The organism is Vibrio sp. CyArs1, assembly GCF_022432925.1.
In the GTDB taxonomy this organism is placed as follows: domain Bacteria; phylum Pseudomonadota; class Gammaproteobacteria; order Enterobacterales; family Vibrionaceae; genus Vibrio; species Vibrio mediterranei.
On record NZ_JAKRBO010000009.1, the window covers coordinates 115,343 to 173,013 of the forward strand.

The 57,671-nt window shown below is 42.6% G+C and carries 54 protein-coding genes (1 of these 54 cut by a window edge); 28 read left to right on the top strand and 26 right to left on the bottom strand.

The annotated features are described in order from the left end of the window. The 16 genes from MMA19_RS21900 to MMA19_RS21975 all read right to left on the bottom strand — a co-directional run. Positions 1-52, bottom strand: the 5' portion of a protein-coding gene (locus tag MMA19_RS21900; RefSeq protein WP_240207228.1) for a glycosyltransferase family 4 protein. The gene continues 1,052 nt to the left of window position 1, outside the view; the window shows 52 of its 1,104 coding nt (coding positions 1-52); its start codon is at positions 50-52; its stop codon lies off the left edge, out of view. Next, positions 52-717, bottom strand: a complete 666-nt coding sequence (locus MMA19_RS26595) for an acyltransferase (protein ID WP_276574107.1) — start codon at positions 715-717, stop codon at positions 52-54. The genes MMA19_RS21900 and MMA19_RS26595 overlap by 1 nt, the downstream gene beginning before the upstream one ends. After that, positions 710-1,543, bottom strand: a complete 834-nt coding sequence (locus MMA19_RS21910) for a glycosyltransferase family 2 protein (RefSeq protein WP_240207229.1) — start codon at positions 1,541-1,543, stop codon at positions 710-712. Before MMA19_RS21910 ends, MMA19_RS26595 begins: the two co-directional genes overlap by 8 nt. Then, positions 1,540-2,376 (bottom strand): sulfotransferase domain-containing protein, encoded by an 837-nt coding sequence (locus MMA19_RS21915; RefSeq protein ID WP_240207230.1) that lies wholly within the window; start codon positions 2,374-2,376, stop codon positions 1,540-1,542. Before MMA19_RS21915 ends, MMA19_RS21910 begins: the two co-directional genes overlap by 4 nt. A 7-nt stretch (positions 2,377-2,383) precedes the next feature. Further along, positions 2,384-3,037, bottom strand: a complete 654-nt coding sequence (locus MMA19_RS21920; RefSeq protein WP_240207231.1) for a sulfotransferase family 2 domain-containing protein — start codon at positions 3,035-3,037, stop codon at positions 2,384-2,386. 2 nt (positions 3,038-3,039) lie between these two features. Further along, positions 3,040-4,470 (bottom strand): sulfate adenylyltransferase subunit CysN, encoded by a 1,431-nt coding sequence (cysN, locus tag MMA19_RS21925; RefSeq protein WP_240207232.1) that lies wholly within the window; start codon positions 4,468-4,470, stop codon positions 3,040-3,042. Between the two features lie 47 nt (positions 4,471-4,517). After that, a complete protein-coding gene (locus tag MMA19_RS21930; RefSeq protein ID WP_240207233.1) occupies positions 4,518-4,865 on the bottom strand; it encodes a four helix bundle protein in 348 nt (115 codons plus the stop codon). 148 nt (positions 4,866-5,013) lie between these two features. Next, entirely contained in the window at positions 5,014-5,928 is a 915-nt protein-coding gene (gene cysD / locus MMA19_RS21935) for a sulfate adenylyltransferase subunit CysD (protein WP_346657544.1), read from the bottom strand. A 152-nt stretch (positions 5,929-6,080) separates the two neighbouring features. Continuing rightward, complete coding sequence (locus MMA19_RS21940; protein WP_240207234.1) at positions 6,081-8,228, bottom strand: polysaccharide biosynthesis tyrosine autokinase; 2,148 nt, start codon at positions 8,226-8,228, stop codon at positions 6,081-6,083. Between the two features lie 109 nt (positions 8,229-8,337). Beyond that, the gene (locus tag MMA19_RS21945) at positions 8,338-8,715 is read right to left on the bottom strand and encodes a four helix bundle protein (protein WP_240207235.1); all 378 of its coding nucleotides are present in this window, start codon (positions 8,713-8,715) and stop codon (positions 8,338-8,340) included. A 129-nt stretch (positions 8,716-8,844) separates the two neighbouring features. Beyond that, positions 8,845-9,285, bottom strand: coding sequence for a low molecular weight phosphotyrosine protein phosphatase (locus MMA19_RS21950; protein ID WP_171389849.1), 441 nt, complete (start codon positions 9,283-9,285; stop codon positions 8,845-8,847). A 114-nt stretch (positions 9,286-9,399) separates the two neighbouring features. Beyond that, the gene (locus MMA19_RS21955) at positions 9,400-10,533 is read right to left on the bottom strand and encodes a polysaccharide export protein (protein ID WP_240207236.1); all 1,134 of its coding nucleotides are present in this window, start codon (positions 10,531-10,533) and stop codon (positions 9,400-9,402) included. 835 nt (positions 10,534-11,368) lie between these two features. Beyond that, a complete protein-coding gene (locus MMA19_RS21960; RefSeq protein WP_240207237.1) occupies positions 11,369-13,573 on the bottom strand; it encodes a YjbH domain-containing protein in 2,205 nt (734 codons plus the stop codon). After that, complete coding sequence (locus MMA19_RS21965; protein ID WP_240207238.1) at positions 13,566-14,324, bottom strand: capsule biosynthesis GfcC family protein; 759 nt, start codon at positions 14,322-14,324, stop codon at positions 13,566-13,568. Before MMA19_RS21965 ends, MMA19_RS21960 begins: the two co-directional genes overlap by 8 nt. Positions 14,325-14,699: 375 nt before the next feature. After that, on the bottom strand, positions 14,700-15,257 hold the full coding sequence (locus tag MMA19_RS21970; RefSeq protein ID WP_240207239.1) for a YjbF family lipoprotein: 558 nt from the start codon (positions 15,255-15,257) through the stop codon (positions 14,700-14,702). A 260-nt stretch (positions 15,258-15,517) separates the two neighbouring features. Continuing rightward, the gene (locus MMA19_RS21975) at positions 15,518-15,742 is read right to left on the bottom strand and encodes a hypothetical protein (protein WP_171389845.1); all 225 of its coding nucleotides are present in this window, start codon (positions 15,740-15,742) and stop codon (positions 15,518-15,520) included. A 243-nt stretch (positions 15,743-15,985) separates the two neighbouring features. Here MMA19_RS21975 and rfaD point away from each other — a divergent pair, with 243 nt between their 5' ends. The 10 genes from rfaD (at position 15,986) to MMA19_RS22025 (ending at position 27,372) form a co-directional block, all read left to right on the top strand. Beyond that, positions 15,986-16,927: an ADP-glyceromanno-heptose 6-epimerase gene (rfaD, locus tag MMA19_RS21980; protein WP_240207240.1), complete on the top strand. Its 942-nt coding sequence runs from the start codon at positions 15,986-15,988 to the stop codon at positions 16,925-16,927. A gap of 132 nt (positions 16,928-17,059) precedes the next feature. Next, positions 17,060-18,841 (top strand): polysaccharide deacetylase family protein, encoded by a 1,782-nt coding sequence (locus MMA19_RS21985; protein WP_240207241.1) that lies wholly within the window; start codon positions 17,060-17,062, stop codon positions 18,839-18,841. Then, entirely contained in the window at positions 18,834-19,922 is a 1,089-nt protein-coding gene (locus tag MMA19_RS21990) for a glycosyltransferase family 9 protein (RefSeq protein WP_240207242.1), read from the top strand. Before MMA19_RS21985 ends, MMA19_RS21990 begins: the two co-directional genes overlap by 8 nt. A gap of 1 nt (position 19,923) precedes the next feature. Further along, complete coding sequence (gene waaF / locus MMA19_RS21995; RefSeq protein ID WP_240207243.1) at positions 19,924-20,967, top strand: lipopolysaccharide heptosyltransferase II; 1,044 nt, start codon at positions 19,924-19,926, stop codon at positions 20,965-20,967. Further along, a complete protein-coding gene (locus MMA19_RS22000) occupies positions 20,964-21,980 on the top strand; it encodes a glycosyltransferase family 9 protein (protein WP_240207244.1) in 1,017 nt (338 codons plus the stop codon). The genes waaF and MMA19_RS22000 overlap by 4 nt, the downstream gene beginning before the upstream one ends. Before the next feature lie 7 nt (positions 21,981-21,987). Further along, the gene (locus MMA19_RS22005) at positions 21,988-22,983 is read left to right on the top strand and encodes a glycosyltransferase family 2 protein (RefSeq protein ID WP_240207245.1); all 996 of its coding nucleotides are present in this window, start codon (positions 21,988-21,990) and stop codon (positions 22,981-22,983) included. Beyond that, on the top strand, positions 22,980-23,384 hold the full coding sequence (locus tag MMA19_RS22010) for a GtrA family protein (RefSeq protein WP_240207246.1): 405 nt from the start codon (positions 22,980-22,982) through the stop codon (positions 23,382-23,384). The genes MMA19_RS22005 and MMA19_RS22010 overlap by 4 nt, the downstream gene beginning before the upstream one ends. Positions 23,385-23,400: 16 nt before the next feature. Continuing rightward, a complete protein-coding gene (locus tag MMA19_RS22015) occupies positions 23,401-24,813 on the top strand; it encodes a 3-deoxy-D-manno-octulosonic acid transferase (RefSeq protein WP_240207247.1) in 1,413 nt (470 codons plus the stop codon). Positions 24,814-24,817: 4 nt separating this feature from the next. Beyond that, complete coding sequence (gene waaA / locus MMA19_RS22020) at positions 24,818-26,080, top strand: lipid IV(A) 3-deoxy-D-manno-octulosonic acid transferase (protein WP_240207248.1); 1,263 nt, start codon at positions 24,818-24,820, stop codon at positions 26,078-26,080. 35 nt (positions 26,081-26,115) lie between these two features. Then, on the top strand, positions 26,116-27,372 hold the full coding sequence (locus tag MMA19_RS22025; RefSeq protein ID WP_240207249.1) for an O-antigen ligase family protein: 1,257 nt from the start codon (positions 26,116-26,118) through the stop codon (positions 27,370-27,372). On the opposite strand, the gene MMA19_RS22030 is transcribed toward MMA19_RS22025, so the two are convergent. After that, complete coding sequence (locus MMA19_RS22030; RefSeq protein ID WP_240207268.1) at positions 27,369-28,073, bottom strand: 3-deoxy-D-manno-octulosonic acid kinase; 705 nt, start codon at positions 28,071-28,073, stop codon at positions 27,369-27,371. The genes MMA19_RS22025 and MMA19_RS22030 overlap by 4 nt on opposite strands. 120 nt (positions 28,074-28,193) lie before the next feature. Here MMA19_RS22030 and MMA19_RS22035 point away from each other — a divergent pair, with 120 nt between their 5' ends. Next, complete coding sequence (locus tag MMA19_RS22035) at positions 28,194-29,246, top strand: glycosyltransferase family 9 protein (protein WP_240207250.1); 1,053 nt, start codon at positions 28,194-28,196, stop codon at positions 29,244-29,246. Positions 29,247-29,464: 218 nt separating this feature from the next. After that, positions 29,465-30,250 carry a glycosyltransferase family 2 protein gene (locus MMA19_RS22040; RefSeq protein WP_240207269.1) on the top strand — a complete coding sequence of 262 codons (786 nt, stop codon included), beginning with the start codon at positions 29,465-29,467 and terminating at the stop codon, positions 30,248-30,250. On the opposite strand, the gene MMA19_RS22045 is transcribed toward MMA19_RS22040, so the two are convergent. Next, positions 30,219-31,253 carry a glycosyltransferase family 9 protein gene (locus MMA19_RS22045; protein ID WP_240207251.1) on the bottom strand — a complete coding sequence of 345 codons (1,035 nt, stop codon included), beginning with the start codon at positions 31,251-31,253 and terminating at the stop codon, positions 30,219-30,221. The two genes, MMA19_RS22040 and MMA19_RS22045, sit on opposite strands and share 32 nt — an antisense overlap. Before the next feature lie 140 nt (positions 31,254-31,393). Between MMA19_RS22045 and coaD the strand changes: the two genes are divergently transcribed. Further along, positions 31,394-31,888, top strand: coding sequence for a pantetheine-phosphate adenylyltransferase (coaD, locus tag MMA19_RS22050; protein ID WP_124940402.1), 495 nt, complete (start codon positions 31,394-31,396; stop codon positions 31,886-31,888). A 190-nt stretch (positions 31,889-32,078) separates the two neighbouring features. Next, a complete protein-coding gene (locus MMA19_RS22055; protein ID WP_240207270.1) occupies positions 32,079-33,476 on the top strand; it encodes a glycosyltransferase family 39 protein in 1,398 nt (465 codons plus the stop codon). 49 nt (positions 33,477-33,525) lie between these two features. Here MMA19_RS22055 and MMA19_RS22060 read toward each other — a convergent pair whose 3' ends face one another. The 3 genes from MMA19_RS22060 to rph form a co-directional block, all read right to left on the bottom strand. Continuing rightward, a complete protein-coding gene (locus MMA19_RS22060; protein ID WP_240207252.1) occupies positions 33,526-34,506 on the bottom strand; it encodes a hypothetical protein in 981 nt (326 codons plus the stop codon). Positions 34,507-34,655: 149 nt separating this feature from the next. Then, positions 34,656-35,297: an orotate phosphoribosyltransferase gene (pyrE, locus tag MMA19_RS22065; protein ID WP_088876389.1), complete on the bottom strand. Its 642-nt coding sequence runs from the start codon at positions 35,295-35,297 to the stop codon at positions 34,656-34,658. Positions 35,298-35,589: 292 nt separating this feature from the next. Beyond that, the gene (rph, locus tag MMA19_RS22070; protein WP_038231040.1) at positions 35,590-36,306 is read right to left on the bottom strand and encodes a ribonuclease PH; all 717 of its coding nucleotides are present in this window, start codon (positions 36,304-36,306) and stop codon (positions 35,590-35,592) included. 199 nt (positions 36,307-36,505) lie between these two features. Between rph and MMA19_RS22075 the strand changes: the two genes are divergently transcribed. Then, a complete protein-coding gene (locus tag MMA19_RS22075) occupies positions 36,506-37,372 on the top strand; it encodes a YicC/YloC family endoribonuclease (RefSeq protein WP_240207253.1) in 867 nt (288 codons plus the stop codon). Positions 37,373-37,572: 200 nt separating this feature from the next. Here the strand turns inward: MMA19_RS22075 and MMA19_RS22080 are convergent, their stop codons facing one another. Next, a complete protein-coding gene (locus MMA19_RS22080; protein WP_240207254.1) occupies positions 37,573-38,943 on the bottom strand; it encodes an NCS2 family permease in 1,371 nt (456 codons plus the stop codon). A 389-nt stretch (positions 38,944-39,332) separates the two neighbouring features. On the opposite strand from MMA19_RS22080, the gene gmk reads away from it, so the two are divergent. From gmk to recG, 5 genes are all read left to right on the top strand, one after another. Then, on the top strand, positions 39,333-39,956 hold the full coding sequence (gene gmk, locus MMA19_RS22085; protein ID WP_031494034.1) for a guanylate kinase: 624 nt from the start codon (positions 39,333-39,335) through the stop codon (positions 39,954-39,956). 178 nt (positions 39,957-40,134) lie between these two features. Next, positions 40,135-40,407, top strand: coding sequence for a DNA-directed RNA polymerase subunit omega (gene rpoZ, locus MMA19_RS22090; RefSeq protein WP_006071268.1), 273 nt, complete (start codon positions 40,135-40,137; stop codon positions 40,405-40,407). A 45-nt stretch (positions 40,408-40,452) separates the two neighbouring features. After that, the gene (spoT, locus tag MMA19_RS22095) at positions 40,453-42,570 is read left to right on the top strand and encodes a bifunctional GTP diphosphokinase/guanosine-3',5'-bis pyrophosphate 3'-pyrophosphohydrolase (protein ID WP_006071270.1); all 2,118 of its coding nucleotides are present in this window, start codon (positions 40,453-40,455) and stop codon (positions 42,568-42,570) included. A gap of 63 nt (positions 42,571-42,633) precedes the next feature. Continuing rightward, positions 42,634-43,320 carry a tRNA (guanosine(18)-2'-O)-methyltransferase TrmH gene (gene trmH, locus MMA19_RS22100; protein ID WP_006071272.1) on the top strand — a complete coding sequence of 229 codons (687 nt, stop codon included), beginning with the start codon at positions 42,634-42,636 and terminating at the stop codon, positions 43,318-43,320. 139 nt (positions 43,321-43,459) lie between these two features. Continuing rightward, positions 43,460-45,538, top strand: a complete 2,079-nt coding sequence (recG, locus tag MMA19_RS22105) for an ATP-dependent DNA helicase RecG (RefSeq protein ID WP_240207255.1) — start codon at positions 43,460-43,462, stop codon at positions 45,536-45,538. Between the two features lie 140 nt (positions 45,539-45,678). Here recG and envZ read toward each other — a convergent pair whose 3' ends face one another. Both envZ and ompR read right to left on the bottom strand, forming a co-directional pair. Further along, entirely contained in the window at positions 45,679-46,998 is a 1,320-nt protein-coding gene (gene envZ, locus MMA19_RS22110; RefSeq protein ID WP_006071275.1) for a two-component system sensor histidine kinase EnvZ, read from the bottom strand. A 93-nt stretch (positions 46,999-47,091) separates the two neighbouring features. Next, positions 47,092-47,811, bottom strand: a complete 720-nt coding sequence (gene ompR, locus MMA19_RS22115) for a two-component system response regulator OmpR (protein WP_006071277.1) — start codon at positions 47,809-47,811, stop codon at positions 47,092-47,094. Between the two features lie 355 nt (positions 47,812-48,166). Here ompR and MMA19_RS22120 point away from each other — a divergent pair, with 355 nt between their 5' ends. Further along, entirely contained in the window at positions 48,167-49,030 is an 864-nt protein-coding gene (locus MMA19_RS22120) for a helix-turn-helix transcriptional regulator (protein WP_006071279.1), read from the top strand. A 61-nt stretch (positions 49,031-49,091) separates the two neighbouring features. Here the strand turns inward: MMA19_RS22120 and greB are convergent, their stop codons facing one another. After that, a complete protein-coding gene (gene greB / locus MMA19_RS22125; protein ID WP_006071280.1) occupies positions 49,092-49,577 on the bottom strand; it encodes a transcription elongation factor GreB in 486 nt (161 codons plus the stop codon). Between the two features lie 282 nt (positions 49,578-49,859). Here greB and MMA19_RS22130 point away from each other — a divergent pair, with 282 nt between their 5' ends. From MMA19_RS22130 to MMA19_RS22155, 6 genes are all read left to right on the top strand, one after another. Continuing rightward, positions 49,860-50,393, top strand: a complete 534-nt coding sequence (locus MMA19_RS22130) for a hypothetical protein (RefSeq protein WP_240207256.1) — start codon at positions 49,860-49,862, stop codon at positions 50,391-50,393. Between the two features lie 491 nt (positions 50,394-50,884). After that, positions 50,885-51,649, top strand: a complete 765-nt coding sequence (locus tag MMA19_RS22135; protein WP_240207257.1) for a hypothetical protein — start codon at positions 50,885-50,887, stop codon at positions 51,647-51,649. Positions 51,650-51,710: 61 nt separating this feature from the next. Continuing rightward, positions 51,711-52,370, top strand: a complete 660-nt coding sequence (locus tag MMA19_RS22140; RefSeq protein WP_107307270.1) for a fimbria/pilus periplasmic chaperone — start codon at positions 51,711-51,713, stop codon at positions 52,368-52,370. An 11-nt stretch (positions 52,371-52,381) separates the two neighbouring features. Continuing rightward, entirely contained in the window at positions 52,382-54,712 is a 2,331-nt protein-coding gene (locus MMA19_RS22145; RefSeq protein WP_240207258.1) for a fimbria/pilus outer membrane usher protein, read from the top strand. A 3-nt stretch (positions 54,713-54,715) separates the two neighbouring features. Next, on the top strand, positions 54,716-55,417 hold the full coding sequence (locus tag MMA19_RS22150; protein ID WP_240207259.1) for a helix-turn-helix domain-containing protein: 702 nt from the start codon (positions 54,716-54,718) through the stop codon (positions 55,415-55,417). A gap of 36 nt (positions 55,418-55,453) precedes the next feature. Next, positions 55,454-55,933, top strand: a complete 480-nt coding sequence (locus MMA19_RS22155) for a hypothetical protein (RefSeq protein WP_240207260.1) — start codon at positions 55,454-55,456, stop codon at positions 55,931-55,933. Between the two features lie 91 nt (positions 55,934-56,024). On the opposite strand, the gene MMA19_RS22160 is transcribed toward MMA19_RS22155, so the two are convergent. Further along, entirely contained in the window at positions 56,025-56,612 is a 588-nt protein-coding gene (locus tag MMA19_RS22160; RefSeq protein WP_006071293.1) for a DUF416 family protein, read from the bottom strand. 65 nt (positions 56,613-56,677) lie between these two features. Between MMA19_RS22160 and MMA19_RS22165 the strand changes: the two genes are divergently transcribed. Then, positions 56,678-57,604, top strand: coding sequence for a D-2-hydroxyacid dehydrogenase (locus MMA19_RS22165; protein WP_240207261.1), 927 nt, complete (start codon positions 56,678-56,680; stop codon positions 57,602-57,604). The last annotated feature ends 67 nt before the right edge of the window (positions 57,605-57,671 follow it).

Consider the following 57,671-nt stretch of genomic DNA (forward strand, 5'->3'; position numbering starts at 1 on the left):
TCTTGTCAGAACCATAAAGATCAGCAGATTGATGTATAATTAATATTGACATTAACAGCTCCCAATTATTTTAGCTGGCACTCCAGCAATAATTACGTTTGGAGGAAATTTCTTATTTACTACGGATCCAGCAGCAACAATAGTTCTGTTATTTAACTCAGTTCCATCAAGAAAAGTCACTTTAGAACCTACCCAAATATCATTCCCCAATATTATCCCTTTTCTTGTAACAGGCTGCTCCCTAATAACTTTACTCATATCGTCAAAGCTATGATTTTCACTGTGAAAGCTTACATATTGCCCTATAATTACATTATTACCAATCGATATACCTCCTGCAGCTCCAAAAAATGAATATGCTCCAACCCCGAAATTATCGCCAATAGTTATACCAATACCTATATCTCTAATCGAACCTGTACACTCAATCCTTGTATACGGACCAATAGAACCATTCAATCCTATATTAATTCCATTTTTTGATAAGCCATCTAAATAGCAATACTCCTTTACTTTACAAAACCTTCCTAAAGATATATTATTTTTACACTTTAACTTTACTCCTTTCGATATGAAAACTCTAGAATTTATTCTTACAAACCCTCTAATTAAATCTAAGGCATATGAAATAACTAATGATAATAGATAACTCATAGGAATCTTATTATCAATAATAAAATTGTCACCCTTAATCTTTTTTGCAAAAAATTTAATCATTAATTTTTCTTATTGCATTTACATAGCTTTTTAATGAAACACGATCTTTTTTAACAATCGAATATACCATTTTTATGACTAACGAAAAATAAATCATACCTTTCAACCAAAATTTCTTAACGCCTTTACATTCATAGTTTATAAATGTATTCAACCCTAAATAAATATTACCTTTTTTTGATGAGTTAAAGCCACCTTTATGAAAGTATTCTGTATTACCAAATACGATCACATCACCACCAATATTATGAACTTTCTTGCAAAGGAGAATATCTTCGCCATACATAAAAATCTCTTCGCAGAAACCATTCAATTCTTTCCAAAACTTGGCTGAAACAAGAATAAAAGAGCCCTCGATCCAATCAACTGCCAATTTACTAAAGCTTTTTTTATTAATATACATCTTAGAAGGAGTAATAATATGTTTTGCTTGAAGTGGGAATTTTCCAAAAGAAGGCCTCACCATACCACTTTCACCATGCATCAAACAAGATATCAAACATCTATCATTTTCTTCTTCAGTATATTTAATTAGACTCTCTATATTACATACCAATGCCGCATCATTATTTAAAAACAACAATAAAGAACCATTAGCTTGTTTTGCAGCTAAATTATTTGCTCTTGCAAATCCTATATTTGATTCGCTTTTTATTAAATTTACATTGTACTTTTTTATTTTATCACAGCTGTTGTCAGATGAATTATTATCTACAACTATGACCTCATATGTAACATTCAATTTACTTAAAGATTGAATTGCTTTTATTACATATTCTCCCCCATTATAATTAACTATTATTACTGAAACTTTTGGAGAATTCATTGATGTTTTCTCCAATATTTATCAAGTGATAATTCCGGAAATTTATCATCTAACTTAGAGATATCATCATGGAAAATACCCGCTAATTCTAATTCATTAAAATCTGGCTTGCCACCAGCACTAAAAAACATTTCTCTTATCTTTCTAAATATTTTTACTGGCACTACTTTTTTTGAAACTTTAATTATATTTAATTTTCTAAGAGTATATACCAACCCCACACTTCGTGGATTTTCAAATTGATTTTCTTTATTCTTATTTATATCAAAATGCGAAGTTATATTAACCTCAGTAAAGTTAATGACCTTTAATATGTTTTCATTTGATGAAAATAGCTCTTCATATGTTACAATGTAAACATCATTGAAGTTTTTTTTATATGCATTTATTGCATCAAAGTACAGACCAGACTCAACATACTCTCGATAAAACTTTTCCTCCTGTAAAGACTTACTTATTGATTTATTTTGATAACCTAATTTTATATCCATCAGGTAATGAGAGATAGCTCTTTTTACTGGTTCTCTCATAATGATGACAATTTTTGCATTCCTATTTTTTTCTTTAATTCTTGGAATAGCATATTTATATAACCTTAAATACGATGGACTAAAATCAACTTTTACTTTTCCTTTTTTTAAAAAACATCTATTATAAGATTCATAATTTTCTTTAAATTCCACATCATAATAGGTGTTTTTCACTTCAGGAAAAGAATAAAAGTGTGTTTCTTTTGGAGTTTGAACACTTGCATCAGTATGTTCATTGAATATTTTATACAGTGTTGAAGTACCACACTTTGGAGCACCTACGAAAAATACATTTGATTCCATATTCATCTCAGTTCATTTTATAATCAAATAGTAAAAAATCTTTTTTATAGCACTCAGCAATTATAAGCTTAGCCTCATTACTCATTTTTTTATTTTGCTCCTGAGATATATTGTTCTTTTCGAGACTTTGCTTTATTTTTATTTTCTTTTCTAAAAAAGAGAAGTCATTATCAATATTTTCTAGTTTCCCGACAAAGTCAACCATGATTTTATCATTTTCATTGCACAAAAACTCACATTGAGGTATAAAATGCTCAGCTCTTTTCTTTATTGCTTTTTTGAGACCTCCGTTTATAACAAAATCGTCAAAACTCTCAAAGCCATCAATGAATTTTTTCTTCCAATATAAATCCATTGGCCCTTTACCTCCCTTTTTCAGATAATTAAACGCTGAAATACATCTGGTATAAGGGTTTCTAACAAAAGAAAACTTATAGTATTTATTAAAGAAATTTGAATCTTCTTTATAATAGTCTCTCCATGTTGAATGTTGTGACGTTTTTGTTCCGTAAACAGAATTAACTAGTGAAGTACCTGCAGCCTTTGGTATATGAATGAAAATAGATTCATTCTCATGAAACTTAGTTTGAAAGTGCTTGTACAAGCCAAGCGCTTTTTTGTATTTCACTTTATAGTAAGGGTTAATTAGATGTTTTTTCACATTCACTTCTCAATATTCTTAGCATCCCACTCTGGATAATACTTTCTAATATAAATATTAAGTGCAATTTCAGCTTCAGTATAAACACGTTTTTGGATTTCTAAACTATCAGATTTCAATTTAGCACTTGTGATCATACCAGCGCCAACAGTTACATTTGTCAGGCGATCAATTACAATCAATGAACCCGTACCGTGAATATCTTGATATTTATCAATGACGACTGGACTTGCTGTTTCGATAACACAGCTTGCAATTTCATTGAGTTGCAGTTCTGTTGAATCATGCTGCTCTAGGGTATTAACATCAATACGGTGCTGAATTGATTCAATTTGGCCAAAAGTGTTTTTAGACCCGATTTTAATTTCATATTCTTTGCCCGGCTGAAGTTCTGCTTCATTCATCCAGACAATTGTCGCTTCAAAACTGTTTGTAGTTGTTGGAAGCTTAGTGGTATCCTCTGTCGCTTTAACAATCACATCACCACGAGAGATATCAATTTCATCTTCCAAGGTTAGGGTAATCGCTTGACCAGCAAATGCACTGTCTAAGTCACCGTCAGCAGTTACTATGCGGGCAACTGATGATGTTTTACCTGAAGGGTAAGCAACTACATTGTCACCAACATTAATTACGCCACCGGCAATCGTGCCGCAGAATCCACGGAAATCAAGGTTAGGACGGTTTACGTACTGTACTGGCAGGCGGAAGACATCAAGGTTTTTGTCTTCATTGATTTTCACCGTTTCCAAAAGCTGCATTAAAGTGGCACCTGGGTACCAATCCATTTGTGTAGAGCGCTCCACCACATTATCGCCACACAATGCGGAAATTGGAACAAAACGAACATCTGGAATATCAAGTTGCTCAGCAAATGCTTTGTAATCCGCTTTAATTTGACGATAGGTCTCTTGGCTATAATCAACCAAGTCCATTTTATTGACCGCTACAATAATGTGCTTAATACCCAAAAGTGATGCAATGTAAGAGTGACGTTTAGTCTGGGTTTGCACCCCTTTGCGGGCATCAATCATTACAATGGCCAAATCACAGTTTGACGCACCAGTTGCCATGTTACGGGTATACTGCTCATGTCCTGGGCAGTCTGCGATAATGAACTTGCGCTTGTCGGTAGAGAAATAACGGTAAGCCACGTCAATGGTGATTCCCTGCTCTCGTTCAGACTGAAGACCATCTACCAGCAGTGCAAGGTCAAACTCTTGGTCTGTAGTATTAAACTTTTTCGAGTCGTTTTTGATCGCCGCCATATGATCTTCAAAAATCATTTTTGAGTCATGCAGCAGGCGGCCGATAAGCGTTGATTTACCGTCGTCTACGTTACCGCAAGTCAAAAAACGCAGGAGATCTTTGTTTTCGTGTTGTTTTAGGTAGGCTTCTATGTCGGAAGCGATTAGGGAGGATTGATTACTCATTGTTCGTCCTTTTATTTAGCTATCAGCATATAGCTTTCAGCTGACAGCTAAGAATCAGTCTTAATTTTTTGCATTAAGCCCGAAATCATGGCAGAGATTTGCTTAGTTTCATCTAACCATTCTCGTGCTTCGTTGCGAGGCAGATAGTTGATTTCAATGCCTATATATATTTGAGTCCTTGCTTCAGCTATGGAAGAGCGTGCTATTTCAAGAAATCGATATTTCTCTTTTGAGCTGCTTCGAGTCATGCCCTCTGCAATGTTACTGGGTACGGATAAGCCAGCTCTTGTTAGTTGGTCCCTAAAACCAAAATCTCTCAATTGACTCGTTGCTTTATACAACTCAGCAGCCAACCGAGCAGAACGTTGCCACACTTCCAATTTTTCAAAGTTCATCATCATCTCTTAAAAATTAAAAATGATGACCACACTTACGGATACCTACTAGATCGCACATCCATACATGCGACCCATCACTCCATCTCGTGCAAAAATCTGAAAGCTGAGAGCTAAAAACTCATAGCTATTCCTAATCCCTCACAGATTAGAAATACCCCTCCATCTTCTTCTTCTCCATCGAGCCTGATGAGTCGTGGTCGATTACGCGGCCTTGGCGTTCGGAGGTTTTGGTGAGTAGCATTTCTTGGATGACTTCTGGCAACGTTGTTGCGTCTGACTCAACGGCACCGGTGAGTGGGTAGCAGCCTAGAGTGCGGAAGCGTACCTTTTTCATTTGTGGTACTTCGCCTTCGTGGAGTGGTAGGCGTTCGTCGTCGACCATGATTAGAGTGCCGTCGCGCTCAACGCATGGACGCTCGTCTGCTAGGTATAGTGGCACGATTTCGATGTTTTCTAGATAGATGTACTGCCAAATATCCAGCTCAGTCCAGTTCGACAGTGGGAAGACACGAATGCTCTCACCTTTGTTCACTTTACCGTTGAAAATATTCCAAAGTTCAGGTCGCTGGCTTTTTGGATCCCAACGGTGGTTTTTGTCACGGAAAGAGTAAACACGCTCCTTTGCTCGTGACTTTTCTTCGTCACGACGCGCGCCACCAAATGCCGCATCAAATTGGTGCTTATCGAGAGCCTGCTTTAAGCCCTGTGTTTTCATGATGTCGGTGTATTTAGCACTGCCGTGATCGAATGGGTTGATGTTGGCATCAATCCCTTCTTGGTTCTTGTGAACAATCAGCTCCATGCCCATTTTTTTCGCCATGCGATCACGAAACTCGATCATTTCTTTGAACTTGAATGTCGTGTCAACATGCATCAATGGGAACGGCGGTGGCGCCGGGTAAAACGATTTCATCGCCAAATGCAACATAACCGCAGAGTCTTTACCCACAGAGTAAAGCATGACAGGGTTATCAAATTCGGCCGCGACTTCGCGGATAATATGAATAGACTCAGCTTCCAACTGCTTTAAGTGAGTCATTCTTGCTTGGGAAATATCCATAAATTCAGGTTCTTTCTCTTGAAAAAATTTAGGGAAGCTTTCAGTTATCAGCTTTCAGCAAAAAACTGATCGCTGACAGCTAATCACTAACCGCCTTAAAACTAATAACTGATAGCTGTTAGCTGTTAGCTGTTAGCTGACAGCTAAATCACCTATTTGTCATTCGCATACGAATAATTGTAATACCCGTATCCATACGACGTAGACGCCTTACGCTCAATCGCGTTCAGAATAAAGCCTTTCACTTCAATGCCAGATTGCTCGAAGCGGCCTTTGGCGACTTCAATTTCTTTGATGGAGTTTTGTCCGAAGCGGCCAACCATCAGTGTGGTTCCCGCGTACGCGCCGACAATGCTTGGGTCAGTAACCGCAAGGATTGGTGGTGTATCGATGATCACTAGGTCGTAGTTTTCGCTAGCCCACGCAGCAAAGTCATCGAAACGTTGATGCATGAGTAGCTCTGATGGGTTTGGTGGAATTTGGCCGCGGGTAATGATATCTAGATTTTCGATGCCACTGTCTTTGAGTACTTGCTCTGTTGTTAATTTACCGCTTAACAGATCAGATAGGCCATCGTCCCACTTAAGACCAAACTGCTTTTGTAGATAGCCTTTACGCATATCGGCATCTACTAGCAACACTTTTTGTCCCGTCTTAGCCGCTACGGCAGCAAAATTAGTGGAGACAAAAGATTTACCAATGCCAGGGGCAGGGCCAGAAATCATCAAAATATTATTTTTCGCTTCCATCATAGCAAAATGCAAACTAGTTCTTAGGCCGCGTAGTGCTTCAATTGAAAGGTCTGCAGGATTACTTTCTGCCAACAATTGATTTTTATCCGCTTTGCTACCTAATTTCTTCTGTAGTGCAGTGAGCTGAACTTGAAGGTCCGATTTAGGCACACTTGCGTAGACAGGCAAGCCAATCGCTTCGATTTCATCTGGAGTCTCAACACCTTGATGAAATGCTTCTCTAATCAATGCAAAGGCAATAGACAGCATGCCACCCAATAATGTTGCTATTACTACTATTACTGCTTTTTTGGGCTTAACCGGTTCTTCAAGCGTCTCTGCATAATCCAGAATTCGAACATTACCCACTGCACTTGCCTTCATTACGTTAAGTTCTTGGACTTTCTCAACCAATTGAAGATAAATGGCTTGGTTTACTTCAACATCACGACTTAAACGAATGACTTCTTGCTGTGTTTTGGGCATCTTCGTCACCATACTTTCTAAGCGACGTTTTTCATTTTCTAGGGTTTTACGTTTTTCAATTAGAGCAACATAGGCTGGGTGACTTTTCTTAAAGCGCTGTGCTATATCCGCTTCTTTAAAAGTAAGCTCATTCAGTTGCGATTCTACCGTAACCATTGTTTTTAGCACCGACTCAGCTTCCAACGCTAAATCAACAGAATCATTCTTTATTTTAAACTGGTTTAGTTTACCTTCAGAGCTATCCAGCTTTTGTTGAATTTCCGGCAAATGCCCTCGCAAGAACTGCAGACTTTTTTCTGCTTCTGCTGAGGTTCGCTCAACATTTTGCATAAGATAGTCAGAGGCAATGCTATTAAGAATGGCTTGAATTTTATCTGGACGCTCTCCTTCTAACACCAAACGCAAAATCCCGGTTTTCTTGCCCTGTTCAGCCACCCCTAACTTTTCTTGAAGCTCACTAATTGTGACTAAACGAGCTGCCTTGAGTACCTTAAACTGGGTACCTGGAAGTGCATCGACAGAACTCACACCAATAGTAATTCCATTTTGCTCTGTTACTTTACCAACAGAACCATCAACCAAGCTCTCACCATCATAGCTTAGAGTAAAAGAGCCATGATCACCTAAAGTCAATAACATCGTTTCATCAAGCAAATCCTTAGGTACTTCAAGTCGGTTTACTTGGATACTAGGTACCTCGTCCCCCATGATTCTCGCCAACCCTTTTCCGATAAGCGGCAAGTACTTGGGTTCAACCTGAATCGTAAGTTGTAGCTTGTCAACGGTATTTCCGACCACCATTCTAGATTTGATGATTTGAATTTCCGTGTCCGAAGACGACTCCGATGCAAACATATCAGAGATATCAGAAAGCCCCGGTACACCGGCTGATTTTTCTTCAACCTGAACCAAGGCGTCTGCCTTGAAGATGGGTGTCGCCATCAAGGCATAGATTGTGCCGCTTAGCGTAAAGAAGAAGGTGATAAAGATGATAAACCACTTCGCATCGAGAAGAACGCCGAACAGCTTGCCTAGATCGATTTCGTCGGAAGAGGAGTTTTGAGTTTGAGATGTTGTTGTCATGATGAAAGTTTTTGGTTCCGGGTTAAGCGGTCCTTGGTCCTTGGTCCTTGGTCCTTGGTCCTTGGTCCTTGGTCCTTGGTCCTTGGGGACTGTGCTTGAACTTGGTTAATTAGTCAATTTTGTAGGAGGCGTGTTCCTCTTTGACGGAGCCTCGACGAATTTTTATTAGCTTTGCTAGCATTGCGGAGATGTGTTTTGCTTCACTAATGAACTGCTTTGATTTGTCTTTATTTAAGTAGTTCAACTCTGCTGCTATGTATAATTGGGTAACCATTTCCCCGCATGAGCCTTTGGCAATGTAGAGAAATCGTGCTGACTCTTTTGCCGTTTCACGCTCTTCACCTTCTGCGATATTGGAAGGTACGGATAGTGAGCTTCGCGATAACTGATCTTTTATGCTGAAATTTTTGCAAGAGTCTAGTTCTTTGATGATTTCGACACACAGGCGCGAACTCTTTTTCCAAACTTCTAGTTGTTCAAATTGCATAATAAGTCCTTGGTCCTTGGTCCTTGCAAAAACAAAAAACAGATCTTTTCCCTACGGTCAAGGATAAAGGGCTCCTTTACCTATTCTTTTCCTAGGGCCGAGGACAAAGGACCGCTCTTCCCCAATTTTTTATAGCTTTTTCACCCACTCTTCAGCACTTCGTTCAATCAACTCATACGCATGATCAAACGCTTCACGGCTTTGACGGTATGGATCGGGGATGTCTTTCTGACCAATCCATTGACCAAAGAGCATAGATTTACCGCGTGCTTCGGGTGCGATCTCGGTAAGAGCTTCTAAGTGTCCTTTTTCCATTACCAGAATCAAGTCGTATTCTTTACAGAGTTCACTGGTTAATTGCTGTGACGCGTGTGAACTGAGATCAATACCGTGTTCACTGGCAACTTCTATCGCTTTCTTGTCTGCCGGCTTGCCGACTAAACCACTTTTGGCAGAAGCGATGCCTGCAGATGAAAGAGTTTTAGTTGGGAGCATCTTGGCTAGCATGTGTTCTCCAATTGGAGAGCGGCAAATATTTCCAACACAAACGACTAAGATTTTGTCAAACATGGTTTAAAATCCGTCCTGTAGTTCTGTAGTTCTGTAACAAAAATCCAAGATTTGGTATGTCACGCACATACAACTATCAACATACCATAAAGCATAGAATCGCTCTTATCCCCACTACGGCCAAACATTCATTGCTTTGCCTGCATCCCCTAGGTTCTTAAGACCTAGTAACGTTGGACCTAATTGTGTCATTAAGCGGTTCCATCGGCTGATTGGTGCTGCAGTCACATATACTACATCGTAAGGCTTTAGTTCAAACTCTGTTCCCATAATCAATGCCGTTGCGTCTTTCATGTTCAATTGGTAAACATTGGCAATAATATCTGATTCATCTCCTTGTAGAGATCGAATCACAAACACTCCTGTAGCATCTGCAGCGACTTCATTTATCCCACCAACAGAGCTTAATGCTTCAGTAAGTGTCATTCCGGTACGATCCATTCTAAGAGTTTGTGGAGCATCCACTTCCCCCATCACAAATACTTTCTGGGCGTCGTTACGTGGAACGTGGATAATATCACCAGGCTGTAATAAACGATTTTGAGTCAGATCACCACGCTGCATTAAAGCATAAAGAGAAATACTCTCTTCTTTGCCATTACGCGTTAAGGTAACATTTCGCCAATCTGCATCTTGCTCAAGACCACCAGCTTGGTTAACCGCATCGAGAAGTGTTTTGGGAATATTGGTTACGGGTTGCTGCCCTGCAACTTTGACCTCGCCAGTCACGTATACCTTCTTAGACCGAAAAGCCGCAACATTAACGTCAACTTGCGGGCTTTCAATATATTTTACTAATTTCTCTGTAATCTCTGCCCGAATTTGACGAACTGTTTTACCATTGACATACACCAGACCAATGTAAGGGTAAAAAATCGTTCCATCCGCACTCACCCAGTTACCGGCTTCTGCTGAGCTTCTATATTGACCAGCAGGTATGGTTAACTCTGGATGGTCCCAAATGGTCACATTAAGAATATCGCCAGGACCAACTTTGTACTCATATTGAGATATTTCTATGTCTAAAGCGTTGTTACTCTGAGAGACCACCTCGGGAGCCCTAAAACTAGCAACGCGCTCAGGAGTCAATGGGAAAACATTTACTCGTTCGGAGATGTCTGTAGTCTCTCCCTCTGATTTTACAATATTTTTATCATGAGTTGATATATGACCACCAGGAATGACTGTACAGCCAGCCAAAATGACAGGGAGAAGCGCTATGAGAATGGGCTTTTTTAAATTATTCATAAGAGTAGAAATGATATCCCTAGTTCCTGGGCTATTGGTTCTCAAAGAGTGAACCATTAATAATTGTTCCAAACACACTATTGTTCTTAAGAGACCAATCTTGGTCAAGTATTAGGTGTTATTTAGTTACAGTTTTGGGGAGTAGATCGGTTACTCTAAGCACGCTACCGCCCATTGGTGTTATAGCACTTAACCCAATTGCGCTTCCATTTGCATATTGTGAATACTTCCTTATAAATTAGCTGCTAAGCTACTTCATCATTATGAAAATCAAGTTTCAATTAACTATTTTTGGAAAAAGCACCACTTCAAACAAAATTTCGTGATCTTTCTTCAGGAAATTTAAGGTGTAATATTATCCATACTTGTCATTTATTTACAATCAATAAGTTACATGTTGCTTATTAAATTAATGTTTTTTGAGTTCAAAAGAGTAATAGGTTGGATACAAGGTGAGTTATCATACTTAGTTGGTTTTGGTTTACAAACAGAAAAAGGTGCCCTTTTGTAGGGATTTGTAAGCGACCTCACCAAGCCCGCCAATTAACAAAATACAAACACCTCACAAACACCCCGAAACACTACCATAAACTCTCAGCAATAATTATTTCTTAACAAGCCTCAAGGTAAAAGTCATTTATCTCTCTCCGAGCATGACATAAATCTCAATTTTACTTTTGAGTAAATTTAAAACAAAAAGACTGACATAAATTGGCCATAGATTTATAAGGTAGGAAAATTCCAGTGATAACACACTTTAAATTCATTGACATACCTTGTTGAAAGCAAGGAGCCAGCGGTATTCTAGCCCCTTTTATACTTGCATGTGCAGTTGCTACTCAACTCTATTTGGCCTTTGTAGCCAAGGGGATCTTGAGTCCGTCAAATTGAATAAATTATACTGTCGGCTCAGCATTTGCCCACCATCTCTTGTCAAAGGTTGCCATTCAATATTGGCGCGACTATTACTTGGTTTTACAGTCATAATATCGAACGGTATTGAAACATAGAAACCTTTGGTGAAGCTGCCCTCGCCATACTCTTCTGAACTCATGTTAGTAAAGCTTGCATAGGCACCAGCTATCACGCCACTTTTAAACTGCTTGGAAAAGTCTAATCGCGTTCCAATATCACCAGCTAAGAATTGACCAACACCAACTTTCAGAAGGGTATTTTCTATAAATTTCCATCTGGGCATATAATAACCCGTGATGAAGCCAGTTGTCCCTTTAGGAAGTACACGGTAGGTGATTTGATCTCGTTCACTATACTGATATTCTTGGGTAAATACGCCAAACCAACTGTCTGGATCTCGCTGAGAAACTAAGTTTACATCGGCACCCAATGCCCAATTTTGGTTAAGAGGCCGATAAAGTAGCTCCCCCCCTATACCAGCAAACATCGTTTCTAGATACCCTCCATATGCTTGACTATATAAACCATTTCCATACTCTTCAAACCATGTCAATTGGAGTCTATTCATTCTTACAGCGTTATCATTCACATAAGAACGAAATAATGTTCGGACCCTAGGAACATCCGTACCATCAGGCGGAACCTCATAGTTAAATTGGTCATAGTTATCTATTAAGTTGACATGAATCCCACCTGAAAGCTGCCATTTGTCTGTTAGCCAATACTTGGCATCTGCATTAATACCAATAGCATAGAGGTAAAAGTTCTCCAAAGAACCGAAAGTCTGCGTGAGCGTTGGTGAAAATGCATAGTCGAAGTCTTTGATACCGTCATACACTTCTTTCTCCTCTTTAAACGATGAAGGCGTATCAAGCTCTTTAATGCTATCTTTGAATGATTTATCTAATGGTTGGGTTTGTACTAATGTCTGGTATTCTCTTGCATTAACTGTTGAGGACGTTAAAGGTAAGTGCTGTTTTGTTTCTGTGATTTGATAAGTGCCTACAGTCACAGGAACATGATTAGCAAGAACAGCAGCAGCACGCTGTTGTGCTTCCAACCTATCACGATACTTATCTTGCTCTGCTATAATAGTAATACGCTTATCACTTGCCTCAATTTTAGGCTGCTTATAACCGGCATTTTGTTCCAGTTCTTGTGCAACACGCAACCAATCAACCTCTCTCAGATCTTCTGCTTGTTCTCCAGCTTTCAATTCCGGTACCGGCTCATCGAGCCACCGAGCTTTCATTTCATTGAAATTCGTTCTTAAAGTAACCCCGAGAGCAACTGCATTACCACGTTGATAGCTAACACGAGCATCCCCCCAATCCCCTAAACGATATAGCACTCCGATATTCCAAGGAGTACTTGCTGTCATATCTCCGCCACCTTTAGTAACCGCAAAGTCTTCAGAATAATCATTCCCGTCGTACTCAAGTTTAAAACGTAAAGGTTGCCATGGGGTCTGATATTCCAAACCACCATAAAATGAGGCAGGGCCTGTAAACCAGCTGCTAGGCTCAAACTTACCTACGTCATTAAGTCCACCTTCAAACCCTTGACGCTCACAGTATTTATCACTGATGGAGCAGAATGGATTCTCAACATTACCTTTGGTTCCCATGTAACCCCAACCAATACCGAGAGTCACATCTAGGTTACCAAACCGTTTCGTTCCCGCAATAAACTCCCCATCAAACAAGCCCGTTCCCGCTATATCACGCAAACCAATCGAGGTTTCTGGTAAATATTTACCTTCTTCCCAAAGTCGGACTTTAACATCGATACCTTTATCCGTGTATTTATTGTCTCCACTCAATTCTGGATAATTACTCATATTGACATTCTGGACTTGGACATATCGCAATGTCGTTTCCAGCCAAGGCATCAGCTGCAAACTTACATTATATTTGTAATATTCATTAGTCCAATCACCATTAATACTGAACTCGCCTTCTTTAGCCATTCTCGCCGTTGGCATTTGCATTAATCCCACACCACCAAAGTCGGACTGGGAGGGGGTTAATGTCGCTGGCTCGAAGGGAGATGCCAGAAGTGATGAATTAAAGCCCGCAGTCATAACAAGCACTACAGCAGAAGGTTTCATTCTATTTTTATTCATTATTGATTACCTTGTGACGTAGCAGTTGAACAATGTCTTGATTGAGGTTTTCTAACTCAGAGGGTAGTGAGTTAATCGGGATATAGATGATGGCACCAGGAGCGACAAAATGAGGTTTAAAGTTCCAAGCTCCATAATGTGCATCTACTACTTTTCCGTCAGGTTGAATGATGGTTGCTGTACCATCGTATGCGACTTCAGATTTGATGTTTCCAAGCATATCGAAGTAGTCAGATAAGAACCATTGAGCATGTTGTTTGACTTTTTCTGCTTTTTTAACGGCTCCAAGGAAGTAGATATTGTTATTTCGGGATGCAATGTTTAGTTGGTAGCGTCCTGTTAAAAGCGGGTTACCTTTTCGTTGGGACTGAACAAGATCATAATCAAGAGGTGTAAATTCGCGATAATGAAACTTTGATGCGTTGATTTGCTCTGTAATTGACTGTGTATCAAGTTTTGGCTTTATTTGAGCGAGGTCTGACAGTTGGCTCAGTACCTGTTGCTTCATTTCATCAATGATTACTTGTTTATTGGAATCAAATAGTTGAGCTTGGATTGGTTCAAAACGAACGTGTTTTGCTTGGGCTTGTTTCTGGACATCCTGAAGTACAGTTTCGAGACGAGCTGGCTTTATATAGTCTAGACGAACACCTTGATTGGGTAACAGTACCGAGAGTTCTGCTGCGATAGAGGAAAGAGGTGCGCAGAGTAGAGTTGCTAGTAGTATTTGTTTTGTGCGTCCCTGTAGCATAAGGGGTCCTTTTCTTAGGTGCTAATTCGCCATCTTGGAAGGTAAAACCTCTTGCAGCGAGTCATTCGCTTTAGGAGATCCTCGTTTTCACGAGGATGACGACTATTTTTATTTGTGACTGTATGTGGCTCAGTTTCTTTCACTTTGTCATTCTCTTGAAAAAGGGAATGCCATGCAGCGACCCACGCGCTTTGGGAGACCCTCGTTTTACGAGGGTGACGATTATTTTGTATGTGACTCAGTTTCTCTACGTTCGTCATTCCCTTGAAAAAGGGAATCTCATACAACGAGTCACTCGCTTTGAGAGCTCCTCGTTTTCACGAGGACGACGACTTTTCTTGTCTGTGACCGTATATGACCCGGTCTCATAATTTTCTAAATCGTTGGTTGCTTGAGTAACGTTAGCTCAATGATGCTCATCTCTGGACCAATTTGCTCTACTGACTTAATAACTTTTCCAGTCGTCGTATCTTTCCAATATGTATTTATTAACTTTTCATCAATGGCGTCAAAAGCTACAGATTCGGTATATCTTTCTGTTTGATATGAAGCTATAGACGTCGAGATCATCTCTTTGCCCGCTAAGGCTACAGTAGCCACTCCCTGGTAACCATAGCGATAATCGGGCATCCAATCATAGGTGACTTTCCACGAGCTAGCCGTTTGCTGCTCTCTCTGAATGCTTTTAAGGTTATCCCCAAACAAACCTATCGTTTTTACGATCCGACCATTTTCGGTAATGATCATCGCTCGGTCCGATGACATCCATTTGTATTGAGTCATACCTGTTTTTGTATTCGCTTCGGCAAAAGCCAATACAACGAAAATCTGTGGGCCTTCGTTAATACGAACGTAAGCACTTGCATATGGTAGTTTTTTGATTTTTTCGGGTGCCAGCGCAATATCGTCCGCCCCAAATAAAGCCTCAGCCATAGTGGAATTAACGTCTTGAAAGCGTTGTGAGCATGCGGAAAGAAAAAATAAAGAAAGGACAATAAAATACGGTTTCAGATTCAAACTAACTTCCTTTTTAGGGGGATTCCCTTGATTGCTAAATGAATTTATCACTTGCATAAAGCTTAATCGTACCCAAAGGACTATCTAATGCAGCAACCATCAACATTTACTTATTTATAAATGAAAAGCCCTCTTACGTAACAGCATGTAAGAGGTACTTGTTTAAGCAAATATATCTATTTTGCAGCGGCACTGGCTGACGCTGATGCTGAGCTATCATCAGAAGAAGCTACTGCGACGACTGCCACTGCCGCTGCTGTACCTACAGCAATCGCGCCTGTTGCTGCTGCACCCGCTGCTGCACCACCTGCACTAGCGCCTGCAGCACCCGCTTCAGCTTCAGCAAAAGCTGGGTTAGCCAAGCCTGCCGCAATCGCCATTACTAATGCGATTTTTTTCATGGTTATTTCCCTTTACTAAATTATCGATAATTCAGTGCACTCAGTTGAACACACTGAATTGCAATGTTAGTAGAAATTACAAAGCTTTGTAAATTGTTTTTTTGACAAGTTTCTGACAATTGTCAGTTTTTGAGCAAATTATCACGAAGTGCCCAAAACGGTAACTGAGTTCTCTCACTTTGAAGCTATTGGGAAATCTTATATACTCGATCTAATTATCCCCATTCAATTTGGAACAGTTTTATGATCATTGTAACTGGCGGCGCTGGCATGATTGGCAGCAACATTATTAAAGCGCTTAACGAAGCAGGCTTAAATGATATCTTGGTTGTCGACAACCTTAAGAATGGACGTAAGTTCAAAAACTTAGTGGATTTGGACATTACCGATTACATGGATCGTGATGACTTCCTCACCCAGATTATGGCTGGCGATGACTTTGGCCCTATTGAAGCAGTGTTTCATGAAGGAGCATGTTCGGCTACGACTGAATGGGATGGCAAATATGTCATGCTTAACAACTATGAGTACTCTAAAGAGTTACTTCATTACTGTCTAGAGCGTGAAATTCCATTTCTGTATGCCTCTTCAGCTGCGACATATGGTGAAACAACTGTTTTTAAAGAAGAGCGTCAATACGAAGGTGCTTTGAATGTTTATGGCTACTCTAAACAGCAATTTGATAACTATGTTCGCCGCCTTACAGCAGATGCCGAGGCTCATGGTGAGACACTGTCGCAAATTACTGGATTCCGTTACTTCAATGTGTATGGCCCACGCGAGCAACACAAAGGAAGTATGGCTTCTGTAGCATTCCACTTGAACAATCAAATGAATGCGGGTGAGAACCCGAAATTGTTTGCTGGTAGTGAACATTTCATTCGAGATTTTGTTTATGTTGGTGATGTGGCGAAGGTAAACCTTTGGTTTATGGAAAATGGCGTGTCTGGAATTTTCAACTGCGGTACGGGCAATGCTGAAAGTTTTGAAGCGGTTGCTGATGCTGTTATCAAGCATCATGGTAAAGGTGAAATTGAGAACATTCCATTCCCAGAGCATCTAAAAGGTGCGTATCAAGAATTTACTCAAGCTGATTTGACTAACTTACGCGCAGCTGGTTGTGATATTGAGTTTAAGACGGTTGCTGAGGGTGTGGCTGAGTATTTGGCGATTGTTAATCAGTAGAGTGACGTTACAATGCTCGCTTTGCGCCTGTGAAAACAGGAATCTTGGTTGAGGCCTAGTGTGTGGTGAGTAGATCCCTGCCTGCGCAGGGATGACACATATACAAGAGAACGATCGAGTAAGAGACGATTAATGAACATTCTTATGGCTCTGTCCCAGCTAGAAGTGACTGGGGCTGAGGTTTACGCTACTACGGTAGGTAATGAACTGACTGCTCGGGGCCATAATGTGTTTTATGTCTCTGACACTTTGACCAAGCCACACAAAGGCGACTTTTTCACACTGCGTTTCAATAAACGCAGTGTGCCGCGTCGTTTCTGGCATGTAGGCTATCTGATATACCTCATCAAAAAGCACAATATTCAGCTTGTGCATGCTCATTCACGTGCATCGAGCTGGAGTTGTCATGTAGCTTGTAGGCTCACCAATACGCCGATGGTCACAACCGTGCATGGTCGCCAACCTGTGCACGCCTCCCGTAAAAAGTTTCACGCTATGGGCGATAAAGCGCTCCCTGTCTGTGAAGCCATTCGTGATCAACTCTATAACGACTTGGCGGTACCGTTAGAACGGATGGAAGTCAGTCGCAACGGAATTGAAACCGACAAGTTTCAATGGCTAGACACTCCTCAAAATAGCAAACCAGTTGTCACTATCGTGGGCCGCTTAAGCGGGCCAAAAGGTGAGCTATGTTATCGTCTACTCGACGAGTGCTTGGATGCCGAAAAATATGATATTCGAGTCGTCACAGGTTCTAAGTTTGAATCACGATTTGAAAAATTTTCATCAAGCGTCAACTTTGTGGGCTACACCGATGATGTGCCTGCCATGCTTGGTGAAGCAGATTTAGTTATCGGCGCGGGGCGAGTGGCTATGGAAGCGTTGCTTTGCGGCAGGCCAACACTGGCTATTGGTGAAGCAACTTGCATTGGCATTGTCGATGAAAACAATGTCGATAGTGCCATGGCAACGAACTTTGGTGATATTGGTCCTGAAGACCTCGATATCGACTTTACCCAAATTGCCGCTCTGGTCGAAAAAGGACTGAGCAGTTCGCATTGCTCACAAATCACCAGCGACACGATTCGAAAAAACTACAGCCTCACCAACATCGTCGATGATATTGAACGTATTTACCAAGATATCTGCATCACTACACTCAAGCGAGAGATGCCCGTGGTTATGTATCACCGATTTATCAAAGATGACAGTGGCAAAGGTGTTCACGGAACCTACCTACATATTGATATGTTTGATAAGCATCTCGCTCTACTCAAACGTATGGGGTTTGAAACTCTTACGTTCGAAGACTTGAAGGATGGACGACTTATTAGACGTTTGGAGGCCGGTAAACGCTATATTATGCTTACTGTCGATGATGGCTATGCAGATAATCTGGAACTTATGCTGCCTGTCTTACAGAAGTATAACTTCAAGGCAGTTGTTTATGTTGTCACTGGCGAAACTTTTAACCGTTGGGATGTTGAAAACGCAGAAAATCCTGAGAAATCAGTCAACCTTATGAACGCAGAACAAGTCAAACAGCTTGCCGACTCTGGCTTGATTGAGATTGGCGGGCATACTTTGACGCATCCAAGGCTTAGTCAACTGTCCAAAGAGCAGCAGCAACATGAAATCCAAGAGAATAAAAATACACTTGAAACGATACTGGGCAAGCCACTGACCTCGTTTGCTTACCCTTTTGGTGATCACAATAATGATTCAAAACAACTCGCGAAAGAGGCCGGCTATGACTTCGCTGTTGCAACCGATTCAGGACCACTTCGCTTTCATCAAGATCGCTATCAAATTCGTCGTATTGCTATCTTCCCCAAAACAGATGTTTTTGGTTTTTGGCGAAAAGTCCGTGGCAACTACTTGTTTAGAAAGGTGAAAAACAATTCAAATGCGTAAACTCGTTTCTCGACTACAACTGCTACGTGACCAAATACGTCATCGATTAGGCGTTATCCTTTTTGATAAGCCAAAACCGTATAGCCCATTAGAGCCTGCGTCTATCAAGCATATTGTTTTTTTGAGAACAGATGCAAAACTTGGTGATGCCTTTGTATCCTCTTTCGTTTTTAAAGACATCAAACGTTATGACCCAAACATCCGTATTTCAGTAGTTACGGCTCCAAATATGCGTTCATTGTTTTTAGACCACTTAGGCGCAGATTCGGTAATTGAGTTGAGAAAACGACCAAGTTACAAAGAAATCACTAAAGCATGTATTCAAATCGGTCAGTGTGACCTCTTGGTGTCACTTAATCCTCGACCAAAAATGAAAGATCTCTACTTTCTAAGCCAATGCCAAGCAAAACACATTGCTGGACTTGATGACTCTCTGCGTTGTGTTGACATAAAGCTCGGCCAAGAGACTCAACATTTACATTTTGCCCAACGATTTGCGCTGCTATTAGAGAAAATGGGGATTCAAGCGACTCCGCAAGGCTATGTCATCCCTCAAACAGAACAATCACGCCTAACAGCCCATCAATTTCTGAGTCAACACAATATCGAAAAGTACTGTGTCATAAATGGTTATGGCAGTGGCAATGCGCGTAAGTTAACGGGTTCGTCGATTGAAAACCTTGTAAAAATAATCAAACAGCAAATACCTGAACTCTCCATAGTATTGATTTCATCGCCTGAAACATCTGAGTTAGTCGAAAATAATATTGCATCGTTAAACCTTGATGCACTGCATTACAACGTTAGCCAATCCATTTTTGATATTGCAAGCATTATGGCAACGGCACAATTTACGGTTTCTGTCGATACTGCAACCGTGCATATGGCGACAGGGCTTGGCGTCCCCCAACTTGCCTTTTACCATGATGACCAAGAAAACTTTGCTCAATGGCACCCTAATTCTCCGCTTTCTTACACATGTATTGCAGAGAAAGACACCATTCCAGACATCAATCAGCTAAACTGGGCAGATGTGGAACAAAAGCTGTCTCAATTGATCTCCAGAACAAATGAATCATGATATGAAAATATTGGTTATTGGCCCGTCTTGGGTTGGCGACATGGTCATGTCGCAAAGCTTGTATAAAGAACTCAAGCAATTACACCCTTTTGCGACTATTGATGTGTTAGCGCCCGGTTGGTGTGGCCCACTTTTAGAACGAATGCCTGAAGTTAACCGCGCCATTGAAATGCCAATTGGTCACGGTGCATTTAATCTAAAAGGTCGCTGGAGAATCGGACGTAGCCTAAAACAAGAGCAGTACACTCACGCTTACGTGTTGCCCAACTCTGCAAAGTCAGCTTTGATTCCTCTATTCGCTGGTATACCAAGCCGTATAGGTTGGAAAGGTGAAACTCGCTATGGGCTTTTAACTGATCTCAGACCCGATAAACGAATATTCCAATATTATGTAGAGCGCTTTGTCGCTTTAGCCTATCCAAAGCAAGAGATGTTAGAGCGCGTGACTTTAGAAAACTGCGCGCGCCCTGAGTTAAGTATTAATTCTGACATTCAGCAACAGACTTTAGTTAAGTTTGGATTAAATCAAAACCGTGAAACTTACGGGATGTGTCCAGGCGCGGAATTTGGTCCTGCGAAACGCTGGCCGGATGCCCACTATGCCGAGGTTGCTCGTCATCTTATTTCTCAAGGCCACCAAGTTTGGCTTTTTGGTTCGGCAAAAGATAAAGTTGTGACCGAGAGTATTCGTTCAGCTTTAAATAAAGAACAACAAGCGCATTGCTTCAATCTCGCAGGAGATACCTCCTTGCCAGAGGCGGTTGATCTACTTGCTGCCTGCGATACCGTATTTAGTAACGACTCGGGCTTAATGCATATCTCAGCAGCTGTTGGATGTAATGTAATAGCTATCTATGGTTCTAGCTCGCCAGAATATACGCCACCTCTGAGCGACAATGTAGCTATTGTTAATACCGATATCGATTGCCGTCCTTGCTTCAAAAGAGAATGTCCATTAGGACATCTAAACTGTTTGAACGAACTACTACCGTCACAAGTTATTAGTGCACTAAACAACCTCAAAAACAAAGAGCAGATAAAATGAATTACTTTTGGTGTGAGCGTGGAGGCTATGTCTCTAAAAAAGCGAAGCAATATCTCACTACAGAGTTCTCTCCAGAAAAAGTGAGAAATATCACCGTTATTAGACAGGCTGCTTTAGGTGATCAAGTTATTGTACGCCCTTTTCTCGTGGAAGCTCGTCGCTTCTTCCCCAATGCTCACATTACCTTGGTCGGCGTCTCGAACTATCAATACGGTGCACCAACAGACTTAGCTGATAGCACTGTTTTTGTATCCGGTAGAGAGAAAAAGCAAGAGATGACTCTCTCAAAGAAATATCAAGAGTTTTCACAGCTACCACCTCAGGACATAATTTTTGATCTTGCTGGTACAGCTCGTTCTTACTGGATGACTTTACTAAGTAAAGCTCATCTTAAGTTTGGTTTTCCTTACAAATCATTGTTAAACGGCACGTTATATAATATTTCCGTGTTCCGTTCAGACTATCAGCCTGAGCTCGAATGTATGCTGGATATGTTGAAAATGCTAGGGCATAACCCTACTCGTCCTCTTGATTTTGCGTACCCAAATAATCTTGAGTATGTTCGCCCTGATGGTGAAAAGCCGAAAATTCTGTATTTTAACGGTGCATCCACCACGACCAAAATTCTGCCACAACAGCAAATGAAAGATTTATTAGAAAAGGCTGTTCAGGAACTTCCTAATCATTTACATATCTATTTAGAAGGTAAAAACGATTTTGAAAAGGGTGACTTTGTTCGTGAGCTAGAACATAAAGACAACTTTGCTATTCAACCTTGCTTACCGTTGGATGAACTCGTGTCTTTCATTTCAACGGCAGAGCTAGTTGTGTCACCAGATACTGGGGTACGCAATGTTGCCGTGTCAACTCATACTAAAACGGTGGGCATCTTCTACTCAACCGTCCCTTTTCGATATACTCCATTAGATGGAAGACACTTTATCGTAATGAATGCCCATGGCGATATTCCTACAACAGAGAATATCATTCAGCAAATGAAACTCGCTCTTTAGGTCTAGCATGCAAGAAAATCAACCGGTTATCTCTATTATTTGTCCTTGCTACAATGAACAGGAAGTCTTAGATATTTTTATGCAGCGCATTACGCCTGTATTAGAGCAAACAGGCTATAGCTACGAAGTTATCCTGATCAATGACGGAAGCAGAGACAACACATTACAAGTAATGAGTGCGCTTCGTGAAAAAAATCAACATGTTCGCACTGTTAACTTGTCCCGTAACTTCGGTAAAGAAGCAGCTCTAACCGCGGGATTAGATCTTGCTAGAGGTGAAGTTGTTATTCCGATCGATGCCGATCTACAAGATCCACCAGAACTCATCCTAGATTTCATCAGTGAGTGGCAAAAAGGCTTTGATGTCGTAGTGGCAAAGCGTGTCGATCGCAGCACTGATACTTGGGCAAAAAAACTCACTGCAGAACTCTTCTACAAGTTCCACAATGCTGTTGCACAAGTTGAGATTCCTGAAAATGTTGGAGACTTTCGCTTAATTAATCGACGAGTCGTTCAAGCAATACAACTACTACCAGAAAACCAGCGCTTTATGAAAGGAATCTTCTCTTGGGTTGGTTTTAAAACGTCGGTAGTTGAGTATAAACGTGACGCGAGAGAAGCAGGTGAGACCAGCTTTAATGGCTGGAAACTCTGGAACTTTGCTTTAGATGGCATTACCAGCTTCAGTACTGCTCCACTGCGTATCTGGTTATACATTGGCTCTTTTATTTCCGCTTTGGCTTTCTTGTACGGTAGCTTCACTGTCGTAAAGACATTGATTTACGGAATTGACGCGCCAGGTTACGCTTCTTTAATTACTGTGATGCTATTCCTTGGTGGTGTTCAATTAATCGGCATTGGAGTTATGGGTGAGTATATTGGTCGCCTATATATGGAGTCGAAACGTCGGCCTACGTATATTATTGAAAGTGATGAGTATCAGGGAAAAACGAAAGCGAACTCTGCTCCTCAGCCAGTTCAAACACAAGGTAATGAAGAGTGAGGGCTCTGCTAGATAAGCTACTGCAATACCGTATTGTACGCTTTGCGTTAACTGGAGGAATGGCAACTGCAATTCATATCGCTGTTGCATTCTCCTATCTGCATATCGTGCAAGATAGTGTTTTGTTTGCGAATATAGCAGGCTTTTCAATTGCATTTATTTTCTCCTACTTTGCACAAACCATTCTCGTGTTTAAGCATAAAGTAAATTGGGGCAATGCAGCTAAGTTCTTTATGGTTCAGTTTGGTGCCCTTATGATTTCTCAAGGTATCAGTGAGCTATTTTCTGATTTAAGCAGCTATATTCGTGTTTTGGTAGTTGTTGTCATACTGCCAGTTGTCACTTATTTGATTCACAAAATCTGGACATTTTCAGATGACAAGAATACTGCCGCCCACTAACCCTAACGAGTCAACTATGAATCTCAAGTCTACTATCGAACGTCACTTTTCAGGGCTTTATTCCATTGGTTTTATCATCGGGTTGGTGTTCTGTTTCATTTATGCTCAGAATCAGATTCTCACCGGTGACCAGACTCAAATGCTTTACAAAGGGTATCTGGGTGCTTATCAAGATGTCTGGTTGAGCTATGGTAATGCTGCGAGTGCCGTAGGTAATGTACCTGGCTCTCTCTCCACTTGGCTCATAGGTGGACCTTTACTGGTTTGGGACTCACCTTGGTCTCCGATGGTACTACTTCTAGCTCTGCGAGTAGTCTCTCTTATACTGTTAGATAACGTAATTAAAACTGTATTTGCAGACAATCATGTTAAGCTGGCTCGATTGCTTCTTGTTGTTTTGTACTGGCTCAACCCTTGGTTCTTGTACGACAGTCTGCTCTATAACCCCTCTTATTTGTGTTTATTTGCTACCATGCATTTATGGTCTGCGATCAAGATGCGTGGAACCAAGTCATTTTGGTACAGTTTTATTCATGTGCTTGCTATTGGCTTAGCTATGCAGTTGCATTATTCATGGCCTATCTTAGCCGTCATTTCTGTGTATCTATTTTATCGTCAAATGGGTCATATCTCTTGGTTTGGTGTCTTTGCTGCCGTGGCTGCAATCTTGACTTCTCTAATACCTTACTTTCAGGAACTGGCTGTTAATGATGCAATTCAACGAGAAAGTGACCGTTATATTGGCTATGGTTTGGTTCATGTCTACCCAGTTTTGAAAGCACTGTTGTACTGGCTACGCTACGGTTCAATGCTGTTCTCAAACAAAGTAATTGCATATAGTGAATTTGATTGGCTAACACAAATAGAATGGTTAAAACTCACTGCTTTAGCGCTATGGAAAACGTTCATTTTTGTCATCGGTGCCGTAAGTGTCATCGTATCTGCACGTCTAAACTGGTTATGGTGGAAGCGAGTAAAGCCAGCCATTAAACGTGGTTCTGACATAACGAGTAATGTTCAGTGGATAGAGCTTTACGCCTTTGGCGCGGTTGTAGGGGTACTCATTAGTGCCGCTTTATCGCCGATCACCTTTTCATATTGGCACTTAATCTTGGTATACCCGTTTGCCATCATTCCTATATTGATAGGAATTCATAGTTTATTAACTTCTGAAGACAAAGCTCAACGTGGCGCTGCTCCATCAGGACCTAAATTCATTCAGAACAAACCTAAAGTTCAGGCTCTGTTACTTAATTTTTCAGAACCTAACAAAGCATCACGTCTATTGCTCATTGCGTTAGGGTACCTGCTCACTATCAACTTACTCGCCTCTCAAGATAGCATTAAGTATTCCTATAAAGCAGAGTACGCCACACAGACTGAGCAATATTTGCTAGATAATCAATTACTTCCTAAGAAGAGTAATTAACCTTATGCTACGCGTAATCTATACCTTTTTGTTGATATTGGTGTCGCCCATATTCCTTTATGGGCTTTTCAAAAAGAAACCCGGTAAGCCACCAGTGGGGCATCGCTGGAAAGAGCATTTTGGCCAAACTCCCGCAATTACTAGCACTAAACCTATTGTTTGGTTCCATGCAGTGTCGGTTGGTGAAGTTATCGCAGCCTCTCCACTAATTCGTCGCTATGCCCAACGCTTTCCGAATAAGAGTATCGTGATTACTACGACCACACCTACTGGCGCAAAACAAGCAGAGCAACTCAGTGATATTGCAACTCATCGCTACATGCCTCTTGATTTCCCTTTTGCGATACGAGGCTTTATCAAAACGGTAAAACCTAGAGAATTGATCATTGTCGAAACTGAGTTATGGCCAAATACACTTGAGCTCGTATCTAGAGCTGGAATTCCCATCACAGTTATCAACGCTCGACTATCTGAGCGTTCTTTTCTTCGATATAGGAAAGTGCAGCCACTATTTACAATGATGACAAAAAACCTCGACAAAATTCTGTGTCAGTTTCAGGACGATGCAGAGCGATTTATTCGTCTAGGTATTAGCGAGGAACGCGTCCAAGTCACTGGTTCGGTGAAGTTTGATATCACGCTAGACTCAAAGAAAGTTGCGGAAGGACAGCAATTACGCCATCTCATCGGTTCTGATCGCCCTGTATGGATTGCAGCCAGTACACATGATGGTGAAAGCGAACAAATTATAGAAGTACATCAGCTAATCAAAAAAACGTTGCCAGAAGCGCTATTGATACTTGTACCTCGTCATCCAGAAACCTTTGATAAGTGTTACAAATACACTCAAAAGTTAAATTTAGACACAATTAAACGAACAGATCTTCCTACGTTTATACCAGATAATGTATCTATAATTCTTGGGGACACGGTAGGAGATATGTTTACCTACCTTGCCGCTAGCGACGTGTGTTTTATGGGTGGGAGTCTCCTTGGAAGTAAAGTCGGTGGTCACAACCTCATTGAACCTGCCGCGATAGGCCTACCTATACTAGTGGGACCAAGTTACTTTAATTTTAATGAGATTACGGAGAAACTCTCCCACACAGGAGCGTGCCAAATTGTCCAGGATACAAGCTCTCTATTAGATGCCTTGATTCCGTTGCTCAATTCACCTGAAGAATCAAGAAAACATGGTAACATCGGCAGGAGTTTTGTAGAAATAAATCGGGGAGCCCTAGAAAAAACTCTAAAAAATATAAATTAAAATCAATGAATTAACAGCATTAGTGTAATGATAAAATGAATGTAAATTTAACTTTAAAAAATAAAGCTGCAAGCAAAGCGAATATTTTCTTTCTTATCGGTTTATCGATTTCTATTCCGGCATCTAAAGCTGGAATGAACGCTTTTTTGTATCTTTATGTTCTCAGTTCTTTTGTTTTGCTGAGAGCAAATGCCATTGATCTTTCTAAAAACCAATGGCTTTTGCTCAAAAGCTCTTTAGGTGTCTTCCTTATTGGTACTATTTTAGCTTTCTTCTCCAAAGGTGCTGACAATGACGTCGTTGTCTATATACAGAAGTACTTTTACCTATTGGTCCCTATAGCCATAGTCATTACCACACAGAATAATAAAAAGGCATTAAAATGGTCTCTGGCCTCTTTCCTTCTAAGTATTCTTGTATGCTTGCTTATCGACTTTTATCAATATGCCTTCATTTATGATTTTTTCAGAGATGCACCGGGTCGGTTATGGGGGCAGATAGGTTATAGTCGCTGGCCAGTGGTTCTTGTTACTGCAATTTCAATCTTTTTGCTCATTGAGCTTAATGCCACAGACCTAAAGACCAAGTTGCTAATGATTCTTTTAGCAGCCTTTTCTTTCTTCGGTATCATTCTCTCTGGAACCAAAGGAGGCATAGTTGCGACCGCAATACTAGGCATTTTCTATATTGCTATCAAAATACGCAAAAACTGGTGGATTGCGCCTGTAATGGGAGCTTTACTCGTTATCTTGGTAAATAGTGCTTTTTTTCAGTCTACTATAGCCAGTCGGTTGGTTGTTAATGAATCAATTACACTACGTATTCTAATGATAGATACTGGCCTTGAGCTAACCGAAAGTAATATTAAGAATGATGTTCCATATTTTCTGTTTGGCGGAGGCATCGACAAGCCTGAGGTTCCTTTCCAAAAAGCTTTAGATAAGCTTCCCTCAAAGACTCTTGAAAAGCTAACTTATCAAGATTTGCAATGGGGTCATACAGACTTACATAATAGCTACTTGGATCAATTACTGAAAAGTGGATTCCTGTTTTCACTATGCTTTTATGCTTTTGTTATTTTCATTGCTATTCAAGCTTATCAAGCCTTATCAACCGTCAATAAATACAAAGGCTTATCCACTCTATTCTGGGGAACACTAGCTTCCTATGCGATTTTTAATTGCTTCTACAGTAACTTTTCGGATTACGCCGTTTACTCGCAGATATACTTTATCGCTTTGGCTATTTCCTTACCTATCGCCTTATGCGATAAAACGGTGAATAGGACCTAGACTTTAAGTATCTCTCTTTTCAGTATTTCGAGTTCCTGTCCCGAAAAATACACGCCGCGCTTGTTTCTTTCTTTAAGAAACGAGCGCTGCAATCTTTCAAAATTCTCAATCTTCCACTGCTCACCGCTTTGCTCGTAGCACTTATCAAAATCAATAATCCAGACCTTTTCCTGCTCATCAATCAAAATATTGTGGATATTGAGATCAGTATGATTCACCTGTGCTTGATGCATCTTTCGAATTTCTTTACCAATTTTACGATACATTGCCTCTGGTAACGCCTGCTCCTGCAAGATTGAGACAAGGTCTCTAGCGTTGGGGATTTTTTCACTCAGTAAGTCAGCTTTGTAATAAATGCCCATTTTAGTTGCCTGTGCAGCGATCGGTCTTGGCACATTGACCCCAGCTTTAATCAAGGTTTGAAGCAATTGAAACTCTTGATAGCTGCGAGTTTTGTCCCAGCTCGAAAACCAATACTGGTCTTTCACCAATTTACCGAACAAGCCTCCACGGCGATAATGACGTAGTGCCCCCTCGATAGTTTGTGTTTCTACAAACCACGTTGTTCCGCGCCCTTGAGCGCTGCCAATGACTCGGTTATTGTCTTGCCAATATTGGGGGTCAAACACCTTTTCGATCGGTTCCTTCAGCAAGCTTTCATCAAACCAGTAAGTTGTGTTGTTGTTTTTAACTGTTTTCAATTTCTTGCTCCAATATAAGGGGGCTACATGAAGGTGGAGAGTCATTTTCCATCCATCTGATTTTACATTCATTCCGCCCCCCTGCATAATCTTTACATCTGACTCTAGCTTTGCGATTTTATGGCACTTTTTGATACCCCACCTCAATCCATATGTATTTTGCGTCTGTCTGCCATTGGTGATGTCTGTAATACCATTGCAGCCGTGCAAGCCATTCAGGCCTATTGGCCTGAGACTAAAATCACTTGGATTACTGGTAAGCTTGAGGCTCGGTTGTTAGAGAGCATTACTGGTATCAAGGTTGTTGTCTTTGATAAAAAAACTGGTTGGCAAGGCTACAAGCAGCTTTGGCAGCAATTGAAAGGACAGCAATTTGACGCTCTGTTACACATGCAATACGCATTTCGCGCTAGCATTGCGACATTAGGCATCAAGGCAAAATATAAGCTTGGTTTTGATGGAGAGCGTGCGCAAGACTTTCAAGGTCTATTTACTAATGTAAAAGTTCCTTCCCCGAGAAAAATGCACGTTCTTGATGGGCTAATGGCTTTTACCGAAACGCTGGGAATACTAGCCACAGAACCTACATGGCAACTTCAATACTCTGAGGAAGATCATGCCTGGGCTAAGCAATATGTTGCTGATAAGCGCAATTTGGTCATCGTGCCCGCGGCAAGTAAAGGCTATAAGAACTGGACCGCCGACGGCTATGTGGATGTAATTGAACATGCGATACAGCTAGGCTGGAATATACTACTCGCGGGAAGCCCTGCTCAGATCGAAATTGAGCTTAGCGAAAAGATTGAGAAAAGTCTCTCATCGCCTATTACTAATCTGGTAGGTAAAAGTAGCTTGCTCCAAATGCTTGCCCTTCTTGATCTAGCTGATTTAGTTATTGCACCAGACACTGGTCCTACTCATATGGCTAACGCCATGGGAACTCCAGTTATAGGCCTGTATGCTCACCATAACCCAAAGCGTACTGGGCCATATAATTATCAGGATTATGTAGTGTCTGTATATGAAGAGGCGATTTTAGCTGAGACGGGGAAACCAAGTGCAGAGCTTAGTTGGCGCGCTCGAGTTAAGGATAAAAAAGCAATGCAGCGAATTTCGTCAGATAACGTGATTGAAATGTTCGATCGGGTTATCGAGGCGGAAAGACTAGGTTAATCGAAGGGGTAAATCCACCGTCATCCCCTTGAAAAAATGGGGTCTCATGAAGCGCGCTGTGGAGTTGAGTACGCTTTAATTACTAGGCCGTTATTCACGTATAGTCACTCGCTTTGGGAGATCCTCACTTTCGTGAGGATGACGAGATAATTGGGGACGGCGAAAATTTACGAATTACATTACCCCTCTATAATAACCGGGGGTACAAACCAAGGACCATTACCGTGACCAAACCAACACTTGCTGTCGCAATGATTGTAAAAAACGAATCCAAGCACCTACGTGCCTGTCTCGAGTCTGTGCAAGGCTGGGTGGATGAAATCGTCATTATGGATTCTGGTAGTACTGATGATACCGCGGAAATAGCAGCGGAGTTCGGTGCGAAGTTTCATACAAACCCTGAGTGGCCGGGGTTTGGACCACAACGACGCTTGGCACAAAGTCATGTAGAGTCAGACTTTGTATTCTGGCTTGATGCCGATGAGCGAGTTACTCCTGAACTTAAGCACAGTATTGTAGAGGCTGTAGAAATGAACCTACCTTCCACTATCTACCAATTTGCCCGCCTTAGTTGGGTATTTGGGCGCTTTATTAAGCATTGCGGTTGGTATCCTGACAAAGTATTGCGTCTTTATCCAACCAAACTAACTCAATACGATGATTCTTTGGTTCACGAAAAAGTTGAAACGAATGGCGACATACAAGTTGAGACGTTGAAAGGTGACTTAATCCACTACACCTACGATGATATCCATCATTATTTAGTCAAATCTGCTGGCTACGCAAAAGCTTGGGCAGAACAACGAGAGAAACGTGGAAAACGCTCAAGTATCTCTCAAGGGATCATTCATGCTATTGCTTGCTTTGTAAAAATGTACATTATTAAAGCTGGATTTTTGGATGGTAAGCAGGGCTTTTTGTTATCAATTTTGTCAGCGCACTCCACCTTTGTGAAATACGCTGACTTGTGGGTTAGTACAAGTACTCAGCCGCCCAAGGATTAAGCTCCGCTGCTACCTGAACTAAATCAATGCGAGTCATATTCTCTTGGCTCGCTTTGTCCTCAGCTTTTGGTGGACAGAAAGCAATGTGCCTGCCATCTGAATTCAAAGGCTTCCAACGCAGCGGTGTTGCTGAACGCTTAGCGGGGAAAAAACCAACAGTTGGAACATCTAAAGCCGCCGCGATATGTAATGGACCTGTCGAACCAGCAACAAACAAGCTTGCACATGCGAGTGAGCATGAAAAATCTACCAGCCCGTCATTCTTATCATAAACCACACTGCGAATATCGTTGCTCGCAAGCAGTTGTTGCAGCACTCTTGCCTTGTCTTGTTCTCCGGGCCCAGCAGTCAGCACGATTTCAGCACTATGTTTGATACCTGCAATCAACTCGCAATATTGTTCTAAAGATAGATTATTGGCTGAGCCACCACTTCCAGCATGTACGTAGATCCATGGTTTAGCTTTATTTAGTTCTAGTTGAGAAGAGAGCTTTTCTTTTTGCTTAGCTAACGCATCAAGGGAGAAAGAGAAATATGGTGCGCGAGGCTCGACAATATCGATTTTTTGGTCTTTTAAAAATGCTCGAATTAGATCTAGGTTATATTCGTATTCTGGCTTAGCACTTTGCGAGCGCTTTTGTTTGATGCGTTTGTTGTAGAAGATTTGCGCTAACTTAGTTGCAGGGGCGAGTCGGTATGGGATTTTTGCTTTCCAAACCAATAAAGCGTTATATGTCGTTGAGAATAAATTAATCGATGCATCGAATTTCGCACCTTTTAAGGTATTTACGAGTGTTGCCTGAGTGTGTTTATCCGCCTTTTCTCCACAATCAATAATCACTTCATCAATCCACGGACATGCTTTCGCTAAAGCGACAGTATAACTGGGTACAAGCGCAGTAATGCGGCATTCCGGCATAGACGCTTTTAGCATAGCGAAGCTCGGCCAAGCCAACATAAAATCACCGATTTTATCGTTTCGAACTACCAGAATGTTTTTCATGTGATCTTTCTCTTTTATCTCGTATACCTAGCAACTCAGGATAATAGCAAGTCATTGGATTAATGATAACTGTTGCGTGCCTGTTTGTTCGCATCTATAAAATGTTACACTGAACAAAATTTCTTACTAGAGCAAACATTGTGACCCAAAAACGTTTATCTCGAGTTATCTACCCGGGTACATTTGACCCTATCACTAATGGCCACCTTGATCTTATTGAACGAGCGGCCACTATGTTTGATGAAGTAATCATAGCGATTGCAGCAAGTCCAAGTAAGAACACCATGTTTACGCTGGATGAACGTGTAGAATTCGCTCGTGAGGTCACCAAGCATTTAGAAAATGTTTCAGCCAAAGGGTTTTCTGGACTACTGGTGAATTTTGCTGAAGAACAGAAGGCCAATGTACTTATTCGTGGTTTACGAACCACTGTCGATTTTGAGTATGAATTCGGGTTGACTAATATGTACCGACGCTTGCTACCCGGTTTAGAGAGTGTGTTTCTAACTCCGGCAGAAGAGCATGCCTTTATTTCTTCAACCTTAGTTCGAGAAGTCGCCATCCATGGCGGTGATGTTAGTCAGTTTGTACCACCTTTAATTGAAAAGGCACTTCAAACTAAAAAAGTCGTCTAACTGTGGAACTTTGTTTATAAAATTACACTCCCTAACAATAGATTGATTGCCAATTCATTGACCTACACTTAAAGAATGTGTGAGACTTCGTGAGTTTTTATTTGGCAGGATGATATAGCTATCATCCTGTTTTGGTTTGTAACAGAGACCCTGTTATCTTTTTTGGCGACAAGTTGGAGCTAACAAAATGATGAATAAAGAGCGAACGCTGTGGACCTTGCTAATTGGTGCGTTGCTCATCCGCCTACTTTCTCTTGGACTTTATCCTCTTATGGATACAACCGAGTCACGTTATGGAGAAATGGCGAGAATGATGGTGGAAACCGGAAACTGGTTAACACCTCTGTTTGATTATGGGGTGCCTTTCTGGGGCAAACCGCCGCTATTCACTTGGATGAGTGCTGCGAGCGTTGAACTGTTTGGCCTATCTGAGTTTACGTTACGCCTTCCACATTGGGTGGCTGGGGTCTTAGTAGTGTGGGCAGCGGCATGGTTCGCGAAAAAGAATGGTTATAACCCGCTTGTTGCAGCTGTTGTGTTATCTACGACGCTCGTGTTCTCCATTTCTGCCGGTGCAGTAATGACGGATATGGCGCTTACTGTAGGTTTAACGCTAGCGATGATTGGCTTCTATCAATGCTGGCGTGGTGAGACTCTCTGGGGCTACGTTGGCTTTGCGGGTCTCGCGATTGGCTTGCTGGCTAAAGGACCAGTGGCCATCGTCTTATTTGGTCTGGCGGTCTTCCCGTGGATGGTAGTTCAACATGGCATTATCGGTGCGTTTGTTGAACTGTGGCGTCGCTTCCCGCTCATCAAAGGCACATTGTTAATGCTTGCCATCGCCTTGCCTTGGTACATCATGGCTGAACGGGCTACACCAGGCTTTATCGATTACTTTATCGTTGGCGAACACTATAAGCGTTTTGTTGAACCAGGCTGGACAGGCGACCTATACGGGTCTGGTCATGAGGAGCCTAAAGGGAAAATCTGGTTCTTCTGGCTATTAGCGGTACTACCATGGTCAATCATTTTGCCTATTTTAATGCTAGTTCGCGCCAAATTTGGTTGGGAGCAAGCAAGACAGAATCACGGTTTTACCAGTTTTGCAATTTGGTGGGCATTGTCTCCGTTGATTCTATTTACGATGTCGAGCAATATCTTGCCAACCTATGTTCTCCCGGGCACGCCAGCTATCGGTCTTTTGTTGGCTATTTTCTGGAAGAAGAAGGACACCATTTGGTTGGCAATTGCATCACTGATTGTTCCAGTGGCACTGATTGCAGCAACTTATATGCTAGCAACAGGAAAAGTTGCTGATAATAGTGATAAGGCGATCTTTGAAACTATCGATCCTAATGTACGTACTTTCTACGTCTACCCAAGATCATACTCAGGCCAATACTACAGTAACGGTCAAGCCAAGGTGTTTGAATCGGATGACCAAGTGAAAGGGTTAAACGAGTTCTACATCATTTCGTACAAAGATAGACAGCGTGACTTTATACCTTTTAAGGAAAAATACGACTGTAGTAATCAGGCTGTAGCAGAAAGCCACGATCGAATGGCTTTGCTTTGTAAGGTAAAGTAGTCACTCTAGTCAAAAGAGAAAATGCCAAGGAAGAACCTTGGCATTTTTATTAATAGCCAATATGCTCAGTCAAATTCTCGACCCAACTTTCTAAGGTATATTTGCTAGTTGTTTTTGGTGCTGGCTTTTTATAATTTAACTCAAAAAAGCCATCAGGAAGTTTTACGTTGTCTGGTTTAATGATGGCGATATTAGACTGATCATAGAATTCATATTGAGCAATATCTTGACTAGTCGTTACCAACTTCCTGTTGTAGGCCAACGACTCATATACACGAAATGAAAGTCCATTCTGCTTACCCTGCCCAAGGTCAAGAACTGCACAACTAGATTGAATCAACGCGGCCAACTCATCTTTGAGCATGAGGTGTTCTGTGACCTTAATTCGCTCATGCGTAATAAATTTACGCTTTCTTGGGTGGTCAATGTAAAGGTATACATCTGCATCAATAGTTGGATTAGCATCTAAGAAACAACATAATTCCTCATATCGTTTCTTTGTAAATGACATGACTGAAAACAAGTCATGCTTCGCTTCTTCTATCGGCGAACAAGTTCCAATTGGAGGAATATAATTGTAGGTTTGAATAAACCCGTGACGCTGACAGTCTTCAGGCTCGAAACTAAATATGACATCAAACTGGTCAAGATCCGTCCCGTTTTGAGGCATTCTATTCAAGCTATCCCAAAGAGATAGCACCAATTTTCCACTATGTTGCTTCATTAAAGTAAAGTGCTGCTGATTAAAGATATTCGGTTCGGTACAAATGATAGCGTCGTACTTCCCTGAACCCTTGAACACTCCTTTCAAAGACCAATAGATCTGCTCTTCCGTCCTTTGATGTTTGTATTTTTCTTTACTCACTAGATCGAGCATCTTTGACATCACACGGTGTGGTTTACTGTAGTAGTGGAAATCAGCTAAATCACTAGTGTCTAAATGCGTGACTTCATGACCTTGCCGTCTTAGCTCTTCAACAATTGGTGTTGCAAGATCTGCCCAATCAGGGCAAATGAACAGTAGTTTCAAGGTCAGGCTCCAGTCTAATGCAATCTGTTGATAACTTAGGGTACACTATGCTTAGGACGAAGTTGATTACTTTTGAAGAGAGTAATGAGATAAAGCGCCTAATGACAGGTAGCATTAAGCGCATTTTTGATAGAAATTTAGCGTGGCACCTAGATACCGTACTCAGCACGATAAGATTTCACCGCCTCTAAATGCTCAGCGTTATCACCTTTCTCTTCAAGGAAGGTAACAAGGTCAGTTAAGCTTACAATCGAAATGACCGCACAGCCGAAGTCACGTTCTACTTCTTGAATCGCTGATAGCTCGCCTTTACCCTTTTCTTGACGGTCAATAGCAACAAGTACGCCAGCTAGATCGGCGCCATTAGCTTTAATGATTTCCATCGACTCGCGAATCGCTGTACCGGCGGTAATCACATCATCAACCAACATAATGCGGCCTTCTAATGGGCTGCCAACCAAGTTACCACCCTCACCATGGTCTTTTGCTTCTTTACGGTTGAAGCAGTAAGGAGTGTCCACATCATGGTGGTCAGCCAGCGCAACTGCTGTCGTTGTCGCAATAGGAATGCCTTTATATGCAGGGCCAAACAGCACATCATAGTCAATGCCAGAATCGGCTAACGCTGCTGCATAGAAGCGACCGAGACGTGCAAGGTCACGGCCAGTATTGAAAAGCCCAGCGTTAAAGAAATAAGGGCTTTTACGACCAGATTTAAGGGTAAATTCGCCAAATTTTAGAACTTCTTTTTCTAGTGCAAATTCAATAAATTCACGCTGGTATGCTTTCATTTTTTCTCTCTCGGTTGTTGTGTTTAGGTATGCCATTGTCATACCTGATTTTAGACAAAGGTCTAGTCAAAGTTATCACTCGCTTTGAGTAGATTCCTGCCTACGCAGGAATGACGCGAGCCGTAAATTGGCCAACTTAAAATGTCGTCACCCCACTAGTCGCGCGCCGCGCAGGCAGGGGGCTGCTCAACGCAATCTCTAGGCTTTAGTAGATTCCCATTTTCGCGGGAATGACTTACGACGTTAGCCTGTATCTTAGTCAAAAAAATAGCCCCCTTACGGGAGCTATCAATCAATCTTCTAATGCCAGCTTCTGAGCTGCAACGATCTCGGCAATGCCTTTATTTGCTGACTCCAGCAATGCCATTAGTTCTTTGTGAGTGAACGGTTCGCCTTCCGCTGTCCCCTGAATCTCAATCATTCGACCGTCTTCAGTCATTACCACGTTCATATCAGTATCAGCAGCTGAGTCTTCGGTGTACTCAAGATCGCACAGGATGTCTTCGCCTAAAATACCGACAGATACCGCAGCAACGTGGCCTTTCATTGGGTTCGCTTTTAGTTTGCCTTTAGCAACTAAGTGAGCGAACGCATCTGCCATTGCCACACTTGCACCTGAAATAGACGCCGTACGTGTGCCACCGTCCGCTTGAATCACATCACAATCGACAGTGACCATGATTTCACCCATTGCTTCTAAATCAACAACAGCGCGAAGGCTACGTGCGATAAGACGCTGGATTTCCATAGTACGGCCGCCTTGCTTACCACTCGCTGCTTCGCGACGCATTCTCGAATGCGTTGAGCGTGGTAGCATGCCGTATTCTGCCGTTACCCAGCCTTTACCTTGGCCTTTTAGCCAGCGAGGGACATTTTCCTCTACCGTTGCATTACACAACACTTTGGTATTGCCGAACTCGACTAATACAGAACCTTCTGCATAAGCGGTATAGTTGCGAGTAATTTTTATTGGGCGCACTTGGTCTGCTGCGCGATCATTTGGACGCATGGACATTACCTTTGTTGGGGAAGAGGATTTGGTTGGGCGAGGATTATAGCGAAGATGGCTTTACGGGTCTAGCATCCTAAGTGCTAGGGACAATTCAAAACATCCACCATTGGATATCTCAACGTGTATGACTTAGCGCACCTCACTATGCTAACATGAAGACAGTTTGAACAATTTATCAATCCAAGGAAATCAATCCATGATCTACAGCATGACCGCATACGCGCGTAAAGAAGTCAAAGGTGACTGGGGTAGCGCAGTATGGGAAATCCGCTCAGTAAACCAACGTTATCTAGAAACTTACTTCCGTCTTCCTGAGCAGTTTCGTGGTCTAGAACCTGTACTTCGTGAACGTTTCCGCAAACGCCTAGCACGCGGTAAAGTCGAATGCCACTTGCGCTTCGAAGCAAACCCTGCTGCAAAAGGTGAGCTAAGCATAAACGAGACACTGGCTCAGCAAGTAATTGGTGCTGCAAAGCAAGTTATGACAATGACAGGTGAAGATAGCCGCCTAAATCCATTCCAAGTCATGCAATGGCCTGGTGTAATGGAAACACCTGAACAGGATATGGATACCATCAATAAAGCATTGCTTGAGGGTTTCGAACAAGGTCTTAGCGACTTCATCGATGCTCGTGTTAGCGAAGGTGAAAATATGAAGGCGCTTATTGTTCAGCGTCTTGAAGCGATCACTGCTGAAGTAATCAAAGTACGTGCTCGCATGCCAGAAATTCTTGAGTGGCAACGTGAGCGCCTACTAAGCAAGTTTGAAGAAGCAAAAATCGAGCTTGATGCCTCACGCGTAGAGCAAGAACTCATTCTACTGGCACAGAAATCAGACGTTGCTGAAGAACTGGACCGCTTAGACTCTCACGTAAAAGAAACAACCAGCATCTTGAAGAAAGGTGGCTCTGTAGGCCGTCGTCTTGATTTCATGATGCAAGAGTTCAACCGTGAGTCGAACACACTGGCGTCTAAATCTATCAGTACCGATATCACGGCTTCTGGCGTAGAGCTAAAGGTTCTTATTGAGCAAATGCGCGAGCAGATCCAGAATATTGAGTAAATCTGTTGAATGATAAAAAAGCAGGCCTCGGCCTGCTTTTTTATTGCTTGAATATCACAAGTTAGGAGTTAAATTGACCGTCACCATTGCGCAGGTAGAGGTATACTCAACACGCGCACCAAGCCCAAGAAGATTCTTGCGGCACAGACGCACGGCTCATGAAATAACATTGCTGTGAAGAGCTCTGCCAACTAAAGTGATTACAGAAGTGCTAAATACGCCATAAACACCACAGACAGCACATAAATCACAGGATGCACCTGTTTCCCTTTCCCTGCCACAACCATACTAAATGCATAACTGATAAAGCCCATCGCCATACCATTTGCTGGTGAGAAGCTTAATACGGTAAACATAATGGTGAAGAAGGCAGCGATGCGAGACTCTTTCTTTTCCCATTTAATATCGCCTAAGCGACCAATCATATAGATACCAACCACGACCATAGCTGGCGCTACCATTGCCGCAGAGAATAGCGAGAACAACGGGTATAGGAAGAGTGATAGTAGGAATAGTCCCGCTACGACGACTGCAGCTAAGCCAGTTTTTGCACCTTGCGATGAGGCAATACCAGACTCTGAGAATGCCGTGACTGATGTGGTACCGAACACTGAACCCATTACTGTACCGCCTGCATCTGCAATCAGCGCTGAGCGTGCGTTAGGCACCTTACCATCTTTATCAATGATACCGGCATCACGACCTACCCCTACGATAGTACTGAGCCCATCGAAGAAATCGACAATCAAAAAGATGATCATAATAAACAGCAGATCAAACATCTTCTCTGCGGTAATCCCTGAGAAATCGAAGATGGCACCAAAGCTGCTCGCCATGCTTGGTGGCATTGCCACGAGTTGTTCTGGGATTGGCGCATTGTTGGTTCCCATGAAGGTATCAGCCAGAATCGTAAGCACGATGGCGGACACAAAAGAGATAAATGTCGCCAACTTAATATCGCGAACCATACAGCCTAATGCGATAAAGATACTGATATAAGCGATGATGACTTTCGGGTCAGAAATATCGCCCATACTCACGAGAATAATTGGGTTGGATACGATAATACCCGCATTCTTAAGACCAAGAAACGCAATAAATAAACCAAGAGATACGGTAATAGCGAGTTTCAAATCTTCTGGAATCGACTCAATCATCGCTTTGCGTATTTTAGTTAGCGATAAAATAAGATAGATAACACCCGAGAAGAAGATGCCAAGCAGCGCTTCATGCCAAACTAATGCCACTGAGCCACTTAGTAGCATACCTTTAAAGAAACCATTCATGCTCATGCCGGGGGCTAGCATCACTGGGTAGTTTCCAAAAATACCCATGATTAGCGTAGCGAAGGCCGCAGCCAAAGCCGTTGCTGTAAATACAGCGCCACGGTCCATTCCAGGAATGTCCCCCAAAATGGCTGGGTTTACCGCCAAAATGTAGCTCATAGCGAGGAAAGTGATAAAGCCAGCATATACTTCAGTACCGATAGTGGACTTACGCTCACTCACTTTGAAGGTGGATTCAATGATAGTAGGGCTAGCTTGGCGTTGCCCGGTTAGTTCTGCACTCACAGTAGGACCTATAGCGATAAAATGGGAGACGCAAACGTATGCGCGATAGAAATATTGGCGCGAATTCTAATCAGACTCAGGAATAAATCAATGCTTTTGTGAGTTATTTTTATCTCTTTAAAAACAAAATGTTGATATTTAAGCAAACGTTTGCTTTCAGGCAAAAAGAACAACTGGCTTCTGCGGTGTTTTTGCTCCCTTTTAAAATGCAACCACACGTTCCCTGAGCACTCACCGGATGACTTGTCGAGCTCCTAGCAAACATGATACTCTTCGCCTCCATTTTTCTGGCCGATTTTTAAACGCTTTGGTCAGTGAACGTATAGAATAGAAGTATCAAATAACGATATTCTCTACCCCTTCAACCAAGATGTGGACTCTGAAAAATGATAGGTAAAGGTACGCTTTATATCGTGTCAGCACCAAGCGGTGCTGGTAAATCGAGCTTAATTTCAGCAATGTTGGAAAAAAACCCGACATACGCAATGAAAGTATCAGTGTCTCACACGACTCGTGGTATGCGTCCTGGTGAAGAAGATGGCGTTCATTATCACTTTGTTGAGAAAACCGATTTTGAATCGTTGATCGAACAAGGTGCGTTTTTGGAATACGCCGAAGTCTTCGGAAACTACTACGGTACTTCTCGTCTATGGATTGAAGAGACGCTAGAAAAAGGCATCGATGTATTCTTGGATATCGACTGGCAAGGCGCTCGTCAAATCCGCGAACAAATGCCAGAAGCGAAAAGTGTCTTTATTTTGCCACCATCTAACAGTGAGTTAGAGCGTCGCTTGAACGTACGTGGCCAAGACAGTGATGAAGTGATCGCCAAGCGCATGAGCGAAGCGAAGTCAGAAATGTCTCACTACAATGAGTACGATTACGTCATTGTCAACGACGACTTCGACGGCGCACTTGTTGATTTTAAAGCTATTTTGCGTGCTGAGCGTCTTAAACAAGACAAACAAGCGGTGAAATACAAAGGTATGTTAGACGCCCTACTCGCCGAGTAAGGTAGATTTTAACCACTTCCTTGCAAAGTGAGGCTCCAAATAGGGTCTCACCCTAAGCAAATAATGCAATAAACCAGAAGTAACAGTAGCTAATAGGATCATTTGTGATCTAGAATCTAAACGTAATAGCCTGTATACTTTCTCGTCATCAAAAATTTAGTTAACTATTGGAGTTCTTATGGCACGCGTAACTGTTCAAGACGCTGTTGAAAAAGTTGGTAACCGTTTCGACCTAGTTCTTATTTCGGCTCGCCGCGCACGTCAGATGCAAATCGGTGGTAAAGATGCATTAGTGCCAGAAGAAAATGATAAGCCAACGGTTATCGCACTTCGCGAAATCGAAGAAGGCTTGATCACGAAAGAAGTACTAGATGCACGTGAACGTCAAGAGCAGCAAGAGCAAGAAGCTGCAGAACTAGCGGCAGTAAGCAGCATTGCTCACAACCGTTAATTCCTAGTACCTAATCAGAGTTCCATCGACTTTCGGGCCTAAAATTTGTACCTATTCGATAGCCTTAAAGACGTTGCCCAAGAATACCTAACAGAGCCTCAAATTGAGGCTCTGCGTCAATCTTATGTGGTAGCAAGAGATGCCCATGAAGGGCAGACCCGCTCTAGCGGTGAACCATACATCATCCACCCTGTTGCTGTAGCTCGTATCCTCGCGGAAATGCGTCTGGATATTGAAACGCTACAAGCAGCACTGCTGCATGATGTTATTGAAGATACGGAAGTCACCAAAGAAGAGCTAGAAGAACAATTTGGTACGACGGTGGCGGAACTCGTCGACGGCGTATCTAAGCTCGATAAGCTTAAATTCCGCGATCGTAAAGAAGCCCAAGCAGAGAACTTCCGTAAAATGGTTCTCGCTATGGTGCAGGACATTCGCGTTATTCTTATAAAGCTGAGTGACCGTACCCACAACATGCGCACGCTTGGGGCTCTTCGTCCTGACAAAAAGCGACGCATTGCTCGTGAAACCCTTGAAATCTATGCGCCACTTGCGCACCGATTAGGTATTCACAACATCAAAACCGAGCTTGAAGAGCTTGGCTTTGAAGCACTTTACCCAAACCGTTATCGCGTACTAAAAGAAGTAGTGAAATCGGCACGTGGTAATCGTAAAGAGATGATTCAGCGAATCCATAGCGAGATTGAAGGACGACTTAATGAAGTTGGCCTCAACGTTCGCGTATTGGGACGTGAGAAAAACCTCTTCTCTATCTACAACAAGATGAAAACCAAAGAGCAGCGATTCCATACCATCATGGATATCTATGCTTTCCGCGTCATCGTAGATACTGCAGACACTTGTTATCGAGTCCTTGGTCAAGTCCACAGTCTGTATAAGCCACGCCCTGGTCGCATGAAAGATTACATCGCGGTACCAAAAGCGAACGGCTATCAATCCTTGCACACCTCAATGGTGGGCCCTCATGGCGTTCCAGTAGAAGTACAAATTCGTACTGAAGACATGGATCAAATGGCGGACAAAGGTGTTGCAGCGCACTGGGCATACAAGGGTAATGGCGACCGTACTGGCACCACTGCACAAATTAAAGCGCAGCGCTGGATGCAAAGCCTACTTGAACTACAACAAAGTGCTGGTAACTCCTTTGAATTCATTGAAAACGTAAAATCGGATCTGTTCCCAGACGAAATTTACGTGTTCACACCAAAAGGTCGTATTGTTGAACTGCCGCTTGGCGCAACCGCAGTAGACTTTGCTTACGCTGTCCATACCGATGTGGGTAACACCTGTGTGGGTGCGCGAGTGGATCGTAATCCATACCCACTTAGCAAAGCATTGAAAAACGGCCAAACCGTCGAAATCATCAGCGCACCAGGTGCAAGACCTAATGCCGCATGGCTTAACTATGTGGTGACTTCACGTGCCCGCACTAAGATCCGTCAGGTTCTGAAGACAATGCGCCGTGAAGAATCTGTAGTTTTAGGACGCCGCCTGCTGAACCATGCTCTAGGCCGTCACTCTGTTGATACTATCTACCCAGAAAACATCAACGAAGTGCTAACCGATCTCAAGCTGGGCAGTATTGATGACCTACTAGCCGCTATCGGCCTTGGTGAGTTGATGAGTATAGTTATTGCTCGTCGTCTACTTGGCGATACCGATGAACTGACGCAGACCAGTTCAGTACCAACGTCGGGCAAACGCTTACCGATCCGTGGTGCAGAAGGTATCTTGCTGACGTTTGCCAACTGTTGTCACCCTATTCCAGATGATCACATCATCGCACACGTTTCTCCGGGCCGCGGCTTGGTGGTACACAGAGAAACTTGTCCGAATGTTCGTGGTCACCAGAAAGAGCCTGATAAGTACATGGCGGTTGAATGGAGTGACGATTACGAGCAAGAGTTTACTGCTGAGCTAAAAGTTGACCTGCAGAATCACCAAGGTGCGCTCGCAGAGCTGACCAATGTGATTGCCAAGACAGGCTCTAATATTCACGGTATCTCTACAGAAGAACGCGATGGCCGTTTGTACACAGTCACTGTACTGCTAACGACCAAAGATCGTGTTCACCTAGCTGGTATTATGAAGCGCATTCGCGTGATGCCACATGCACTGCGTGTTAGACGTCGTAAGAACTAGCACAACTGCTTGATCTAATACGGGTTCGATAATTATCGAGCCCGTTTTATTTGGAACCTATTGATGAACTTAGAACGCTACACTCGTATCCAAGAAGTGCTTAAGGCACGCCAACCTGACCTGACTTTACTGCTAGAACAAGTCCATAAGCCCAATAATGTCTCAGCGGTCATTCGTACTGCCGATGCTGCTGGAGTGCATAAAGTTCATGCAGTTTGGCCGGATGAGAAAATGCGTACTTTAAGTCACACCTCCGCAGGCGCTAGAAACTGGGTTGAGGTTGAAACTCACGATACTGTAGCTGATGCCGTTCGCACGTTAAAATCTCAAGGTATGCAAGTATTGGCCACTAACCTTTCCGAAAACGCTGTCGACTTTCGTGATATCGACTACACCAAGCCAACCGCGATTATTCTTGGTGGCGAGAAGCACGGCATCACCCAAGATGCACTCACCGAAGCAGATCAGGACATCATTATTCCTATGGTAGGCATGGTGCAGTCCCTAAACGTCTCAGTCGCCAGCGCACTGATTTTGTTTGAAGCTCAAAGACAACGCCAGAATGCTGGTCTGTACGATCGCGATGTCAGTGCTCTGCCCGAAGAAACCATCCATCGAATCCTATTCGAACGCGGCCACCCCGTGCTGGCGAAAGTTGCCAAGAAAAAACGCCTCCCTTATCCGCCACTCGATGACCAAGGCCAAATTGTAGCGACAGAAGAGTGGTGGCAGGAAATGCAGAAAAAATAGAACTGAGTATGGTTTAAGGCTGGTTTTATAGTTCCTTTGAAGCGCTTCGGCAATCACACACCAGACCTCGCTAAAAACTGTACAAAAAGACAGTGAAATGCTTGAATATCTGCATATGACATTTTGATGGATGGTAAATATGGCTCAGCTGTTATCGGCAATTTCTCTTTCTTCGCTTTCTGGCGTAGGAGCTAAAGTCGCTGAAAAACTGGCGAAAGTCGGCTTACACTCGGTTCAAGATTTACTGTTTCACTTACCTCACCGTTATGAAGATCGTACTCGTATCTATCCGATCGTTCGTTTGCATCCTGGCCTTTGGGGATCAGTGCAAGGGAAAGTCATGAGTAGTGATGTGGCTTTCGGGCGTCGCAAGATGTTGACGGTTAAAGTGAGCGATGGCAACGGTACTATTACACTACGCTTCTTCAATTTTACCGCAGCGATGAAGAACAACTTCTCAGAAGGTCGCCTTATTGTCGCTTATGGTGAAGTTAAGCGTGGCAACCATGGCCTTGAGATCATTCATCCAGAGTACAAATTTCAAACCGAAGGTAAAACACCAAAGTTAGAGCAAACCTTAACCCCTGTTTACCCAACCACAGAAGGATTAAGGCAGCTCACACTGCGTAACCTTACTGACCAAGCGCTTGAGCTCATGGACAAAGCAGCAGTAGACGAATTGCTTCCAAGCGGTCTTTATAACCAACAAATTACCCTCGCCGAGGCGCTACACACTATCCATCGTCCACCACCAACGATTAACTTGGACGACTTTGATGAAGGTAAGCACCCTGCTCAGCAGCGACTGATTATTGAAGAGTTGATGGCGCAAAACCTTTCTATGCTAGCGGTGCGCAGTAAAGGTCAACAAGATACAGCCATTGGCTTAGCGCCTGTTGAAAAACTGAAAGATCAACTTCTTGAACAATTGCCTTTCTCCCCAACGGGTGCGCAATCACGAGTGGTGCAAGAAATCGAAACTGACCTTGCTAAACCTATTCCTATGATGCGCCTAGTTCAGGGTGATGTGGGGTCTGGTAAAACCTTGGTAGCCGCGCTCGCTGCTGTTCGTGCGATAGAACATGGCTATCAAGTGGCTATGATGGCACCGACCGAATTACTTGCAGAGCAGCATGCCATCAACTTTGCAGGTTGGTTTGAAGCCATGGGGATACAAGTTGGTTGGTTATCAGGAAAGCAGAAAGGCAAAGCTAAGGAAGCAGAGTTGGCGCGTATTGCTAGCGGTGAAGCTCAAATGGTCGTAGGGACGCACGCCCTATTCCAAGAGTCGGTTGATTTTCACAACCTTGCGCTGGTTATTATTGATGAGCAACACCGTTTTGGTGTCCACCAGCGCTTAGAGCTGCGTGAAAAAGGTGCTAAACAAGGTTTCTACCCTCATCAGTTAATTATGACTGCCACGCCAATCCCAAGAACCTTAGCCATGACGGCATATGCCGACTTGGAGACCTCGGTAATCGACGAACTGCCACCAGGAAGAACCCCGATTCAAACCGTTGCCATTCCAGATACAAAACGCGACGACATCATTGAGCGTGTCAAAAATGCTTGCTTACACGAGGGCAAACAAGCTTATTGGGTTTGTACATTAATCGACGAATCAGAGGTATTAGAAGCACAAGCCGCCGCTGAGACCGCCGAAGATCTGCAACGTAAACTGCCTGATCTTAAAATCGGTTTAGTTCATGGTCGAATGAAACCGGCTGAAAAACAACAAGTGATGAAGCAGTTTAAAAATAACGAGCTGCACCTTCTGGTTGCAACCACCGTCATTGAGGTCGGTGTGGATGTCCCTAACTCCAGTTTAATGATCATCGAAAACCCAGAGCGCCTTGGTCTAGCTCAATTGCATCAGTTACGGGGCCGTGTTGGCCGTGGTAGCGTGGCAAGTCATTGTGTGCTGTTGTATCACTCCCCACTCTCTAAAACTGCTCAGAAGCGCTTAGGCGTACTGAGGGAAAGTAATGACGGCTTTGTTATTGCCCAAAAAGATCTAGAGATTCGTGGCCCAGGTGAGCTACTTGGCACCAAACAAACTGGACTGGCTGACTTTAAGATTGCCGATTTGGTGCGTGACCAAAGGCTGGTACCGGAAGTCCAACGAATTGCACGACATGTGCATGAGCAATATCCAGAGAATGCTAAGAAAATTATTGACCGTTGGTTAGGCGATAGAGAGTTTTATGCCAAGGCATAAGACGCCTACTCTTTCTTTATGACGGCGCTATTCAATGAAGGCACTATTCAATGAAATAGCGCCTTCATCACATTGAGAAAGGGATCTTAGTCTGCACGCCGCTTACGTAAAGCAAACCTTCTGCACAACCTAGAAGTCCTCTACCTCAAACCATTCTTAGCTACAGGGAAACTCACTTGTGCCTTCAGTCCACCAGCGCTGCGATTCGAAATACTGACAGAGCCGTGATGCTGGCTAATAATCCGCTTCACAATCGCCAGTCCTAGACCTGTCCCTTCGCTGCCTCGTGCGGTATCACCTCGCGTGAAAGGTTCGAATAGACGACCGATTTGGCTCTCTTCGATACCGGGACCATTATCTTCAATAGTGACCCAAGCCAGTTTGTTGTCCGCCGTCATACCTGTGGTTACTTTCACCCAACCATTGCCGTAACGAACCGCATTAACCACCAAGTTGGTAATAGCACGTTTAATCGCAATTGGACTGCCTTCAATATCTTTGATAGTTGCCATTGGGGCATATTCTATCTGGATCTCATATCCGCCTTCCGATGAGACAATATCAGAAGAAATGTCATTCAGACTCATCGGTTCAAATGACTGAGTATTAACCGGTTTTAGGTAATCCATAAACTGGCCAATGATTTCATTGCACTCTTCAGTGTCGCTGATGATGCCCTCTGCTAAATAACTGTCTTCGGGCGACATCATTTCTGTCGCAAGGCGAATTCGAGTTAATGGGGTGCGAATATCATGGCTGATGCCCGCCATCAATAAGGTACGGTCTTGCTCAAGCTCTTGAATACCTTTTGCCATTTGGTTAAAGGCACGCGTAACCGAGCGAATCTCAGACGCCCCCTTCTCAGGTAAAGGTGGGGGGATTTCCCCTTTACCCACCAAATTGGCGGCATTTTCGAGTGCGGTAAGTGGCCGGTTTTGCAAGCGAATGAACAGCCAACCACCCGCAATCACCAATAGCGCCATAATCAAACTGTTTCTAAACAGCGGCGCAAAGTCTTCTTCCTGCAACTCTGACAGCGGAATGCGTATCAACGAGTTGGGCAGTGCGTCTATCTTCATCCAGAGGATGTAGCTTTCAGCTCCCAGAATAAGCCTAACTTCAGTTTTTGAATCCAGCTCATCACTCATCTCCTCGCTCATCAAGTCGATAGGCATCGCATGGTTAAACTCGTTCGCCATCGCGCTGTCATCAGCATGAATAGTGACACCCAACTGCTCCAATACACGTCGGCGTAAAGGAGCATCCATTTCAAGCTGCTCATCAATCGCTTCATTGTCTTCCAAGAAAAACGATAGCTCATGCGCCAGTATCTTATTGAACTGCTGCAAACTAGGTACAAGAGCGTAGTTGTACACGGCGTAATAAGAAAAAACTTGGCTAGCAATCAAGAGTGTAAAAAACAGCAGAATGGATTGCGTGAAGGAGCTACGAAATCGCATAGGTTTTCCTTAGAGAGCGAAGATGAGAAGAATCTGAGGTAGATAATAAACAAAAGGCCCTGAATCCATCCAGAGCCTTATCGACATTTCTGATTATGCTTCTTTGCCGTCCGGCACAAACACATAACCTAGACCCCACACGGTTTGAATGTAGCGAGGTTTGCTTGGGTCGATTTCTAGCATACGACGTAGACGAGAAATCTGTACGTCGATAGAACGTTCCATTGCCGAGTACTCACGACCACGAGCCATGTTCATCAGCTTATCACGGGACATCGGCTCACGTGCGTTGGTCACCAAGGCTTTTAGTACTGCAAATTCACCAGATGTTAGAGGCATTGCCTCTTCACCACGGAACATTTCACGTGTACCAAGGTTCAAACGGAAATCACCGAACTCAACCACTGACTCTTCTTGGCTTGGCGCGCCAGGAGCTTCAATAGTTTGACGACGTAATACCGCTTTAATGCGAGCAAGTAGCTCACGAGGATTAAATGGTTTCGGTAGATAGTCATCCGCACCGACCTCTAGGCCGACAATACGGTCAACTTCATCACCTTTGGCTGTCAGCATCAGAATCGGCAACATGTTGTTGGCGTTACGTAAACGACGACAAATCGACAGGCCATCTTCACCTGGTAGCATTAAATCCAATACCATAAGGTGAAAGTTTTCACGGGTTAACAGGCGGTCCATCTGCTCACTGTTAGCAACACTGCGTACTTGGAATCCTTGCTCTGATAAGTAACGCTCTAGTAATGCACGTAGACGTGCATCATCATCAACAACTAAAATCTTGTGATTTTCTTGCATATTCGATTCCACCACTAAAAAGCAATTTACCGACCCCTCCGTCAACAAAAAGTGTGTCAGAAGAGTATCTGCACTAAATGTAACATTTCATGGCCAATAATTGCGCAGAGAATTGTTAACGTTTATTAATTATGGCTCATATCAGACACATTCGTCACTGCTCTAAGTGATATAAGTGATGTATATCTAATGTTGCCTAATTTTACTTGCTGCAACTTCGTTAACCTGCACGCTAACTATTCAACGTCTACTAACCCTTTGTAACGTTTTAAAATATGCTTTTGTGCGCCCCACCAAGCCCATGTCATATAACCTAAGTAAACTATCACTAGTTTATCGAACTCAAGGAGAGATTATGACATTTGAAGCACAATCGGAGAGTCCGTTTTCACGCGATAACTTCGCACAAGCCCTGAAGTATTGGCGCAATTTTAATGGCATGTCTCAATTGGAACTGGTTGAAGCGCTGAGCTTATCCCATCGAGCATTTCAAGGGATAAACCAGCCAATGCTCAGTAAGTGGGAGCATGGCAACGGACAGCCTTCATTGATGCGCCGAATCGGGGTCGCCACGTTTTTCCAGCAAAGTTACCATTATTCAGAAGATGAACGTCGCATCATTCAAGGGGTCGAAAAATATGATGACTTCTTTAGAGGGTTTGACACGCTCTACCCTTATACGATTGATACTTATGAAAGCTATCGTTGGGATAATCTGCCAGAGATCTATCGAGAGCAAATCGTCTACGCACAAGAGCACTATCGTTTTATCACGTTTCAAGAGCTGATAGACGTCATGTCCATTCAAGAAATCAACGTGGTTCTTGCTAAGCACCGGGACGCGGTGGTTGGTCATATTGTGCATGGTAAGGATATTAACGGGCAGAACTGCTTACTTAGCTATGTGGCGCTTAATAAAGACTTGCATCGATTAGTGCATAACTACGCGTGTGAGCTGTTTGAAGGTAAAACCTTACTTATCACCGCGATCAAGCCTTACGCTAAAACTCTGATCTCGGATATCTATATTCCTGAAAAGTACCAAAGCGGACATATTACTGTGTATGAATGCCAAGTCGACACGCTAGCCGCCAATCCGTTTTTCGACCAAATTCACGATGAAGGGCGAATCCTAACGTTACTGAGCCATCATCAGAAGATTCAACGTAACCGCCGCTCAGCTCCCACACACAAAACGGACGAGTTAGCTCTGTCATAAATCACAGCACGCAATTTGAGCTCTCAAAGACATACCACTTTAGGAGCTCAAATCGCTCTATTTATTCAGAGTGCTGTTGATAAGTGATGGAGTTAATAAACCACTCCTTATCTCCTTGAGGGGTCTTCACCACTACCTCATCATCCACTTGTTTTTTTAGCAGCGCCCTCGCCATAGGGGAATCAATCGATATATAACCTTTTGCATCGCCGTAAATCTCTTCGGGACCAACAATACGGAAATGCATGGTTTCACCTTCTTCATTTTCAATCTCCACCCAGGCACCGAAAAAGACCTTCCCTTCTTGTTGAGGTGAATAATCAACGATGGTGACCTCAGGTAAGAACTTGCGCAGAAAGCGAACACGGCGATCGATTTGGCGAAGCAAACGCTTATTGAAGGTATAGTCTGCGTTTTCAGAGCGATCACCTAAACTCGCCGCCCACGTCACTATCTTAGTGACTTCAGGACGTCGCTCGTTCCAGAGGTAATCATGTTCTTGTTTCAGTTTGTTGTAGCCTTCACGCGTGATCAATTTGGTCTTCATTTTGTTCTCTATTAATAGCAACTGCTGCTGAGAGATTATAACGAACTATTTGACTTTGTATGAACCCAAAATCCTCCCTCCTTGTACACCAACGAATTGCTGAAATGATAGTAAACCGTCATAACACCATTTTAAACTACCTAATTATCAACATGGTTACCGAATGATTTATATCGTTTTTATTTTTTATTAGGACTTATTCTTTTACTTACCCCCTTAACTAATACAAATAATGAATTCTCAACGCATCACTTTCGAACATTCACTGTTAAGGAAAACATCATGTTTAGAAATAAAGCCTCTTTTCTACCTCCACTTAAACTTACCAAAAGAGATCTTCAATTAGAGGATATGGAGCAATTAGGCGTACATTTTGTTCATGGCACTAATTCAAGCGCTTTAGAAGGGTTGGTGAAATTCCGAGCGTTACTATCGGCTGAAGAAATAGACTGCACCCCTTGGTTCCATCGGGCTGAGGGACTAAAATCTGGAGAAAGGGGGAATACATTAGACAACTTGTTTCGCAATCAACCCATAAGCCAAGGTGTTAGCCTAAATTATACTCGTAGGTACCACGAAAGCCTTAATCATTATGCCAAACGCGGTTTACTCGATGAGGACAACTATGAAGTGCTAATCGGTTTAGACTCATTTGTCCCACTGCGTGCTAAGTTTACCGCACATCCCGTTAGTATCAGCGGTATTAGCATAATGAGAATCTGCGCTATTTATGTTCCTGCACAATATGTATCAGACGTAAAAGAGATGTTCCAAACAATTCCCTTTTTAGTCACCAAAATACGAAGTTTTAGATAGTTGACCAATACTTTCGTGAAGATAAACCCCATAGAGTGCTGAAAATCTTACTTCGCTTAGCACTCTTTTTCGAAAGTCGTTGACCTCTTTCTATTTATCAACTTTAGAAGCATATTTCAAATAACTCCACCAACCAACAACTTATCTAATTGTTGCCCCCATATCAAACTGCAAACTAATACCAGGTTCTAATATCTAACTTTCAGTAGTTTCTCTCTCAAGTTTGTTTGTTTTAGTGCAATAGCCTCTACAACTGGTGAGAAGCTCAAACTCAAGCTCAAGCTCAAGCTCAATATCAACAAGAATTAGTGCTGTATAAAAACACTATGAAAATTATAAGCCACTGATATGTATGACTTTTTATTTTTTATAATCATTTATTAGTTAACTGGGTTCCAAAAAAACAATAAATTTCGTCTCGAATCAGAACACACTGACATTCATATTTAACCCCACTCAAGCAACAAACTATTTAATTTGGAAAATAACTCATGACTTTTAACTTAACAAAACAAACTCTAGCTAGCAGCGTTGGCCTTGTATTAGCACTAAGCACATCATCAGCAATGGCAATCGATAACGATAAGGATGTGCATCCGGGACAAAAGGGCGAATATGACTTCTCATCTTATTATGGCGAACACAACAACATAAAAGATCGAAACGTGGAAAGCAAAGACCTTCAACTAAACATCACAGCAAATGTTAACTATGAAGGCGCCATTTGTTCATTTGATTTTGCTTCTGGTGCCGGGTTTGATGTTCAATTTGGCGATGTGACACTCAATAATGAGAAAGACAATACTCTTGATACTCGAGAAACGGGCTTACAATTAACTGGTAATGGCTGTGAAATGGCGTTTTTTAATATTGAAAATACATCAATGAATGGAAAAAGTGCAACAGAAGGAAAGTTTGCCTATCCCGTTCAAGATGCCTATTGGAAGGAAAATGATCAGACTTGGTATGCACTAGGGGACGATATTGGCGTATGGTTTACAACGGTTATCAAGAAAAAAGACTTAGAGATTACAGCATCTATTGATGGCAATAATAAAGTCCAAATCGAGAATGGCTATAAAATTGTAAAAGCAGGAGAAACATCAGAATGGCACCGACTTGCAGAATTTGCCAAAGATAATACTCTTACATTAACAACGATTATGAATATTGACCATAGGAAGTACGCTATGTGGAATCACACGGCAGATAAAGAAGTCAATAAAGTAATGTCTTTTACTGCAAAGATTCAATAATACTTATTTAATTCCTATCTTTGGAGTATTTATATACTCCAAAGATATAGAGATGTAAAAAATGAAAAAATATATATTTCTAATACTAATGCTACCAAGTATTTGCTATGCCATTGCCATTCCCGGAGCTAGGGTTGTTTATATTGAAGGGAGTAAATACTTTCAAGGTGAAATCGTTAATAACTCAGATTCTGCGACATTAGTACAGCTTTCTATATTAGATGACAGCTTTGATGAAGAGAAGCTGCCGATAATAACACCGAATATCATTCTATCGAAAGCAGATAGCCGCTCAGGGTTCAGAATCTATAATTTAGAGTCAGTAATGGACTCTAATGAGGTAGAAACATATCGAACTCTTAGTGCTGTCTCTATAAAAGAGCAGTCAGATACTCCATCTGATGTCATTGCTAGCATGGATATGCATTACAAGTTATTTATCAGGCCGAAATCCATTGCGACAGTAACCATGGCAGACGCAGTAAAGAAACTCGTTATTAACAAACAAGGTGATGATTTTACAGTAAGAAATGATTCTCCATTACACATCACGCTCATCTCTATTGAACAACGAAAAGAAGAGACGATGGTAGTACAAATGATTGCCCCTTATCAGGAGATTACATTTACTAAAAGTAGCAATTTTAACCCCAAACGTTCTTTTGAATTAAATTACATCGACGACATTGGATTACTTGCTAAAGATAAACGCTCGCTATAGAAATATTACCCATGTTACGCTCCCTAATTCTGTTCATTCTAACTGCTCCCTTACTATCTTTTGCGGGAGGCTTTGATCTTGCTCTCCTTAGTGGCATCTCTGAAGGAGCTTCCCTCGGTAGCTTGGTTAATCACATCCCTGATGGCAACTATGACTTTAAAATTACCGTCAATAAAAGGCGAACGTATTTTGAATCCATTCGCTTCTACACCAATGAGCAAGGAGAAAGCACGCCATGCTTCTCAGAACAGCAATTAAGTGAGTTCGGCATTAAACCGGATATCAACTTAACACAAGGCTCGTGTGTGCTAAGCAGCGAAATTGGCTTGGATATTGATTTTGGCAGTTTCGAAATAACCATGAACATCCCTTCCAGATTTTTGCTGTCAGAAAAGCAGTATGCTCTGGCTCATTATGATGATGGTGTCACAGCATTAATGTTACCGTATTCGGCTGGAATGACGACTAGGTTTGACGATAACTACAAAGCGTACGGTTCAGCAAGCCCTCAATTCAATGTGGGACGGTTTCGCTTCAAGAGTAGCCTCTCGGCTTCTCTGATGAATCAAAAGACGACAATGTCCAATGGATATCTCTATGGATATACCAATATTCCTTCACTGCGCAGCAAGTTCATGTTTGGTGAACTTAGTCAAAGCACAGCAGTCATGGGGTCGGTCGATATGCAAGGCGTTAGCTTGAGCAGTAATAGCCGTTTGTATCAATCAGGGCAAATGACGGACACTACGACCATTCGTGCCAATGCGGAAACGAATGCCGAAGTGCGTGTTTATCAAGACAACGAACTGATTCACACTGAATACGTGGCGGCCGGCGAATTTACTATTAACGATATGAACATTCGTTCCAATAGTGATTTCGTGGTCAGCATTAAAGAAGAAGATGGACGTGAAGCGGTTTTTTCAGTTCCTAGTCAATTGGTACTCAGTGTCCTAAAGCAAGGCACTAGCGAACATAGCTTATTTACAGGGCTACAACGAACCAACTCACACGCCTTTTTAGGAGGGGAGTTGATCTATGGCCTAACGGATACTCAATCTTTAACTACTGGGCTTTTTGTCGAACGCGACTATAGTAACCTATCTGTAGCTAGTACGATGAATTTCGACCTATTGGGTGGTGTTCGCTTTTCTGCTGCACATTCTACTTACCTACCGACGGGTCAGTCAGGGACTAAAATCAATTCAAGTTTAACCAAAAGCTTGCCATTCTGGTCACTAAATTTTCAGACCTCTCTGAGTCATTTTTTGGGAAATGGGTACCGAGATATCAATAGTAGCCATATTGCCGATACGGGTAGAAAAGGCTATCAGTTCTCTACATCAGCGGGTAGCGACCTGCCCTTTCAACTTGGAAGCGTCAGTCTGTTTCAGTCTCTGGGAGGATCAGACAAAGCACAATTCCAAAGCTTTGGCTTAGGGTACTCATTTGGTAATGAATACTATCGATACTCCGTTAGCGCGCTAAAGGCCTATTCTAAAGAGAGTAACCAGAATAACTTTGCCGTCGACAATCGACTCTCAATGAATTTTTCGATGCCGCTCAACTGGGGAAAATCGCGCGTAAGCCTATCTCGCTCACACAACAGTGGTCGCCCTGCGAGTACCTCGTTGTCTAGTGGTATGAGGTTCGGCGACAGTAGCTCCGTATCAGGCTCTCTGCGTCTCGATGATAAGAAGGGCATTGTTGGGCATGGGTTGTCTTTATCAAGCAATAGTGAATATAACAATTATTCTCTGCAATACTCCAACTCTCAATCGGGCTCACAGGTTAGAGGCACCGTGAAAGGTGGCTTGGTCGTTGCGGAAAATACCGTGCTTCCCACTCGGCGTCTATCTGACACCAATATATTAGTCAGAGTTGACGATGTGGAAGGGTTAAAAATAAGAAATGCCGGTAAAACAAACGCGGATGGCTTTGCGCTCATCCCTTCAGCCTCTGCGTACAGTCAAAATCGAGTTTCAGTCGAATCCAAGTCGATTCCTGATGGAGTCTACCTTGACAATACCGTCGCAAATACGATTCCAAGTGAAGGCGCTCTCACCTTAGTCACTTATCACGTTAAAAAAGGGCGCGACACCATGCTTAAGCTGAGGCAAGAGGTTTCATTAGGAACTAAGCTTTATAGTAATGATGCCCCGATTAGTAGCTACTTTGACAGTGATGGCCGTGTATTTATTGCGGCATTTGACAAAAATGAGGAACACCTAAGTGTTCCTATGCTCAGCTGTGACGTAAACATTATTGAAGACAGCTATATCGATATGTCTGGCTTAGATTATTATGAAGCCGAGTGTCTGTCCCCAAGTAATAGAAGCTAAATCATGACACCAACCACAAATATAACCTTGAACCCGAATAATGGTCACCTGGCGGAAGACGGGCTTACTATCGCCAAATTAAACAACAGTGAGCGACTTATCCTTGAAGCTCTTTGCAATGCTCATGGGCACCCATTAACCAAGCAACAGTTATTGGACGTTGGCTGGCCTGGCAAGATTGTTGTCGCTAATTCGCTCAATGTCGCCATCCGAAATATTCGGACAGCGTTGGATAAAGTTGGCTTAGTGATGTGCTTAGAAACCGTTCCAACTATTGGTTTTCGGTTAGACCCTAATGTCATTTTGATCACAAATGACGTGCCTTTTGTCAGCGTGAACGTAAGTTCAGCCAGCGCTAATGACAATGACGCCAGCTCTTCTGAACTAGCCGCTCAGCCAGTCGAAGAATGCCCTTCACCCAACGACGCAGTTGCGACACCAACTCGGTTTGAGTTAGTAAAAAAGGTGCCTTTAATGGCACTTTATGCCGCCTTGTTGTTTTGTGCTTTAGTGATTTTTTACGTGTCATCGATAAAGCCAAGTATGCACACCTATAAGCGTGGCAACACCACTTTAATCGGCTCATTCTCTCTGCCAGATAACACGGTACACGCCCTCTCTAAAGAGACGGAGGGTCATGTGGTGTATTTTCGGGATACTTCTGATGAAGATGGCATTATTCGCTTGGTCCCAATAGAACACTGAACCGAGATTTTAGCTTCGAATAGTAAGGAATACTGAATGCGCTCTACCAATGCTATGACCAACCTGCGAACAATAGCGACATCAAAATGCTTCGTTGCTTTGCTGCTAATGATTTCTGTTATTTGGCTATTGTACCCCTTCGTTAATGGCTTGGGATGTAGCTATAGGTTTACTCATGATGGTGAGCTCAACTTGCAAAAAGGCAAATGCCGCTCGGGCGTGTTGTCTGTGTATATTGAAAATAAAGCCAGCGGGAGGGTCATTAATAAGACCATGCTTTGGGGTAAACGAGGGTCGGAGATTTACACGCTATTTATTAGTCAGAGAGAGGTAAAACCTGCAGTGGCCACCGATAATCAAGCACTGTATGCCGATACGTTTTATGATAATCAGCTGTTAATTGTTGGACTGTTGCTCGAGACAAAACAGCCTAATCAGTACATCTCTGTGTTTGATTACCCTTTTGATATCGGCTACGACATCACCTTGTTTGGCAAGACGAGTTTTTTTGATTAATACGAGAAGGTATTGAGTTTAGTTTGGTCGTTCTCAGGCGGGTCGTGGAAAACTTACCTGAGAACGTACTTTTCTATCCTGAAGGCGTACGCTAGATACTTACACCAATGTTACTGACTCCCTCTTCCTTAAGCTCAAGGCGAAGATCTTTAATCAGCTCTATATCACGCTCAGTGCAATCACGTAGTGGACGGAAAATAGCCCACTGAACATCCCATTCTTCACACACAGCTTCGTTTTCTTTTTGGTTCTCATTGGTGATTTCCACACCGGTTTCTGCTTGCTCAAGCTGAGCCACAGTCGCGACAGACTGTTGACTGATCTTAAGCGTTGATTCCAGTAAGTAATCACGATCGAGCAAACCATGCAGTAAAGTCGATAAGGCAAAACACGCATCAATCGCTGGATAGACGCCGTAGATATCAAAATCTTCTGAGTTCGGAATGACCTCTTCTAGCTTTTCTAGCTGCTTTTCGAAGTTGATTTTGGCGGTTTTCACCGTCAGCAGTTCCCATACAGCATCCAAAATATTGCGGTACACGCGCGCTTCAGCAAACTCGGTTTGCTCACAGAACATAGCGAAGTTGGGGTACATACGCTCGCACAAACAGGTCATAAAAGTGATATGCTGCCAAGGCTCAAATTTTTCGATACGTACCTGAATAGGGTTCTTTAACATGGTCGCTCTGCCGTAGTGAATATAGTCTGCGGAAGTGTAACCAAACGGATAGGGAATAGCCAGAAATGACGACGCAAAAGCATCGCTTAGCACTTGTGACGGACAACAATGAACACTACCTGCCACTGCTCGAAGCAAAACAACTGCCTGATTTGGAGATTATCTCTGAGTTGAGTAATGCCACTATTGTACTGGCAGCGCCGCCAAAGCTTGCTTCCGAACTCGATAGTGCTGAGCAGTTACAGTGGGTTCAATCTACCTATGCTGGCATTGATGCCTTACTTGGCGAATCTCTGCGTAAAGACTACAAACTCACTAACGTAAAAGGCATTTTTGGTCAGCAGATCAGTGAGTATGTGCTGGGTTACACCATCAATTACTTCCGTCATTTCGATCTGTATAAACAACAGCAGCAAAAACGTGACTGGCAGCCACACAGCTATCAATCGCTGATTGGCAAACGTATGGTGATTTTTGGTACGGGTGCGATTGGTAGTCATCTGGCGAATTCCGTCAAGGTACTGGGTATTGTGCCTATCGGTGTCAATCGCACCGGCATTCCTCCTCGCCAAAGTGCGTTTGCAGAAACTTTTCATATCAATGAAGCAGAAAAAGCGCTGGAGCAAGCGGATATTATCGTCAATACCTTGCCCAACACCCCGACGACAGATGGACTGTTCAATGAACAACTCTTTGCGGCCTGTCGTCATGCTTTGTTCTTCAATGTAGGTAGAGGCCAAACCGTTGATAGTAATGCCCTACTTAGTGCGCTGGATAAAGGTCACTTGGCCCATGCTTTCTTGGACGTATTTATCAACGAGCCTATTTCTCAAGAGTGCCCTTACTGGCACAACCCAAATGTCACCGTAACCCCACATATTGCTGCCATCAGCTTTCCTGAGCAAGTAGTCGAGATTTTTGCGGAGAACTATTTGCGCTGGCGTGATGGGTTTCAGTTGCAGAATTTGGTGGATTTTGAGCGTGGGTATTAAAAGGGGATGCTATAGCGTTATCAGGCATAACTCTCAAAAAAGTTGTCACTCCTGCGAAGGTAGGAGT

What these genes read in the sequence shown, in the direction of transcription:
- MMA19_RS22005 (WP_240207245.1), top strand. Translation starts at nt 21,988, where the DNA reads ATGCAAGAAAATCAACCGGTTATCTCTATTATTTGTCCTTGCTACAAT.
- MMA19_RS21975 (WP_171389845.1), bottom strand. Translation starts at nt 15,742, where the DNA reads ATGAAAAAAATCGCATTAGTAATGGCGATTGCGGCAGGCTTGGCTAAC.
- MMA19_RS22120 (WP_006071279.1), top strand. Translation starts at nt 48,167, where the DNA reads ATGACATTTGAAGCACAATCGGAGAGTCCGTTTTCACGCGATAACTTC.
- MMA19_RS26595 (WP_276574107.1), bottom strand. Translation starts at nt 717, where the DNA reads ATGATTAAATTTTTTGCAAAAAAGATTAAGGGTGACAATTTTATTATT.
- greB (WP_006071280.1), bottom strand. Translation starts at nt 49,577, where the DNA reads ATGAAGACCAAATTGATCACGCGTGAAGGCTACAACAAACTGAAACAA.
- MMA19_RS21955 (WP_240207236.1), bottom strand. Translation starts at nt 10,533, where the DNA reads ATGAATAATTTAAAAAAGCCCATTCTCATAGCGCTTCTCCCTGTCATT.
- MMA19_RS22025 (WP_240207249.1), top strand. Translation starts at nt 26,116, where the DNA reads ATGAATGTAAATTTAACTTTAAAAAATAAAGCTGCAAGCAAAGCGAAT.
- MMA19_RS21945 (WP_240207235.1), bottom strand. Translation starts at nt 8,715, where the DNA reads ATGCAATTTGAACAACTAGAAGTTTGGAAAAAGAGTTCGCGCCTGTGT.
- MMA19_RS21990 (WP_240207242.1), top strand. Translation starts at nt 18,834, where the DNA reads ATGCGTAAACTCGTTTCTCGACTACAACTGCTACGTGACCAAATACGT.
- waaA (WP_240207248.1), top strand. Translation starts at nt 24,818, where the DNA reads ATGCTACGCGTAATCTATACCTTTTTGTTGATATTGGTGTCGCCCATA.
- MMA19_RS22150 (WP_240207259.1), top strand. Translation starts at nt 54,716, where the DNA reads ATGACACCAACCACAAATATAACCTTGAACCCGAATAATGGTCACCTG.
- recG (WP_240207255.1), top strand. Translation starts at nt 43,460, where the DNA reads ATGGCTCAGCTGTTATCGGCAATTTCTCTTTCTTCGCTTTCTGGCGTA.
- MMA19_RS22035 (WP_240207250.1), top strand. Translation starts at nt 28,194, where the DNA reads ATGGCACTTTTTGATACCCCACCTCAATCCATATGTATTTTGCGTCTG.
- ompR (WP_006071277.1), bottom strand. Translation starts at nt 47,811, where the DNA reads ATGCAAGAAAATCACAAGATTTTAGTTGTTGATGATGATGCACGTCTA.
- rfaD (WP_240207240.1), top strand. Translation starts at nt 15,986, where the DNA reads ATGATCATTGTAACTGGCGGCGCTGGCATGATTGGCAGCAACATTATT.
- MMA19_RS22055 (WP_240207270.1), top strand. Translation starts at nt 32,079, where the DNA reads ATGAATAAAGAGCGAACGCTGTGGACCTTGCTAATTGGTGCGTTGCTC.
- cysN (WP_240207232.1), bottom strand. Translation starts at nt 4,470, where the DNA reads ATGAGTAATCAATCCTCCCTAATCGCTTCCGACATAGAAGCCTACCTA.
- MMA19_RS21930 (WP_240207233.1), bottom strand. Translation starts at nt 4,865, where the DNA reads ATGAACTTTGAAAAATTGGAAGTGTGGCAACGTTCTGCTCGGTTGGCT.
- pyrE (WP_088876389.1), bottom strand. Translation starts at nt 35,297, where the DNA reads ATGAAAGCATACCAGCGTGAATTTATTGAATTTGCACTAGAAAAAGAA.
- MMA19_RS22075 (WP_240207253.1), top strand. Translation starts at nt 36,506, where the DNA reads ATGATCTACAGCATGACCGCATACGCGCGTAAAGAAGTCAAAGGTGAC.
- MMA19_RS22130 (WP_240207256.1), top strand. Translation starts at nt 49,860, where the DNA reads ATGTTTAGAAATAAAGCCTCTTTTCTACCTCCACTTAAACTTACCAAA.
- waaF (WP_240207243.1), top strand. Translation starts at nt 19,924, where the DNA reads ATGAAAATATTGGTTATTGGCCCGTCTTGGGTTGGCGACATGGTCATG.
- MMA19_RS22015 (WP_240207247.1), top strand. Translation starts at nt 23,401, where the DNA reads ATGAATCTCAAGTCTACTATCGAACGTCACTTTTCAGGGCTTTATTCC.
- MMA19_RS21940 (WP_240207234.1), bottom strand. Translation starts at nt 8,228, where the DNA reads ATGACAACAACATCTCAAACTCAAAACTCCTCTTCCGACGAAATCGAT.
- cysD (WP_346657544.1), bottom strand. Translation starts at nt 5,928, where the DNA reads ATGGATATTTCCCAAGCAAGAATGACTCACTTAAAGCAGTTGGAAGCT.
- MMA19_RS22145 (WP_240207258.1), top strand. Translation starts at nt 52,382, where the DNA reads ATGTTACGCTCCCTAATTCTGTTCATTCTAACTGCTCCCTTACTATCT.
- MMA19_RS21915 (WP_240207230.1), bottom strand. Translation starts at nt 2,376, where the DNA reads ATGGAATCAAATGTATTTTTCGTAGGTGCTCCAAAGTGTGGTACTTCA.
- MMA19_RS21985 (WP_240207241.1), top strand. Translation starts at nt 17,060, where the DNA reads ATGAACATTCTTATGGCTCTGTCCCAGCTAGAAGTGACTGGGGCTGAG.
- rpoZ (WP_006071268.1), top strand. Translation starts at nt 40,135, where the DNA reads ATGGCACGCGTAACTGTTCAAGACGCTGTTGAAAAAGTTGGTAACCGT.
- MMA19_RS21950 (WP_171389849.1), bottom strand. Translation starts at nt 9,285, where the DNA reads ATGTTTGACAAAATCTTAGTCGTTTGTGTTGGAAATATTTGCCGCTCT.
- MMA19_RS22160 (WP_006071293.1), bottom strand. Translation starts at nt 56,612, where the DNA reads ATGTTAAAGAACCCTATTCAGGTACGTATCGAAAAATTTGAGCCTTGG.
- rph (WP_038231040.1), bottom strand. Translation starts at nt 36,306, where the DNA reads ATGCGTCCAAATGATCGCGCAGCAGACCAAGTGCGCCCAATAAAAATT.
- envZ (WP_006071275.1), bottom strand. Translation starts at nt 46,998, where the DNA reads ATGCGATTTCGTAGCTCCTTCACGCAATCCATTCTGCTGTTTTTTACA.
- MMA19_RS22155 (WP_240207260.1), top strand. Translation starts at nt 55,454, where the DNA reads ATGCGCTCTACCAATGCTATGACCAACCTGCGAACAATAGCGACATCA.
- MMA19_RS21960 (WP_240207237.1), bottom strand. Translation starts at nt 13,573, where the DNA reads ATGAATAAAAATAGAATGAAACCTTCTGCTGTAGTGCTTGTTATGACT.
- MMA19_RS22000 (WP_240207244.1), top strand. Translation starts at nt 20,964, where the DNA reads ATGAATTACTTTTGGTGTGAGCGTGGAGGCTATGTCTCTAAAAAAGCG.
- trmH (WP_006071272.1), top strand. Translation starts at nt 42,634, where the DNA reads ATGAACTTAGAACGCTACACTCGTATCCAAGAAGTGCTTAAGGCACGC.
- MMA19_RS22045 (WP_240207251.1), bottom strand. Translation starts at nt 31,253, where the DNA reads ATGAAAAACATTCTGGTAGTTCGAAACGATAAAATCGGTGATTTTATG.
- MMA19_RS22165 (WP_240207261.1), top strand. Translation starts at nt 56,678, where the DNA reads ATGACGACGCAAAAGCATCGCTTAGCACTTGTGACGGACAACAATGAA.
- MMA19_RS22140 (WP_107307270.1), top strand. Translation starts at nt 51,711, where the DNA reads ATGAAAAAATATATATTTCTAATACTAATGCTACCAAGTATTTGCTAT.
- MMA19_RS21910 (WP_240207229.1), bottom strand. Translation starts at nt 1,543, where the DNA reads ATGAATTCTCCAAAAGTTTCAGTAATAATAGTTAATTATAATGGGGGA.
- MMA19_RS21970 (WP_240207239.1), bottom strand. Translation starts at nt 15,257, where the DNA reads ATGGCTGAGGCTTTATTTGGGGCGGACGATATTGCGCTGGCACCCGAA.
- MMA19_RS21965 (WP_240207238.1), bottom strand. Translation starts at nt 14,324, where the DNA reads ATGCTACAGGGACGCACAAAACAAATACTACTAGCAACTCTACTCTGC.
- MMA19_RS22135 (WP_240207257.1), top strand. Translation starts at nt 50,885, where the DNA reads ATGACTTTTAACTTAACAAAACAAACTCTAGCTAGCAGCGTTGGCCTT.